Annotated in this window: 58 protein-coding genes, 1 tRNA gene and 6 pseudogenes; 25 read left to right on the top strand and 40 right to left on the bottom strand. The window is 70.0% G+C overall.

Annotated features, from left to right (window positions below; translation table 11 throughout):
• Positions 1-296: 296 nt before the first annotated feature.
• Positions 297-440: pseudogene (locus ACFZDC_RS25230) on the top strand (IS256 family transposase); the annotation flags it as partial.
• Positions 441-574: 134 nt separating this feature from the next.
• Here the strand turns inward: ACFZDC_RS25230 and ACFZDC_RS25225 are convergent.
• From ACFZDC_RS25225 to ACFZDC_RS25205, 5 genes are all read right to left on the bottom strand, one after another.
• Positions 575-1240: a hypothetical protein gene (locus ACFZDC_RS25225; protein WP_391327299.1), complete on the bottom strand. Its 666-nt coding sequence runs from the start codon at positions 1238-1240 to the stop codon at positions 575-577.
• A gap of 163 nt (positions 1241-1403) precedes the next feature.
• Entirely contained in the window at positions 1404-2969 is a 1566-nt protein-coding gene (locus ACFZDC_RS25220; RefSeq protein WP_391327297.1) for a carboxylesterase family protein, read from the bottom strand.
• A gap of 15 nt (positions 2970-2984) precedes the next feature.
• Entirely contained in the window at positions 2985-3626 is a 642-nt protein-coding gene (locus tag ACFZDC_RS25215; RefSeq protein WP_391327295.1) for a GPP34 family phosphoprotein, read from the bottom strand.
• 114 nt (positions 3627-3740) lie between these two features.
• The gene (locus ACFZDC_RS25210) at positions 3741-4400 is read right to left on the bottom strand and encodes a response regulator (protein WP_391327293.1); all 660 of its coding nucleotides are present in this window, start codon (positions 4398-4400) and stop codon (positions 3741-3743) included.
• The gene (locus ACFZDC_RS25205) at positions 4397-5587 is read right to left on the bottom strand and encodes a histidine kinase (protein ID WP_391327291.1); all 1191 of its coding nucleotides are present in this window, start codon (positions 5585-5587) and stop codon (positions 4397-4399) included. Before ACFZDC_RS25205 ends, ACFZDC_RS25210 begins: the two co-directional genes overlap by 4 nt.
• A 563-nt stretch (positions 5588-6150) precedes the next feature.
• Here ACFZDC_RS25205 and ACFZDC_RS25200 point away from each other — a divergent pair.
• Complete coding sequence (locus ACFZDC_RS25200) at positions 6151-6720, top strand: MBL fold metallo-hydrolase (protein ID WP_391327289.1); 570 nt, start codon at positions 6151-6153, stop codon at positions 6718-6720.
• A gap of 274 nt (positions 6721-6994) precedes the next feature.
• Here the strand turns inward: ACFZDC_RS25200 and ACFZDC_RS25195 are convergent.
• Together ACFZDC_RS25195 and ACFZDC_RS25190 are read right to left on the bottom strand one after the other, a co-directional pair.
• Positions 6995-7363: pseudogene (locus tag ACFZDC_RS25195) on the bottom strand (VOC family protein); the annotation flags it as partial.
• Between the two features lie 124 nt (positions 7364-7487).
• On the bottom strand, positions 7488-8438 hold the full coding sequence (locus tag ACFZDC_RS25190) for a WYL domain-containing protein (RefSeq protein ID WP_391327287.1): 951 nt from the start codon (positions 8436-8438) through the stop codon (positions 7488-7490).
• Positions 8439-8509: 71 nt separating this feature from the next.
• Here ACFZDC_RS25190 and ACFZDC_RS25185 point away from each other — a divergent pair, with 71 nt between their 5' ends.
• Entirely contained in the window at positions 8510-8896 is a 387-nt protein-coding gene (locus ACFZDC_RS25185; RefSeq protein WP_391327285.1) for a VOC family protein, read from the top strand.
• Between the two features lie 495 nt (positions 8897-9391).
• Here the strand turns inward: ACFZDC_RS25185 and ACFZDC_RS25180 are convergent, their stop codons facing one another.
• Positions 9392-10327, bottom strand: a complete 936-nt coding sequence (locus tag ACFZDC_RS25180) for a LysR family transcriptional regulator (protein WP_391327283.1) — start codon at positions 10325-10327, stop codon at positions 9392-9394.
• Between the two features lie 134 nt (positions 10328-10461).
• Here ACFZDC_RS25180 and ACFZDC_RS25175 point away from each other — a divergent pair, with 134 nt between their 5' ends.
• Positions 10462-11730 (top strand): MFS transporter, encoded by a 1269-nt coding sequence (locus tag ACFZDC_RS25175; RefSeq protein ID WP_391327281.1) that lies wholly within the window; start codon positions 10462-10464, stop codon positions 11728-11730.
• Positions 11731-11848: 118 nt separating this feature from the next.
• Here the strand turns inward: ACFZDC_RS25175 and ACFZDC_RS25170 are convergent, their stop codons facing one another.
• Complete coding sequence (locus ACFZDC_RS25170) at positions 11849-12562, bottom strand: DUF4386 family protein (protein WP_391327279.1); 714 nt, start codon at positions 12560-12562, stop codon at positions 11849-11851.
• 73 nt (positions 12563-12635) lie between these two features.
• Here ACFZDC_RS25170 and ACFZDC_RS25165 point away from each other — a divergent pair, with 73 nt between their 5' ends.
• On the top strand, positions 12636-13436 hold the full coding sequence (locus tag ACFZDC_RS25165; RefSeq protein WP_391327278.1) for a TetR/AcrR family transcriptional regulator C-terminal domain-containing protein: 801 nt from the start codon (positions 12636-12638) through the stop codon (positions 13434-13436).
• Positions 13437-13704: 268 nt separating this feature from the next.
• Here the strand turns inward: ACFZDC_RS25165 and ACFZDC_RS25160 are convergent, their stop codons facing one another.
• On the bottom strand, positions 13705-16191 hold the full coding sequence (locus tag ACFZDC_RS25160) for a SpoIIE family protein phosphatase (RefSeq protein WP_391327276.1): 2487 nt from the start codon (positions 16189-16191) through the stop codon (positions 13705-13707).
• Between the two features lie 498 nt (positions 16192-16689).
• Between ACFZDC_RS25160 and ACFZDC_RS25155 the strand changes: the two genes are divergently transcribed.
• Positions 16690-17226 (top strand): isochorismatase family protein, encoded by a 537-nt coding sequence (locus ACFZDC_RS25155; RefSeq protein ID WP_391327274.1) that lies wholly within the window; start codon positions 16690-16692, stop codon positions 17224-17226.
• A 286-nt stretch (positions 17227-17512) separates the two neighbouring features.
• Entirely contained in the window at positions 17513-18208 is a 696-nt protein-coding gene (locus ACFZDC_RS25150; protein WP_391327272.1) for a DUF899 family protein, read from the top strand.
• Positions 18209-18317: 109 nt separating this feature from the next.
• Here the strand turns inward: ACFZDC_RS25150 and ACFZDC_RS25145 are convergent, their stop codons facing one another.
• The 3 genes from ACFZDC_RS25145 to ACFZDC_RS25135 form a co-directional block, all read right to left on the bottom strand.
• Positions 18318-18530: a hypothetical protein gene (locus ACFZDC_RS25145; protein WP_391327270.1), complete on the bottom strand. Its 213-nt coding sequence runs from the start codon at positions 18528-18530 to the stop codon at positions 18318-18320.
• Positions 18458-18979, bottom strand: coding sequence for an AMP-binding protein (locus ACFZDC_RS25140; RefSeq protein WP_391327346.1), 522 nt, complete (start codon positions 18977-18979; stop codon positions 18458-18460). Before ACFZDC_RS25140 ends, ACFZDC_RS25145 begins: the two co-directional genes overlap by 73 nt.
• A gap of 265 nt (positions 18980-19244) precedes the next feature.
• Positions 19245-19514 carry an AMP-binding protein gene (locus ACFZDC_RS25135; protein ID WP_391327344.1) on the bottom strand — a complete coding sequence of 90 codons (270 nt, stop codon included), beginning with the start codon at positions 19512-19514 and terminating at the stop codon, positions 19245-19247.
• A gap of 113 nt (positions 19515-19627) precedes the next feature.
• On the opposite strand from ACFZDC_RS25135, the gene ACFZDC_RS25130 reads away from it, so the two are divergent.
• A complete protein-coding gene (locus tag ACFZDC_RS25130; RefSeq protein ID WP_391327269.1) occupies positions 19628-20614 on the top strand; it encodes an Ig-like domain-containing protein in 987 nt (328 codons plus the stop codon).
• Positions 20615-20715: 101 nt separating this feature from the next.
• Here the strand turns inward: ACFZDC_RS25130 and ACFZDC_RS25125 are convergent, their stop codons facing one another.
• Positions 20716-21114: a hypothetical protein gene (locus ACFZDC_RS25125; protein WP_391327267.1), complete on the bottom strand. Its 399-nt coding sequence runs from the start codon at positions 21112-21114 to the stop codon at positions 20716-20718.
• A 94-nt stretch (positions 21115-21208) separates the two neighbouring features.
• On the opposite strand from ACFZDC_RS25125, the gene ACFZDC_RS25120 reads away from it, so the two are divergent.
• Positions 21209-21574, top strand: a complete 366-nt coding sequence (locus tag ACFZDC_RS25120; RefSeq protein ID WP_391327265.1) for a DUF805 domain-containing protein — start codon at positions 21209-21211, stop codon at positions 21572-21574.
• A 531-nt stretch (positions 21575-22105) separates the two neighbouring features.
• On the opposite strand, the gene ACFZDC_RS25115 is transcribed toward ACFZDC_RS25120, so the two are convergent.
• Positions 22106-22309 (bottom strand): cold shock domain-containing protein, encoded by a 204-nt coding sequence (locus tag ACFZDC_RS25115; RefSeq protein ID WP_391327264.1) that lies wholly within the window; start codon positions 22307-22309, stop codon positions 22106-22108.
• A 933-nt stretch (positions 22310-23242) separates the two neighbouring features.
• On the opposite strand from ACFZDC_RS25115, the gene ACFZDC_RS25110 reads away from it, so the two are divergent.
• A complete protein-coding gene (locus tag ACFZDC_RS25110) occupies positions 23243-23416 on the top strand; it encodes a hypothetical protein (RefSeq protein WP_391327262.1) in 174 nt (57 codons plus the stop codon).
• Between the two features lie 434 nt (positions 23417-23850).
• Here ACFZDC_RS25110 and ACFZDC_RS25105 read toward each other — a convergent pair whose 3' ends face one another.
• The gene (locus tag ACFZDC_RS25105; protein WP_391327260.1) at positions 23851-25251 is read right to left on the bottom strand and encodes a protein kinase; all 1401 of its coding nucleotides are present in this window, start codon (positions 25249-25251) and stop codon (positions 23851-23853) included.
• Positions 25252-25984: 733 nt separating this feature from the next.
• On the opposite strand from ACFZDC_RS25105, the gene ACFZDC_RS25100 reads away from it, so the two are divergent.
• The 3 genes and pseudogenes from ACFZDC_RS25100 to ACFZDC_RS25090 all read left to right on the top strand — a co-directional run.
• Positions 25985-26884, top strand: coding sequence for an NAD-dependent protein deacetylase (locus ACFZDC_RS25100; protein WP_391327258.1), 900 nt, complete (start codon positions 25985-25987; stop codon positions 26882-26884).
• 179 nt (positions 26885-27063) lie between these two features.
• A complete protein-coding gene (locus ACFZDC_RS25095) occupies positions 27064-27354 on the top strand; it encodes a hypothetical protein (protein WP_391327256.1) in 291 nt (96 codons plus the stop codon).
• A gap of 516 nt (positions 27355-27870) precedes the next feature.
• A pseudogene (locus tag ACFZDC_RS25090) lies at positions 27871-28384 on the top strand (IS5 family transposase); the annotation flags it as partial.
• 66 nt (positions 28385-28450) lie between these two features.
• Here the strand turns inward: ACFZDC_RS25090 and ACFZDC_RS25085 are convergent.
• Both ACFZDC_RS25085 and map read right to left on the bottom strand, forming a co-directional pair.
• Positions 28451-29191 carry a methyltransferase domain-containing protein gene (locus tag ACFZDC_RS25085; protein ID WP_391327254.1) on the bottom strand — a complete coding sequence of 247 codons (741 nt, stop codon included), beginning with the start codon at positions 29189-29191 and terminating at the stop codon, positions 28451-28453.
• A 313-nt stretch (positions 29192-29504) separates the two neighbouring features.
• Positions 29505-30272 (bottom strand): type I methionyl aminopeptidase, encoded by a 768-nt coding sequence (gene map, locus ACFZDC_RS25080; RefSeq protein ID WP_391327252.1) that lies wholly within the window; start codon positions 30270-30272, stop codon positions 29505-29507.
• Positions 30273-30329: 57 nt separating this feature from the next.
• On the opposite strand from map, the gene ACFZDC_RS25075 reads away from it, so the two are divergent.
• Positions 30330-30605: a helix-turn-helix domain-containing protein gene (locus tag ACFZDC_RS25075; protein WP_391327250.1), complete on the top strand. Its 276-nt coding sequence runs from the start codon at positions 30330-30332 to the stop codon at positions 30603-30605.
• Between the two features lie 3 nt (positions 30606-30608).
• Here the strand turns inward: ACFZDC_RS25075 and ACFZDC_RS25070 are convergent.
• Positions 30609-30868: pseudogene (locus ACFZDC_RS25070) on the bottom strand (hypothetical protein); the annotation flags it as partial.
• Positions 30869-30930: 62 nt separating this feature from the next.
• Here ACFZDC_RS25070 and ACFZDC_RS25065 point away from each other — a divergent pair.
• Positions 30931-31152, top strand: a complete 222-nt coding sequence (locus ACFZDC_RS25065; RefSeq protein ID WP_391327248.1) for a hypothetical protein — start codon at positions 30931-30933, stop codon at positions 31150-31152.
• Positions 31153-31349: 197 nt separating this feature from the next.
• Here ACFZDC_RS25065 and ACFZDC_RS25060 read toward each other — a convergent pair.
• Both ACFZDC_RS25060 and ACFZDC_RS25055 read right to left on the bottom strand, forming a co-directional pair.
• Positions 31350-31426, bottom strand: a tRNA-Met gene (locus ACFZDC_RS25060).
• Between the two features lie 556 nt (positions 31427-31982).
• Positions 31983-32525, bottom strand: a complete 543-nt coding sequence (locus ACFZDC_RS25055) for a TIGR00725 family protein (RefSeq protein ID WP_391327342.1) — start codon at positions 32523-32525, stop codon at positions 31983-31985.
• A gap of 535 nt (positions 32526-33060) precedes the next feature.
• Here ACFZDC_RS25055 and ACFZDC_RS25050 point away from each other — a divergent pair.
• Both ACFZDC_RS25050 and ACFZDC_RS25045 read left to right on the top strand, forming a co-directional pair.
• The gene (locus ACFZDC_RS25050) at positions 33061-33654 is read left to right on the top strand and encodes an SMI1/KNR4 family protein (RefSeq protein WP_391327246.1); all 594 of its coding nucleotides are present in this window, start codon (positions 33061-33063) and stop codon (positions 33652-33654) included.
• Positions 33655-33731: 77 nt separating this feature from the next.
• The gene (locus tag ACFZDC_RS25045; protein ID WP_391327244.1) at positions 33732-34556 is read left to right on the top strand and encodes a methyltransferase domain-containing protein; all 825 of its coding nucleotides are present in this window, start codon (positions 33732-33734) and stop codon (positions 34554-34556) included.
• A gap of 10 nt (positions 34557-34566) precedes the next feature.
• On the opposite strand, the pseudogene ACFZDC_RS25040 reads toward ACFZDC_RS25045, so the two are convergent.
• The 6 genes and pseudogenes from ACFZDC_RS25040 to ACFZDC_RS25015 all read right to left on the bottom strand — a co-directional run.
• Positions 34567-34656 (bottom strand): annotated as a pseudogene (locus ACFZDC_RS25040) (IS5/IS1182 family transposase); the annotation flags it as partial.
• 98 nt (positions 34657-34754) lie between these two features.
• A complete protein-coding gene (locus ACFZDC_RS25035; RefSeq protein ID WP_391327242.1) occupies positions 34755-34928 on the bottom strand; it encodes a DUF4235 domain-containing protein in 174 nt (57 codons plus the stop codon).
• A gap of 96 nt (positions 34929-35024) precedes the next feature.
• Positions 35025-35537 carry a DUF3618 domain-containing protein gene (locus ACFZDC_RS25030; RefSeq protein WP_391327240.1) on the bottom strand — a complete coding sequence of 171 codons (513 nt, stop codon included), beginning with the start codon at positions 35535-35537 and terminating at the stop codon, positions 35025-35027.
• A complete protein-coding gene (locus ACFZDC_RS25025) occupies positions 35534-35965 on the bottom strand; it encodes a phage holin family protein (protein ID WP_391327238.1) in 432 nt (143 codons plus the stop codon). The genes ACFZDC_RS25030 and ACFZDC_RS25025 overlap by 4 nt, the downstream gene beginning before the upstream one ends.
• Positions 35966-36163: 198 nt before the next feature.
• Positions 36164-36637, bottom strand: a complete 474-nt coding sequence (locus ACFZDC_RS25020; protein WP_391327235.1) for a phosphatase PAP2 family protein — start codon at positions 36635-36637, stop codon at positions 36164-36166.
• A 211-nt stretch (positions 36638-36848) separates the two neighbouring features.
• On the bottom strand, positions 36849-37913 hold the full coding sequence (locus ACFZDC_RS25015; protein ID WP_391327233.1) for a YhjD/YihY/BrkB family envelope integrity protein: 1065 nt from the start codon (positions 37911-37913) through the stop codon (positions 36849-36851).
• Between the two features lie 477 nt (positions 37914-38390).
• Here ACFZDC_RS25015 and ACFZDC_RS25010 point away from each other — a divergent pair, with 477 nt between their 5' ends.
• Positions 38391-38864, top strand: a complete 474-nt coding sequence (locus ACFZDC_RS25010; RefSeq protein WP_391327231.1) for an ATP-binding protein — start codon at positions 38391-38393, stop codon at positions 38862-38864.
• On the opposite strand, the gene ACFZDC_RS25005 is transcribed toward ACFZDC_RS25010, so the two are convergent.
• From ACFZDC_RS25005 to ACFZDC_RS24960, 10 genes are all read right to left on the bottom strand, one after another.
• A complete protein-coding gene (locus ACFZDC_RS25005; protein WP_391327229.1) occupies positions 38865-39110 on the bottom strand; it encodes a DUF664 domain-containing protein in 246 nt (81 codons plus the stop codon).
• Complete coding sequence (locus tag ACFZDC_RS25000; protein ID WP_391327228.1) at positions 39089-39448, bottom strand: anti-sigma factor antagonist; 360 nt, start codon at positions 39446-39448, stop codon at positions 39089-39091. Before ACFZDC_RS25000 ends, ACFZDC_RS25005 begins: the two co-directional genes overlap by 22 nt.
• Entirely contained in the window at positions 39445-40719 is a 1275-nt protein-coding gene (locus tag ACFZDC_RS24995) for a SpoIIE family protein phosphatase (RefSeq protein WP_391327340.1), read from the bottom strand. The genes ACFZDC_RS25000 and ACFZDC_RS24995 overlap by 4 nt, the downstream gene beginning before the upstream one ends.
• Positions 40719-41528, bottom strand: coding sequence for an alpha/beta fold hydrolase (locus ACFZDC_RS24990; protein WP_391327227.1), 810 nt, complete (start codon positions 41526-41528; stop codon positions 40719-40721). Before ACFZDC_RS24990 ends, ACFZDC_RS24995 begins: the two co-directional genes overlap by 1 nt.
• Positions 41529-41777: 249 nt before the next feature.
• Positions 41778-42443 (bottom strand): ANTAR domain-containing protein, encoded by a 666-nt coding sequence (locus ACFZDC_RS24985; protein WP_391327338.1) that lies wholly within the window; start codon positions 42441-42443, stop codon positions 41778-41780.
• 294 nt (positions 42444-42737) lie between these two features.
• Positions 42738-43352 carry an alkaline shock response membrane anchor protein AmaP gene (locus ACFZDC_RS24980; protein ID WP_391327225.1) on the bottom strand — a complete coding sequence of 205 codons (615 nt, stop codon included), beginning with the start codon at positions 43350-43352 and terminating at the stop codon, positions 42738-42740.
• 29 nt (positions 43353-43381) lie between these two features.
• Complete coding sequence (locus ACFZDC_RS24975; RefSeq protein WP_391327224.1) at positions 43382-44080, bottom strand: DUF6286 domain-containing protein; 699 nt, start codon at positions 44078-44080, stop codon at positions 43382-43384.
• Between the two features lie 45 nt (positions 44081-44125).
• Positions 44126-44542, bottom strand: coding sequence for an Asp23/Gls24 family envelope stress response protein (locus tag ACFZDC_RS24970; RefSeq protein WP_391327222.1), 417 nt, complete (start codon positions 44540-44542; stop codon positions 44126-44128).
• The gene (locus tag ACFZDC_RS24965) at positions 44539-44700 is read right to left on the bottom strand and encodes a hypothetical protein (protein ID WP_391327220.1); all 162 of its coding nucleotides are present in this window, start codon (positions 44698-44700) and stop codon (positions 44539-44541) included. Before ACFZDC_RS24965 ends, ACFZDC_RS24970 begins: the two co-directional genes overlap by 4 nt.
• A gap of 79 nt (positions 44701-44779) precedes the next feature.
• Entirely contained in the window at positions 44780-45262 is a 483-nt protein-coding gene (locus ACFZDC_RS24960) for an Asp23/Gls24 family envelope stress response protein (RefSeq protein WP_391327218.1), read from the bottom strand.
• Positions 45263-45463: 201 nt separating this feature from the next.
• Here ACFZDC_RS24960 and ACFZDC_RS24955 point away from each other — a divergent pair, with 201 nt between their 5' ends.
• The 4 genes from ACFZDC_RS24955 to ACFZDC_RS24940 all read left to right on the top strand — a co-directional run bounded on the left by ACFZDC_RS24955 (position 45464) and on the right by ACFZDC_RS24940 (position 47770).
• Entirely contained in the window at positions 45464-46045 is a 582-nt protein-coding gene (locus tag ACFZDC_RS24955; RefSeq protein ID WP_391327216.1) for a sigma-70 family RNA polymerase sigma factor, read from the top strand.
• Positions 46036-46653 carry a hypothetical protein gene (locus ACFZDC_RS24950; protein ID WP_391327215.1) on the top strand — a complete coding sequence of 206 codons (618 nt, stop codon included), beginning with the start codon at positions 46036-46038 and terminating at the stop codon, positions 46651-46653. Before ACFZDC_RS24955 ends, ACFZDC_RS24950 begins: the two co-directional genes overlap by 10 nt.
• Positions 46650-47039, top strand: a complete 390-nt coding sequence (locus ACFZDC_RS24945; protein WP_391327213.1) for a hypothetical protein — start codon at positions 46650-46652, stop codon at positions 47037-47039. The genes ACFZDC_RS24950 and ACFZDC_RS24945 overlap by 4 nt, the downstream gene beginning before the upstream one ends.
• A gap of 197 nt (positions 47040-47236) precedes the next feature.
• On the top strand, positions 47237-47770 hold the full coding sequence (locus ACFZDC_RS24940) for a tryptophan-rich sensory protein (protein WP_391327211.1): 534 nt from the start codon (positions 47237-47239) through the stop codon (positions 47768-47770).
• Between the two features lie 144 nt (positions 47771-47914).
• On the opposite strand, the gene ACFZDC_RS24935 is transcribed toward ACFZDC_RS24940, so the two are convergent.
• Positions 47915-49093, bottom strand: coding sequence for a SpoIIE family protein phosphatase (locus tag ACFZDC_RS24935; protein WP_391327336.1), 1179 nt, complete (start codon positions 49091-49093; stop codon positions 47915-47917).
• A gap of 1086 nt (positions 49094-50179) precedes the next feature.
• On the opposite strand from ACFZDC_RS24935, the gene ACFZDC_RS24930 reads away from it, so the two are divergent.
• Positions 50180-50524 carry a MerR family transcriptional regulator gene (locus ACFZDC_RS24930; RefSeq protein ID WP_391327209.1) on the top strand — a complete coding sequence of 115 codons (345 nt, stop codon included), beginning with the start codon at positions 50180-50182 and terminating at the stop codon, positions 50522-50524.
• A 252-nt stretch (positions 50525-50776) separates the two neighbouring features.
• Here the strand turns inward: ACFZDC_RS24930 and denD are convergent, their stop codons facing one another.
• A complete protein-coding gene (denD, locus tag ACFZDC_RS24925; RefSeq protein ID WP_391327207.1) occupies positions 50777-51787 on the bottom strand; it encodes a D-erythronate dehydrogenase in 1011 nt (336 codons plus the stop codon).
• Positions 51788-52015: 228 nt separating this feature from the next.
• Here denD and ACFZDC_RS24920 point away from each other — a divergent pair.
• Positions 52016-52112 (top strand): annotated as a pseudogene (locus ACFZDC_RS24920).
• A 36-nt stretch (positions 52113-52148) separates the two neighbouring features.
• Here the strand turns inward: ACFZDC_RS24920 and ACFZDC_RS24915 are convergent.
• Positions 52149-52541 (bottom strand): VOC family protein, encoded by a 393-nt coding sequence (locus tag ACFZDC_RS24915; RefSeq protein ID WP_391327205.1) that lies wholly within the window; start codon positions 52539-52541, stop codon positions 52149-52151.
• 164 nt (positions 52542-52705) lie between these two features.
• On the opposite strand from ACFZDC_RS24915, the gene ACFZDC_RS24910 reads away from it, so the two are divergent.
• On the top strand, positions 52706-53824 hold the full coding sequence (locus ACFZDC_RS24910) for an aminotransferase class V-fold PLP-dependent enzyme (RefSeq protein WP_391327203.1): 1119 nt from the start codon (positions 52706-52708) through the stop codon (positions 53822-53824).
• The last annotated feature ends 121 nt before the right edge of the window (positions 53825-53945 follow it).

Below are 53945 nucleotides of genomic sequence, written 5' to 3'. Positions count from 1 at the left end.
TCGGCCCGAACCCTTCGGAGCGCACCTTTTGGGCCACGTCACCCAGCTTGACGTTGTGGAACATCGGCTGGTGCCCCTGCCGGCCCGGTCAATTACTCCGGGCGAATCCAGGTCCGGGCGAGTTCCGCCGGCCCAGGTGGCCGCCGCGTGGGGTGCGGCCGGGCGTGCGCCGACGACGAGTTCGGTGACGCCCGCCCCACCGAGTGCGGGGAGGTGCTCCGGGGTGCCGTCGCTCGAAGAAGCGCAACAGCAATCGAAGGCTGGCCCCGCTCCCGTCCTCCGGTTGAGCTCGAGTCACCGCGTTGAAGAGCGTCTACATGGCCATCATGTCGCTCGACCCCACCGTTAAGGGCCAGTCCCGTTGGACCATGCGCTGGAAGACGGCGCTCAACGCCTTCGACATCACCTTCGACGGCCGGCTCTCAGCGGGCCGCCAGTAACCCAACCGCCCTGGTACACCGTTCGTTTGACGGACCCGGCTCAAGCCGACGCTGTCCCGCCCGGCTTCCTCACGGGCCGCGCCTGCGAAGGTCCCCCATCCAGGGCACCGCGACCATCTCATGCGCAGGCGGCGTCAGTGCTGCGGAGCCGGTGAGCCGGCGGGCGCACGTCGTGTGGCGCTGCGGTAGGTGGAGATACCCAGGGCGAGCATCCAGTAGCTGAAGAAGGCGCCCATCAGGGCGGTAGTGCCCCAGCCGTTCGCCGCGTAGAAGTGCGTGGGGGCATTGCCGAAGAACAGGGACGGCACGAAGACCAGGTTGACCCCTGCCAGGACGAAGGCAGAGCGGCCGGCCCAGCGCGGCAGCGACTTCGTACGGGAGATTCCGTAGCCCACGGCGGTCAGGAAAAGCGCGAGCATGAGGCGGCCGATCGCCCCGTAGAGGATGTAGGTGCCGCTGACCGTGATGGTCGGGTCGATCGGGTGGTCGGCGGCGATGACCGCGCCGGCTTCCAGCCCGCTGGAGACCAGGGTGATCGTCGCGTAGACCAGTCCGGTGGCGAAGGCCATCGTGCCGACCCATTCGTAGACGGGGTCCGCCCCTTTGACCAGTTCACGGAAGACCGTCACGAACACGGTCAGGAACGCCGGCCCAAGAATTCCGATCAGTAGCCTGGCCAGGACGTTCGAGTCCGGCGGCGGGCCGGAGTAGATGAAGTACAGGGGTACTTCGACGATGAAGGCGGCCGCGGTGGCGATGCCGGTAAGGCCCGTCAGGCGCCTGGCGAGGGTTTCGTTCATGGGTGTCTCCCCGGGGTCCGTGTAGTGGGTTTCTCGTCGGTTCGTTGCCGGTGACGTGGCTCCTGCCGTTCTCGGCACTCCTCGACGCTGACGTGGTTGTGCCCCGTTGGGGCGCCATCGAGCCGGCTGCCCCCGCGGATCCTCACGGCGGTCGTTTCTGTGATCAGCCGAGGGTGTTCCAGAACGCGCAGTGGTGGCGGGTCTGCACCGTGCGCGTGGGGACGATGTCGTCCGGCGCCAGGGAGAGCACCGTCTGCCGGGACCAGTGCGGCAGCGACGGGCCGTTCGGGTCGGCGGTGCGGGCGAAGCGGGTCCAGTAGTCGATCATGGTGTCGGCCAGCCGGTGCTGTGCCGCGGTCAGGTCCCGGGGGCGGCCGCCCAGGTCGAAGAGGTAGGGCAGTTCGCTCGCGTGCGGTGCGCCGAGTGGGAACGGTGGCGTGCCCGGGGTGAGCGGCGGGGCGTGCTCGTCGGCGAACTCGTAGCGCCAGAGGGGCACGTGGGCGGCGAGCAGGCTGTCGGTGCGCGTCGTCGGGCAGGCGAAGTTGGCGTCGCCGATGACCGCGCCGAACACCGGGCCGCCGTCGGTGCGGTGCACCGGGTACTCGCGGACGATCGCCTTCGCCTGCCCCGGGGAGGGGAAGAAGGCGGCCACGACGTCGGGCCAGGTGTCGGGAGTGACGGGATGGCCGGCCTGAATGATCCCGGCGGCCCAGCCGTTGCCCTCGTCGTGGTTGTTGCCGATGAGGACGGGGACGTGGGGGAAGTGGCCGGCGGCGATCGCCGCTGCGGGGTCGCTGGGCAGCAACGGGGTGGCGTGAGCGGGCCGTTGGTCGGTGTCCTGGGCCGCGAGCAGACGGGAGACGTCCACGCGCCGCAGGCAGGCCACCACATTGCGGGTGGACCTGCAACCAACCTTTGCCGCGAGGTCCGCGCCCGCGGCGCGCGCCGTGGACAGGGGGACGGAGGACGGGGCGAACGGCCGGCCGGGGCGGCCTGTGCACGGCCCGCTCTCGATGATCGCCCGCTCGAAGAGCCCCGCGGCGGCGGGTGAGGCGAGCTGGGCGCAGACGCTGTACCCGCCCGCCGACTCGCCGGCCAGCGTCACGTTGTGCGCGTCGCCGCCGAAGGCACCGATCTCGGCACGGACCCAGCGCAGCGCCGCCTGCTGGTCGGCCAGGCCGAAGGCGCCGGAGTCGGGCAGCCCGCTGTGGGCGAGGAAACCGAGGGCCCCGAGGCGGTAGTCGACGGTGACGACCACGACGTCGCCGCGGGTGACCATGCGATGGGCGTCGTAGGAGCTGCCCGCTCCGGTGGTGAAGCCGCCGCCGTGCAGCCAGACGATCACCGGCCGGGGGCGTGCCGGTCCCGTGCCGTCGGGCGTCGTGACGTTCAGGTGGAGACAGTCCTCGTCGGTGCTGCCTCCGGGCACCTCGCCGGCCGGCTGCGGGCAGGCGCTTGCGGGCCGCGTCGCGTCCCGTACCTCGGACCAGGGGGCCGCGCGGCGGGGCGGCGCCCAGCGCAGCCTGCCGACCGGAGGCGCGGCGTAGGGGATGCCCTCGAAGGTGCGGTAGCCGTCGTGGGCGGCGCCCCGCACCGGGCCGTCGTGGGTGCGTACCGTTGTGGTGGCGGCGGGCCGGGCGGACTCCGCTGGTGGCGCTGCGGACCAGGCCGTCGCCAGCACGGTGGCCAGGGCGCAACCCAGGGTGGTCAGGACACGCTGCATGCTCATCATCTCCCCATCCGGTCAGCTGCCGCCCATGCCGCCCTGCGCGGCGATCATGGTCATCGGCAGAGCGCGTACGGCTTTCTCCAGGCCGGGCGCGAGGGTGGCGAGACGCCCCGTGCAGGCGTCGATACGGGTCCGGAACGTCTTCTGGTCCTGCCGTGACACGAGCGAGCGGACGCCCCCCGCCGCGGCCAACGCCAGCAGCGCGGCGTCGGCGGCGGGGATCTCCTGAACGGGGCCGTCTCCGTGCAGCGCCGCGGACACGCGGGCGCGCAGTGCGGCGGGCACGGCGCCGTCCGTCACGGTCAGCCGCCGTGTGCCGAAGCGGGTGCGGGGTGCCCTCACGGTGAGCACGCCCGCTGAGGCGAGCCGGTCCTCCACCTGGGTCAGGGTCCGCTTGCGGTGGCGGCGCACGAGGTGCTTCCAGCCGTGTCCGGCGGCGGCGTCGCGCAGAACGCCGTCCAGGACGGGGTCGCCTGTCGGTTGTGTGCTGGACGCGGTGACGGTGCCGCGGCCGTCCTCCCCCAGCCGGCCGCGCAACGCGAGGTCGATCAGGGCGGCGGCACGGACCAGCAGCTGGGTGCGGGAACGGTCGTAGGGGCCTTCGGCCGCGTCGTCGTGGGCGAGCAGATACATGAGGCAGGGCAGGTCGTCGATCACACTTCGACGCTATGGCCGGCCACCTCACCCACGGATCCGCCGTGGGAACGGATCGGCACTGGGAACGCGGGAGGAGTGGGGCCCGGCCTCCTCCTTGAGGAGGACGCGGCGGGGTCAGGGGCGGCGCGGCCGCACGAGGCCGTGGTCGTAGGCGGCGACGACGGCCTGGACGCGGTCGCGCAGGCCCAGTTTGCGCAGTACCGCGGTGACATGGTTCTTCACGGTGGCCTCCGACAAGCGCAGCCGCTCGGCGATCTCCGCGTTCGACAGCGCCTGCCCGATCAGGGTGAGCACCTCCCGCTCGCGGCCGGAGAGGTCCTGCAGGGAGGGCGGCGGCGCCGGGTCGGGCGTGGTGCGCAGGAACCGGTCGAGGACGCGGCCGAGCACGGTCGGCGCCAACAGCGCGTCGCCGCGCGCGGTGAGGCGGATCGCGTCGACGAGTTCAGCGGGACGCATGTCCTTCAGCAGGAAGCCGCTCGCCCCGGCCCGCAGCGCGGCGACCACGTGCGCGTCGACGTCCCAGGTGGTCAGCACGAGCACCCGGGCCCCACTGCCGCCCTCCACGATCTGGCGGGTCGCCGCGATGCCGTCCACGACGGGCATGCGTACGTCCATCAGCACCACGTCGGGCGCCAGCTCCCGTGTCAGCCGCACCGCCTCCTGGCCGTCGGACGCCTCACCGACAACCTCGAGGTCGTCCCGAGCGTCGATGATCATGCGGAATCCGGTACGCACCAGGGCCTGGTCGTCAGCCACCACCACGCGCAGCGTCATGTCGCACGCTCCACCGGCAGCCGCGCCGCCACCTCGAACCCACCTGCCGGCAGCGGACCGGCGTGCAGGCTGCCGCCCACGAGCCGTGCACGCTCCTTCATTCCCATCAGACCGCGTCCCGCTCCCGCCGCAGCCGCAGCCGAAAGGCTTTGCGCCCTACGTCCGTTGTCGACCACCGTGACCTTCACGCACTCTCCTTCGGTCGTCACGCACACGCTCACCTCGTCGGCGCCGGCCGCGTGGCGCAGCGTGTTGGTGAGAGCCTCCTGGATGATCCGGTACGCCGCCAGGTCCACCGTGGCCGGCAAACAGTCGGTGGCGCCCTCGCGGTGCACATGCACGGTCATCCCGGTGGCGCGCACGGTGTCGGCCAGCTCGTCCAGGCGCGCGAGCGTGGGCCCTGGCTCCCGCTGCTCCCCCACTCCGTCCTGCCCCGCCCCGTCCTCGCCCGCATCGGGCCGGAACGCACGCAACAGCAGGCGCAGTTCAGCCAGCGCCGAGCGGGCGCCCGTCTCAATGGCCCGCAGCGCCTGACGGGCCTGTTCGGGCCGCTGGGTGAACACATCGTCCGCGGCGCCCGCCTGAATGACCATCACGGACAAGGTGTGCGCCACGACGTCGTGCACCTCGCGCGCAATCCGCGCACGCTCATCCACCACGGCCCGGCGCAACTCCGCGCTCGTGCGCTCCTGCTGCGCCCTGCGCCACTGCCCCGCGGTCCATGCCAGGACCACCGCCAGCAGATAGACCGTCAGGCCCGCCGGGCCGGCCGCGCCGAACGCCAGCGGTGCCGGCAGGCACATCACCGCGAGCGCCCGCACCGACACCCGCCGCGGTCCGGTGGCCGACAACACGCACAACGTGACCTGCGCCGCAAGCAGCGCCCCCGTCAAGGTCACCGCGGGCAGCAACACCCACACCGCCAGCCCCGTCACCACGTCCGCGGCCAGCACGGCGACCGGCGCGCGCGCCTGCCACCTCAGGGCACAGGCCTGCGCGAGGACCAGGACCACGGCCACGGGCAGTCGGCGGCCGTGCTCCACGCCCGCGACGAGCACCGCGGTGCCCAGGACGGCGAGCACCAGACCGGCCGACCCCCACCACAGCACCCGGGCCGTCCGGGGCGACAACTCCCCCCGCACTTGCCCGGCGAACGCGTCGTCCGGCTGCGTACTGCTGCGGTCCACGCCCCGACCCTATCGGCGCGGTCGGGCCGTTCAGGAGACCACCACAGCGATCGATGCATGCGCACCCAAGCTCCTGTACTGCGCCGAACTGTTCCCCACCGAGGTCCGTAACACCGCCCTGGGCCGCACCTGTGTTCTCTCCCGACTGGTGGCAGCCGTCCTGCCGTTCTGCACCCTGTCGATCTTCCGCACCCTGGGCGCAGGCCCCCTGTTCAACTCCCTGTTCCTGCGCCACTGCATCAACCACGGCCTGGCCGCCCTCACCGTCCCCGGCGCCACCACAGCGTTTACCGACGGCGACACCGCACGCCTCGACTTCGCCGAAGGCTGGCCGAGAACACCACGACCGGAACCCTGCTCGCCGGTGGCGCGCTCCCGCCCCTGGTCCTCGACGTCCTCGCCAACTGCGGCATCCTGCCCAAACTCGCGCGCGAAGGCTATACATACCCGCCCAGCCCGCACGCGGCCACTGAGCCGCTGCCGGGTGCGGTATCGGCGCCGCCTCGGCACCGTTCTCCCGCCCTCAGGGACTGACTGCACACTTCACGATTCAAGGAACTCTCATGCACAGCCAGCTCGCCCCGGGCGTCACCCGGATCGCCACCAGCAAACGTGACAACGCCTTCCTCATCGACGGCGACGACGGCCTCACCCTCGTCGACGTCGGCTGGGCCGAGGCCCCCGAGGTGCTTCTCCACACGGTCACCGACCTGGGCCGCAAGCCCTCCGGCATCCGCCGCGTCATCCTCACCCATGCCCATCCCGACCATGTACAGGGCGCCGCCGAACTCCGCCGCCACACCGGCGCGCACATCCTCATCCACGACGCCGACCGTGCCTGGCTGGCAGCCGGACGCGTACCGGCCCGAGGACGATCCGGAGCCATCGGCCGCTTCATCGACCACCTGCCCAAACTCCACTGGACCCCCACCACCGCCGACGGCACGGTCACCGACGGAGAAGTGGTAGAAGACAGCGACGGGCTGCGCGTCATCCACACTCCCGGCCACTCACCCGGCCACATCGTGCTGCTACACGAATCGAACCGGACCATCCTCATGGGCGACGCAGCCTTCAACCGCGGCGAACTCGCCATCGGCCCCGCCGCACTCGCCGCCGATCCCGACCTGTGACCCGGCAGCCTGGCCCGCGTCCCCCAGGATCTCCAGGCAGTCGGCTTCGCCCACGGCGCCCCTCTGACCGGCAGCGAAGTGCACACCTTCCAGCAGTTCCTCCAGCAACTCCACACGCGATCCTGAGCCCGGACGCCGATGCCGGACAGGCGGCTGCTGCCGAGACGGTGGTGCAGAAGACGTGCTCGATGCTCCGTCCGTTTCGGAGGAGCGGGCCCGCGCACAGCGCCTGACCAGAGGCCGAGCCCGTGGAGCTCCGCCCGTACCTGCCTCGTCAGGACGGGGCGAGGACGCAGAACTCGTGGCCCTCCGGGTCGGCCAGGCACGTCCACGGGACGTCGCGCTGGCCGAGGTCGAGGTCGGTGGCGCCGAGGGCTCGCAGCCGGGCCACCTCCGCTGCTTTGTCGTCACCGGGGTACGGCAGCAGGTCAAGATGGATGCGGTCTGGCACGGTCTTCACGTCGGGCGTATGGAGGAACTCGAGATACGGGCCGACACCCTTGGCGTTGCGCAACACCGCGTGGTCGTCGGTCACCTCGTGCAGGGTCCAGTCCATCGCCTCGTCCCAGAACCGGGCCATGGCCCGTGGATCCACGCAGTCGACGACCACCGCGGCGATCGGCCCGGTGTCCCGGTAGATGTCATCCGCATTCCGTTTCGCACGGCAGCGCCATCGGCGAGTGGGCCGCCGGATGCCGTCGAGCTCGGTCCTGGGGGCTGTGGGCACCGGTCCTCGTGGCAGGTCTCACGGTGCGCTGTCCCCACCCTCATCCATGGGCCTCGAGAAGTTCCCGCGTGCGGCGCAGCAGTGCTTGTCGTACCGACTCCGGCGCGAGGACGCGCAGCGGGGTTCCCAGGCCGAGGAGGTAGCGGGCGAGGCCGTCCGGATCGGGGCCGCCTATGTCGACCAGGGTCGTGTCCGGGCCGTCGAAGCGATGGGTGCCGACCGTTGCGGGGACGAGCCGTAGCGCCGCGTCCATGGGGAGTGGGAGACGGATGGTCGCGGACAGGGGGTAAGGGCCGTTCGCGATGTTGCGGGAGACCAGCCGCGCCGGGTCGGGCGGGTCGGTGAGGTCCGCCGGCAGGCCGGTGGGCTGGAGGCGGTCGACCCGGTCGGCCCGGAACGTCCGCCACTCGCCTCGTGCCACGTCCCGCGCAACGAAGTACCAGCGGCGGCCGGTGTGGACGAGACGGTACGGGTCTACGTCCCGGAGCGTGGCCCGTCCCTCCGCATCGACGTACGACAACCGGGCACGCTCGCCCCGCCGGCAGGCAACTGCCAGCTCAAGCAACAGGCCCGTCGTGATCCGCGGTCCGTCGGCCGCAGGGAGGCTGACACACGCGTCGTCCAGCTCACCCAACCGTTCCGCGATCCGCCGAGGAAGCACCTGGCGCAGCTTCAGCAGGGCGGACAGTGCGGCCTGGTCCCCTCCCACGGCGTCGCTCAGTGCCGCCTCGCGCAGTCCGACCGCCACGGCCAGCGCCTCCTCGTCGTCAAGGATCAGCGGTGGCACCCGGGAGCCGGCGCGGAGGCGGTATCCGCCCCATGGGCCGGCCTCGGAGTCGACGGTGTAGCCGAGCTCCCGGAGCCGGGCGATGTCCCGCCGGACCGTTCGATCCGTGACCTGAATGCGCTCGGCCAGTTCGGCGCAGGTCCACGACGGCCGGGAGGACAGGAGGGAGAGCAGCCGTAGCAGGCGGGCGGAGGAGCTGATCACTCGAAAGAGTTTTCCACACCACGCCGCAACCAGGACCGGAACTGTCCGGGTCACGGCATAGCGTTCCCCTCATGACCACCAACGCCGCTTCCGCACCCGCGTTCCGCTATGCCGCCGTCACCTTCGACTGCGCCGACCCCGCCGAAATGGCTGGTTTCTATGGCGAGTTGCTCGGCATGTCAGTCCTCTTCTCCAGCGACGACTTCGTCCTGCTCGGTAAGGACGGAGCGACGGGTCTCGGCTTCAACCGCCTGACCGACTACCGCCCGCCCACCTGGCCGGAGCCCGCCCAGGAGAAGCAGGCACACATCGAGCTGGGCGTGGACGACCTGGACATCGCTGAGAGGCGACTTCTCGACCTGGGCGCCGCCAAGCCCGAGTTCCAGCCGCAGCCCGACCGCTGGCGGGTGCTCCTGGATCCGGCGGGCCACCCGTTCTGCATCACAACCTTGGTCTGACGCACCCTCAGCCAAAGGGATTGACATACGTGCTGGCCGCCTACAGCCCCCAGCGGCTGGTGGTCGGCGCGTCATGCATCATCGCGACCCCGCCCGGCTGCCCATCCGCGATGTCCTCCCTCGCCCCGCGCTCGAGCCCGCGCCGACTCGGACCCGCCGGGGCCGGCCGTGGTCGGGCCACGGTTGACCGTGGCAGAGCGACGGACCTTCTGCACACACAGGCGCGCCCGGTCGAGCAGGAACGCCGACCACAGCACTTCCTGCTCCACCGACAGGCGCGCTGTAAGGGCTCCGAAGTTCAGTGATCGCTGGGGCTGGGTGAGCGCTCCCTATCTGGGGTTCCTGTGCTGAGTTGGCAGTTCACAGCCTTGATCACCGTCAAGGCACATGAGGCGTACGGAGGGGCAGTCGGAGGCAACCTGTGGCCACGTCTGTCTCCCCCCGAGTCACCGTCCGTCGATCCGGCCACGATGGTCGAAGGCGCCGCGGCGGCGCTCAGCGCGGAATCACCCAGCCTGGCGCCCAGGTGCCGGCGGCGTCGGGGCCGGCCGGTGTGGCGGCGAGGTGGGCGCGGAGGGTGGCCAGCGCGGGGTGAGGGTTGTCGCGGTGCCAGAGGAGCGAGTGCGGGTAGACGGGCGTCGGGTCGGTCACCGGGATGCGGCGCAGGCCGTGGTCGGCGGGCCAGACGAGGCGGGTGTCCGCGCCCATGAAGGTGGCCAGGGCCGGGGTGTCGGCGATGGTGTCGAGGAGAGCGTCGGAGCCGAAGTTGGGGCCGGTCGCCTCGATGGTGAGGCCGAATTCGGCGACGAGGTCGTCGTAGTAGGCGGTCCATTCGGTACCGGGGACGATGCCGGGCATCCAGATCCGGTGCCCGGCGAGCTGAGCGACGGACACCGACCGGGCGCCCGCCAGTGCGTGGGCGGGGCCGGTGAGGAGCTGGAGCGGCTCGTCGAGCACCCGGACGGACTCGATGCCCTCGGGCAGGGGCCGGCCGGGCACGGCGACGGCGCGGAAGGACGCGTCGATCGCACCGGACCGGATGGCGGCGACGGCCGTCTCGATGTCGAACAGCATCACCACGTCGAGGTCGATCTCGGGGTGTGCGCGGTGGAAGCCGCGCATCAGGCCCGACGGCGCGACGCGCGAGGCGATCACGTCGACGCGCAGCGGACGGCGGCCGGTGCGCACGGACGCGGCCGCGCGCTCGGCGACGCGCAGCAGCTCGCGCGCGTGGGGCAGGAACGCCTGTCCGTCGATGGTGAGCTCGGCGCCGCGCGCGGTGCGGGTGAACAGCCGCACGCCGAGGTTGCGCTCCAGCGTGGCGATGCGCTTGGAGACGGCCTGCTGGGTGACCGCCAGCTCGGCGGCGGCCTCCTGGAACTGCCCCGCGTCGGCGGCGGTGACGAAGGTCCGGACGGTGGCGAGGTCCATGTCGATATCGTATGCGCACAACCGTTGGTTGTGGCCGGGCGGCTCTGCGGTTGTTTGATCGCCGGGCATGGTGCCCGCTTTGATGCTTCCGATCGCGGATCGGTTGTGCGGGTGAGTGGCGAGGGGCGGCGGGCATGAGGAGCGGGCACCGGCTGGGACGTCTGCTCGGACATCGGCTCGGGCGGCGCTTCGGGTGGCTCTGGGCAGCGTACGGGACCAGCGCGCTGGGCACGTGGCTCGCCTTCGGCGGGTTCCCGCTGATCGCCATCCGGATCCTGCACGCCGGACCGGCCGAGGTCGCCGCGCTCTCCTCCGTGGGGGCTGCGGTGGGCGCGGCCGTGGCGGTGCCGCTCGGCCCGTGGGCGGAGTTCCGCCGCAAGCGGCCGGTGCTGATCGCGATGGACCTGGTGCGGTTCGCGGCGCTGCTGACGATCCCCGCCGCGTTCGCACTCGGCGTGCTCACCTTCCTCCAGCTCCTGCTGGTCTCGGTCGTCGTCGCGGCGGCCGACATCACCTTCCGCGCCGCCTCCGGCGCGTACCTGAAGACGCTGCTGCCGGCCGAGGACCTGCTCGTCGCCAACGCACGGTTCGAGTCCACGGCCTGGACGACCACGATCATCGGACCGCCGCTGGGCGGCGCGGCGATCGGGCTCCTCGGTCCGGTGGCGACGGTGGTGGCCGACGCGGTCAGCTACCTGCTCTCGGCCCTGGGCATCCGCGCGACGGGCGGCCACGAGCCGCTGCCCGAGCGCCGGGAGGCCGCGCGCATGCGGGCCGGGGACCTGCTGGACGGCTGGCGGTACATCCTCGCCGACGCGACGCTGCGTCCGCTGTTCTTCAACACCGCCTTGTTCAACGGCCTGGTGATGGCCGTCCAGCCGCTGCTGGCCGTCCTGATGCTCGGCCGACTCGGGTTCGCGCCGTGGCAGTACGGCCTTGCCTTCGCCGCGCCCTCGATCGGCGGGCTGCTCGGTTCGCGGCTGGCCCGACCGCTCGTCACCCGGTTCGGACAGCACCAGGTCCTGTCCGTGGCCGGGGCCCTGCGCGCGGTCTGGCCCGTCGGCCTGGCCTTCATGGGGGCGGGCACCGGCGGGCTGCTGCTGGTGATGGGCGTCGAGCTCGGGCTCACCTTCTGCTGCGGGGTCTTCAACCCCGTCTACACCACCTACCGCCTCGAGCGCACCGCGACCGACCGGGTCGCCCGCACGCTGACTGCCTGGACGGTGACGACCAAGGCCTCGACCGCGCTCCTGACGGCCGTCTGGGGCGGGCTGGGCGGCCTGCTCGGCCCGCGCACGGCCATCGGCCTGGCCGGCGTGCTCCTGCTGGCGACCCCGCTGCTGCTCCCCCGCCGCGCGGCAGCGCATCTGCCGGAGCCGGAGCCGGCACCGAGCCGCACCTGACAGGCCGCCACGGCCGTCAACGCGACGGGGCTGCGCCACCCTCCTTCGGAACCGTCCCCCTCCGCGTACCAACTCGCGCCGTGCGGCCGCCGGGACAGGGCCGACCGCACGGGCCCGCCTACAACACCGTCGGCTCAAGGGTGCTCGCAGAGGGCACCAGGGCGGCGTGCGCCTCGGCCGGAGTCCGGAAGCCCTTGACGAGCATGAAGAGGGCGAGGCAGATCTCCCAGGCGAACACCGGGATGGCCGCGAGCGCGGCCCAGACCGAGATCTGGTCGATGAGGCCGAACATCTGGGCGGTTCCCGAGGCAAAGACCAGCGGACCACCGATGAGTCCCAGGGCGGCGATGAAACGGGGCACGAGCCGGGACCGGTGCAGCAGGTAGGCCAGGAGCACGGTGTTGGTCCCGCACACCAGGCTCGGGCCCACCAGGAACATCCAGTTGTGGAGGGCGACCATCGCCTCCCCGAGAGGAACAGTGCCGGACTGTGTGGGGACGTCGTGGCGCAGGGTTGTCACGGCGAGGAGCGGCACGACGCCGACGGCGACGACGGCGGCCTCCAGGGTGCGCAGCCCGACGTAGCCGAGTGCCACTGCTTCGTTCGTGCGCTTGATGACGGGGAACAGCGCGACCGCGGTGCCGACGATCGCCAGGGCGAGGAGCACTTCGAGAAGGGCCCCGAGGAGGACCGGCGTCTCGGGGCCCGAGCCGGTGATGAAGTGCTTGTTGCTGAGGACCGGGCCGTACAGGGCCAGCGCCGTAACCGACGTGACATGTGTGACCAGGAAGAGAACACCGGCGGCGGTGGCGGTGGTGCGGGTGGATGTCATGGCGGCCTCTCGGACGAGCATTGGTATACGGCGTACACCCTGGCGGGCTGAACGTAGGTGTACGCTGTACGCCATGTCAAGTGACCGACCTCCACGCCCCACCCAGGTGCAGTCGGACCCCGCTGCCGAGACCAGTCGTCCCACCGCCCGGACCCGCCTCAACCGGGACCGCGTCCTGCGCGCCGCAGTCGCACTCGCCGACAGCGCCGGCATCGAAGCGGTGAGCATGCGCCGTCTCGCGCAGGAGCTCGGCGTGGTGCCGATGGCGCTCTACAAGCACGTGGCGAACAAGGACGAGCTGCTCGACGGGATGGTCGACATCGTCATCGGCGAGATCGACCCGCCCGCTGAGGATCCAAGCTGGAAGCAGGCAGTCCGACGACGCATCCTCTCCGCACGACGCGCCCTGCTTCATCACCCCTGGGCACCGCAGCTGATCGAGTCCAGGGGCCAAGCCTCACCGGTGGTCCTGGAGTACATGAACTCCCTCATCGGCACCTTCCGCGGCGGCGGACTCTCGGCCGACCTCACTCACCACGTCATGCACGCGCTCGGCAGCAGGATGTGGGGCTTCACCCAGGAGGTGTTCCCCACGCCCCCGCCTCCCGCCGACCCCGAACTGCGCGAGCTCATGTTCCGCGACGTCGCCCTGCGGTATCCGCACATCATCGAGATCGCCACCGCCAGCGCCCACGACCCCGACTCCGCCATCGGCTGCGACGACCAGTTCGAGTTCGAGTTCGCCCTCGACCTCCTCCTCGACGGCTTCGAGCGACTCCACCAGCAGTCCTGGAGCTCCGCAGACACACGCGGCCGGGACCAAGGACCCCAGCCCTCTCCGCTCCCCCAGCACCAGGGTGACGCCGGGCGTTGAGCACTGAGGGACTGCCACGCCGCGGGTCTCGATCGTGTCCGACCTCGCGTCCGGGTTCCGGCCGAACCACTCTGGACCCGCACGAGTCGATCACAGTGTCCGAGGAGTCGATGAGCGCTCGAACAGCCGACCGCGCAGGTCAACGACTGGCTCGCTGTCCGTCGTCTCAGTGGACTGACCAGCCCCGCCGGCATCAGCACTACGGGGTCTCTACGGGGTTTCTACGGGGCCTCATCAGAGCGCCGATCGGAGTCGTCGTAGCGGCCCCCTACGGCCCCTTGAGATGTGTATGCGGGCCGCGGTCGACACCGTGCTCGGTGAGGAGCAGGGCGATGTCGTCGGCCCGGTAGGCAGAGCGGCGGGCATCGTGCAGGATCCGGTCGGCGAGTGCGTCCAGCGAGTCCGCACGAGCGTGGGCCAGTGATGCTCGCAGGCGGTCGATCCCCACGTCGATGTCGGTGCCGGGTTCCTCCACCAGACCGTCAGTGTAGAGGGCGAGAACGGATCCCGGCGGGAGGGCGACGCGCGTTTCGGTATAGGCGCTCGCGTGATCCACGCCCAGGAGCGGCCCGACATCCAGGTCAAGGGCCTCGGTCGTGCCGTCGGGGCGGCGGAGCAGGGGAGGAGGGTGGCCGGCGGTGACCGCGTAGGCGTGCCGGCCGTGGGCCTCGAGGTGGATGTAGCAGCAGCTCGCCAGCAGGTCGGAGTCGAGGTCGATCAGGGTTCGGTTGACGCCGGCCATCATGTCGCCGGGCGTATGGCCGGCAGCGGCGAAGGCCCTTACTGCGCTGCGCAACTGGGCCATGGTGGCTGCGGCAGCGATGCTGTGCCCCTCTACGTCGCCGATGACGAGGCGGGCCCCGCTGTCGGTGGGAATGACGTCGTACCAGTCGCCACCGATGTCCATGCCGCTGGTGGCGGGCAGATAGCGTGCGACGGTGCGGATGCCGGGAATTGTCGGCAGCCGGTGCGGCAGGAGCGCCTGCTGCAGACCGTGCGCGACGGCGAACTCCGAGTCGTAGAGCCGTGCTCGTTCCAGGGCCTGGGCAATCAGCCCGGCGAGTGCGGTCAGGACGCCGCGGTCCTTCTCGGTGAAGTGATGGATCTCGTCGAAGCCGAGGACGCAGGTGCCGACCGGGCGGCCAGAGGCGATCAGCGGCAGATATGCCCAGGAGCTCACCTGACCCATGAGGATTCCCGGGTAGCCCCGGGCGAGGTCCTGCTGTGACTCGATGAAGAGCGGAGAACCGGACGTCAGAGTCTCCGTTCCCGGGAGGCGGGCGTGCAGCGGAACACCCTCCAGCCAGTCGAGGAATTCTTCGTGCCGGCCGGTGTGATGGAGCAGGTGCATCGTTCCGTTGCGGACCACATGGATCGCCATCTGCTGGCCCCCGAAGGCCGGCAGGAGCTGGTCGGAGACGACTTCGCACACTTGGCGAGTGGTGACTGCCTCGGTGAGCGCGCTGCCCAGCTGAAGGACGTGATACATGACACCCAAACGCGCCGGTGCGGCGGCGGGTAGCGCGCCAACCGGGGAAGTGGACACTGCAGCGGCCGATGGCGCATGGGAAGCGGGCACCACCCAGCAGGTCACCCCGTCCGCCCGTGGGTGAAGGGAGAAGGCGAGCCACTGGTCGGACGGTCGGCTCGCCGAAAACGACGACGGCGTCTGCGAGATCATTGCGGACCGGTGCCGGTATTCGACGCCAGGGTCGGACAGCCACGGCAGTACGTCCCAGAGGAAGCGGCCCAGTACCTCCTCGGCGGAAACGTCCAGCAGTCGCAGGGCGCTGTGGTTGACATAGGTGACCCGCCCGTCCGGGGCGAGGGCGAACAGCCCGTCCGGTAGCCGTTCGACCGCTGCGACGGCCGCGGTGCCGGCCTGAGCATCCACGATCGCACCGACCAGTTGTGTGCCGCGGCGGGGGTCGTCGGCTGCCGGTGCGCGTCCCCACAGTTCGACGGTGCGATAGCCTCCGCCGCCGTCGCGTTCTCGCACACGCATCCGCTGCGCTGTGCTCCGGCCCTCGCTTGCGGCCTCCCGGGCGCAGGCTCGGAAAGCTGCTCTGTCACCGGGGTGCAGGCACGAAGCAAGCGTTTCGACTCGTCCGTCGAAAGCCTCGGGGTCGAGACCGAAGATCGCGCAGAGCGCGTCGTCCACGCTGAGGATGCCGGAGCCGAGGTCCCAGTCGAACAACCCCACCCGTACGGCTGCTGCCGAGGGAGCCGGCCTCTCCACGGGAGGCGCCCTCGGGTCGCTCTCCACGGGATCTCCGGTACGATCACCGAGTGCGGCCAAACGGTCACCCAGCCGACTGGCGACGCTCCGCAGGTGGCGGCGCTGGGCCTTGGACAACCCTTCGTTTCCCGGCGATGCCGGCCACACGATCGCCAGCGCTCCGAAGCGTTCCCCGTCTGCCTGTACTGGCACCGAGCAGGAGCCGAAGGCATAGGGCAGGGCCATCGCGAGCTGGGGATACATCCGCATCGTCTCATCCGCGTTCGCAAGGTGAACCGTGCGGCCGAACTTGTATGACACGGCGACCGGGATGGGACTGTTCACCGCGATGAGGTGCCAGCCACCCAGCAGGGAAGGCGGCACTCCACATGTCGCCGCGAGCACGATCGACCGACGGTCGGGGGAACGGAGGAAGACGCTCCCCGCGTACGCTCTCGTTCCCTGGACGGCTTCAACGACGGCCTCGGCCAGCACATCCTCGAGGTCCGCCGCCTGGCCGACGGTCTTCCCGCGCATACATCCCAGTGTGCGCGGGTCAGGCCACCGGCACCCATGGCGATACGTCGGTGATAGTGGTCAATATCGCGCGGCCGGCGTCCGATGACTCGACGGCGGAGGGCGTGGCGGCAAGGCAAGCCGGCTGCCGGTCTCGAAGTGCCTGCGCGTAGAAGCCCGTATTTTCGCAGGTCAGCGCACCCTTCCGCGTGGTTCAGCGGCACCTGCGGCACTTCCCCGCGCGTAGCGGGGAGGGGCGACTCGGCCATCAACGAGCGCTCTGGCGAGTACGGCGCTGCAAGGTGATCCTGCTGCCCCGGCGCGGCGAAGCCGGCCGCACTCCGCGGACCACACCTCCCGCCCTACGAGCAGGCCGGCGTTTGACACGCCAATGCCCACCACCAGGCGTCGTCGCGCGGGCGACGGCGTAGACCATCCGGTGTGCCCCGGCCGCTGTGACAGCAGCCCGCTCGGGTGACGGTGCGGACTGCACCATCGCGGAGGTGGAACGCTGGCCCTATGAGCAAGACCGCGCTGATCGTCATCGACATGATCAACACCTACGATCACCAGGACGCTGAGCTGCTGCTCCCCTCGGCGCGGCACGTCGTACCGGTACTGACCGATCTGTTGCGCCGTGCGCGGCGCCACCGAGCACCGGTCATCTATGTCAACGACAACTTCGGAGAGTGGCGCTCGCACCATGGCGAACTGCTGGAGCATGCTCTGACAAGTCCCCATGCGGATCTCGTCGAGCCGCTGCGACCCGACGCCGACTCCCTCTTCGTACTCAAAGCCCGGCACTCCATCTTCTACGAGACACCCCTGAGGTATCTGCTTGAGCAGCACGGAATCCAGACCCTGGTGCTGGGTGGCCAGGTGACGGAGCAGTGCGTGCTCTACTCCGCCCTCGACGCCCACATCCGTCACCTCGAAGTGATCATCCCTCGCGACGCCGTGGCACACATTCACCATGACCTCGCCGAGGCGGCACTGCGCATGATGGAGAGGAACATGGGTGCACGCGTGTGCATGAGTCAGGAACTGTGGACATGACTCCGGCACCTTGTGGTCGGCCGTCACCTCGGGGCAGGTGCCCGTCGGCCTCGCCCGGAGCTGCGAGACGCTCTTGGCACTCGCTGATGAGGGCGGCACTACGCGGGGCGACATCGGAACCAAGCGCGACACAGACACCACCACGTGCCGCCGAACACCAAGGGATCGCCCTCATCGTCGACGCCGAGAGGACGTTCCTTTTCGCTGTGGACCGATGAGTTCCGGGGCCTGGTGGGGTCTACCTCTGCGCAAGCGAAAAACTGCGCACGAGCTCTGTGAGGAGACCATGACCACCCACGCACTACCACCCGTCGTCGACGTCGCAACGTGGGAGCGCCGGCTTCAGGCGCTGCGGGACCGGGAGAAGGCCGCGACGCGGGAGTTGGACGCCATCGCCGCCGAGCGTCGTCGTCTTCCGATGGTCGAGATGCCCGACTACATCCTCGAGGGTGAGGACGGCCCCGTTCCGCTGGTGGACGTCTTCGAAGGAAAGAGGCAACTGATCGTCTACCACCACATGTGGTTCGCCGGCAGGGAATGGCAGTGCCCGGGCTGCACGGGGTTCACCTCGCAGTACACCCGCCTGGAGTTCCTGGACAACTACGACGCGCGATTCGTCGTCGTCACACAGGGCCCGATCAAGGAAGCCCTCGCCTACAGGCAGCGGGTCGGCAACCGGATGACGTGGTACTCGACTGCCAACAGCTCGTTCGGGGCCGACGTCGGCGCACCACCCGACGGAGGGTTCGCGGTCAACGTGTTCCTGCGCGACGGCGACTCGGTCTATCGCACGTGGCACACCAACGGCCGGGGTACCGAGCAGCTCAGTCACACCTTCGCGCTGATCGACGTCCTGCCGTACGGACGGCAGGAGGACTGGCAGGACTCACCCGAGGGCTGGCCCCAGTCGCCCACCTACAGCCGGTGGGCGACGTCGCAGGACGTCGCTGCGCTCTACGGCCCGGACCCCCACGGCGGCTGAACGACCTTCATCACGGCCGACGAGCGGCGAACGGTGCGGCTCGCGGTGTTGGGCATGTACGACCAGCAGAGGGTACTCAGTTCCCTGTCGTCCTGGAGCTGTCCAGACGTCAGCTGTCGGCACCTTCGGCGATCCGACCGCTCTTGCATCCGCTGACGTCGGCCGTGGCCAGTGCCGTGAGTGCCGTGCGGTCGGCCTTGCCGTTGGCAGTCAGGGGCAGTTCGTCGAGGAAGAGGAACCTCTTGGGGATCATGTACGCGGGCATGGACCGGCGGCACAGCTCGGCCAGCTCCGCGGCGGTCGCTGCGGTCGCGGAAGCCACGACGAAGGCGGTGAGGGCCGCTTCGCCGTCGGGACGTCGAGGGCCAGGACCAGTGCGGCGGTCACGCCCGGGTGCTCGGTCAACCGGCATTCGATCTCTCCCAGTTCGATCCGGTTGCCGCGGATCTTCACCATGGAGTCGTCGCGGCCGCAGCAGTAGAACTCGCCCGAGGGATCGCGGTACGCCAAGTCGCCTGATCGGTAGACCAGTTGTCCGGAGCGCGGTTCGAGCGGGTCGGGGACGAGGACGCGTCGGGGCGCCTGCGGGTCGTCCCAGTACCCGGAGAAGAGGGACGGACAGCGGATGTACATCTCCCCCGCGGCTCCCGGCTCGTCGACCGGTCGGCCCTCTTCGTCGAGGAGCAGGGTCTCGGCGCCCGGGTAGCCCTGCCCGATGGACAGGGCCTCGGCATTCTCGGGCGGGGGTGGGGCACCTCGGAGAAGGAGCAAGCCACGGTCTCGGTGGCGCCGAATGGTTGACGATCCGCAGGTGCGGCAACAGGGCCCGCAGATGGCGCAGTTCGGTGAGGGGGAAAGTTCTCGCCGGCGAACAGGATTCCGCGCAGGTGCTCGCCGAGGGCTGCGACGCCGTCGGGTTCGTGCCGTAGCAGGGGCCGCCACAGCGACGGGACGCCGTGCACGACGGTGGCCTCCGCCTCCCGGAGGAAGCCGAGCAGGCGGCGCGGGAAGCTGAGGAAAGCGCGGGGCACGGCGATCAGGTGGCGCCCGTGCGCAGGCCCACGCAGATGTCGAACAGCGCCACGTCGAAGGCCGGCGGGGACGTACTCGCCACCCGGTCCTCGGGCGACACCGCGCCGAAGCGCTGGGTGCCGCGGTAGAAGGCCAGCGCCGCGTGGTGGCTCATCACCACGCCCTTGGGACGGCCGGTGGTACCGGAGGTGCGTGCTGGAGCGCGGCGCGTCCGGCGCCCCGGCGGCTGAGGGATGCCTCCGCCACCGGGTCGCCCTCCGGCCGCTCGGCACACCACCGAGTTTTGGGACACGTTTTACGCTACGCATGCAACTGTGGTCCACGCCCCCGCTGTCTGACTGGAGGACGGGCCCGTCAGGGCCGAAGAGCGAGAGAGCGGGGCAGGTCGTGGGACGGCGCAAGGGCGGCATAGGGATCGCACTCGTCACGGGTGCGATGCTGGTGGGCGTGAGCGCCTGCGGCGGGGGCGGCAGTGACAAGGCGGGCGGGGACGACGCAAAGGGGCCTGGCAACTCCGGTGCGAGCGCCTCTCCGTCACCGACGAAGCCCGCGGGCCCGCCGATGCTGCTGGAGACGATCACCCCGCAGGACGGAACCACGGTCGGCGTGGCCATGCCGATCTCGGTGGTCTTCACGAACCCGGTGGCGGCAAAGGCACGGGCCACGGTGGAGAAGCACCTGAAGGTGAGCGCCTCGCAGCCGGTGGTCGGCGCCTGGCACTGGTTCGGCGACAGGCGCGCCGACTGGCGGCCGAAGACGTACTGGCCCTCCGGCACGAAGGTGAAGCTCGACGCTGACATGAAGGGCGTCAGCAATGGCAACGGACGCTACGGCGTGCACGGCTACACGCACACCTTCCAGATCGGCGACGACGTGCGCGCGGATGTCTCCGTGACCGGCCACACCTTGAAGGTGACCCGGAACGGCAAGGCGGTGCGCACCTTGTCGATCAACGCGGGCAGCCCTCAGTATCCGACGTGGAACGGCACGATGGCCGTCATCGACAAGCAGGAGAAGGTCCACATGACCTCCTGCAGCGTTGGCATCAGCTGCGACAAGGGCAGCCCCAACTACTACGACCTGACGCTGCCCTGGGACATCCACCTGACCCAGTCCGGCACGTACGTGCACTACTCGACCGGCGACCCCAACCCGGGCAGCGGCAGCGCTCGCGGCTCGCACGGCTGCGTCCACCTGTCCATGTCGGACGCCAAGTGGTTTTACGGCCAGGTCAAGCAGGGCGACCCCGTCACCATCACCGGCTCGTCCCGTGCCAAGGCCTCGCCCGACAACGGCTACGCCGACTTCAACCTGGGATGGGACCAGTGGCTCGCGGGCAGCGCGTCCGGGCAGCAGACGACCGCAACACTGTGATGCGCTGCGGTGGCGGGGCTGATGGCGACATCTGACTCTGCTCACCCAGTGCTCGGGCTGTCCCGAGAGTTGCTCGACTTGGTTCCCGCAGGGGTGGGGCGTCACGCATACGTCCGCAGTTCGGTCCAGGTCGCGCCCCAGGGGCGGCGGGGGCCGGTGCAGACGTGGACATGGCCGCCCCACTCGATGTTGTGCACGCGGTGGGGGTCGGAGAGGGTGGCGGCTACGCGGACGTGCCGGAAGTACCGGCGCGGCTGGCCGCCGTACCCGGGGGTGTAGCCGGGGCCGGGCGCCTGGCGCTTGCGGCGGGCGGCCTGCGAAAGCGCCTGCACCAAGACGGCCGCGTCGGCGTCTTCTGCGGTCCGGCCGCCGCCGAACCCCGCGGCCGCCCAGACGGTGAGACGGCCGCCCGGCGCGCGGGCTCCGGCGGTCCCTCCGGCCGCTCCGGCGGCCCCTCCGGCCGCTCCGGCCGCTCCGCAGGGCTCGCCGCGGCGTTTCACCGACCCCGTCAATGACGCGCCCCTGCCAACCCTTAACCTTTCCGTCCGGCCTGATCCGTTTGGGAGTGGCTGTCGTCGATCCCCGGGGGACACAGTGAGCTGGTTCATCGCGGCGCTCAAGAAGTACGCCGTCTTCAAAGGCCGGGCACGCCGCAAGGAATTCTGGCTGTTCATGCTGTGCGTGTACATCACCTACGGCGTGCTGGGCGGCATCGGCGTCGCGACCCACTCGTCGGCCTTCCTCGCCACCTTGGGCCTCGCCGTGATCGCGTTCCTGCTGCCGACCTGGGGCGTCACGGTCCGCCGGCTCCACGACACGGGCCGCTCCGGCTGGTGGATCCTCATCAACCTCGTCCCGACCTTCGGCGCCGTCATCCTGCTGGTCATCTGCTCTGAGGACGGCAAGACGGGCGCGAACAAGTACGGTCCGAACCCGAAGGAAGTCCCGGCGTTCGCGTAACGCCGGGTCTTCGGCAGTCGCCGTCTTGAGGCCGCCCGGCCGACGTTGTCCGGGCGCCCTCAGGCATGACACCTGAGTGACGTACGGCTGCTCCGCTTCGGCCGTCGGCCCAGCGCATTACCGGCACCGCTCGAGAAGTCATCCGCCCAGGCGGTTGGGACAGGCGGTACACGAGAGCGCCTGCACGAGGACGGCCGGGACGGCGTCCTGGGCGGTCCGGTCCCGGGCGGCGGGCGCGGCGGGCAGGGGCGAGCGGGTCGCTGGTGGGGGTACGCAGCTCTGGGTGCCCGACCGTCCCTCGTCGTGACAGAGCCTGCGGGATGGCCGCCAGTCGCTGAGACGCATTCTCGATCGAGAGGCCTGTGCCCTTCAGGCTGCCGGGAAAGCCCCGACGGTCTGGAGCCACTGAGTGGACCGTTCCCGGCCGTACACCGGCTCATGGGACGGGAGCGGGCGCCACCAGGGCGACCAGAGGTGCGGATGAGCAACAGGTCCCGGAGGTGTTCCGGGACCTGCAGCCGCACGCGTTCGTCAGGCGGGGGTGATGTTCTCCGCCTGCGGGCCCTTCTGGCCCTGGGTGACGTCGAAAGTCACCTTCTGGCCCTCCTGGAGCTCGCGGAAGCCGGAGGAGTTGATGGCGGAGTAGTGCGCGAAGACGTCCGGCCCGCCGCCGTCCTGAGAGATGAAGCCGAAACCCTTTTCGGCGTTGAACCACTTAACGGTTCCGCTGGCCATGCTGAGCCTTCCGGTCGATATCGGACCCGCACCGCGCGGGCCCGAAGATGATGTCCTGCCCGCACCGCACAGCAAAACGCCCACGCCGGAGCGCGGGCGGGCACTGCGAACCACGACATCTGACAGCGACGCTACACGGCGAAACCGGCTCCCACCAGAGAGCAACAGTCAAGATCCGTAAGACAATCTCGCGCGCCGGGCGGTCTTCTGACGCGGCGTCGTCAGCTGAACGGGTCCTGGATCGGGCCGGCAAGGGTGTCAAGGTCGCCGTTCTCGACACCGGCATCCAGCTTGCCCGCGCCCAGCAGCGGTGCCGCCTCGTCCGGGATGACGAACAGGTCGCCCTTGATCTCCTGGAGTTTGACGCCGCCGATGGCGCTGTCCGGTCGGTCGACGTCACGGCCATCTGTTTGCCGTCGGCCATCGTGGCGACCGTGACGACGTCGCCGGTGACCAAGGTGACCTTGTGGTGGCCGAGGGCTTGGGGGGAACCGCGGGCTTGCTCGGAGCGGCTTGTGCGGGCGCCTGCATCACTGCGAGCCCCGACGCCGGCAGCGGCACCGCGTTGGCGACCGAGATCGGCTGCCAACGCCTGCGCCGGAAAACGGAAGACTGGTAGGGGGAGAACACGCCCTGGGTCTATCGGCCAGTTCACGCCGACATGAAGGCCAGATCATGGCGGGCCTCACCATGGCAAGGACTTGTCAGCCCCAAATAGCTTGCACCCGGGCAGGGTTGCACTTTTCGGACCAGCGCCCGTGTGAAGTGGGTGCAGCGCACGGAACACGGCTGCAACGGCGTCGGGGCGGACCAGGTGCTGTCGCCAGGTACACCAGTTCGAGCGGGTCCTGCGGGCGGTCCCGGTACCGCACCTGCCGGGGTTTTGCCCCTGCCTCAAGGGCACTCGGCCAGAGAGTGCCCGGAGGTACTGAGATGAGTGCCAGAGAGAAAGCCAAGGCAAAAGCCGAGCAGGTGGCCGGAAAGACGGTTCGCAAGGTGGCCCACGCGGTGCACAAGAATACCCTCGCCGCAAAAGGCGCCGCCCTCGAAGTGCGGGGCAGGATGCGGGGCGCTAAAGAGAGGACCAAGGACTCCTTCAAGCGCTGACAATGCCGTGACATTGAGTCACCGTGGTGGCCCGGCGCCGGGCCCTTAACAAGGGCATGTCACTGAACGGTCCCAGGCACCCGCGAGCCGGGTTCGGCTCCCCCAGGACGCTGAACATGCCGGACAAGGACCTGCACCAGCGCCTCTGTCCGGCCGTATCTCTGGGGCTGTGGAAGGGCGCTCGATGGTGACCAACGGCTACAGCTGCCGGCACCCAGCAACAGGTCAGAGCATTGATCGATTGGACGGCCGCAGGTCACGGCCGCCGGTGGGCAGGTTGCTGTACTGAGCGGCGCACTCAAGTTCACCAAGAGCGAGACCGCGTTCGGTCACGTCGCCGAGCTCAACGTGGCCTCACGGCTGGACTGGTCCCGCTACGCGGTCGACTGGTGCCATCTCAGGGCGCTAACGGGGCTCGGCCCGGTTCTGTCCGGCTACCTCTTGGACCTCTTGTGTGCCTCCTTCCGTACTTTTTCGGATTTATGTGCTTTGCCGGGCTGTTCCTTGGGGTCCTCCGGCTTCGTCTTGGCCCGCGCTCCCCTGCTGGACGTGCCGTTGTGAGCGGTGCGGGCCAGGTGGGCTGGTTGTCGGCTCGGGCCGTCAGAAGAGGGACGGGCGCTGCGCCCAGGGGCGGCAGCACGAAGCAGCCGGGCGGATACAGCGTGGGCGGAGGACGGCGGAGTCACGGGGGTTGCGGAAGCGCCGTTCCTTCCTGCGGAGGTGCCTTCGGGGTCGGCCTTCTCGGCAGCGCGGCTGACAGCTCGAGTCGCTTTCCCGTCGCTTCCTTGGTGGCTGTCCGTGATGGCAACCGTGGTGGCCATGACGGCGGCCAGCGCGACGGTGCCGCCGGCCACCAGAACGCGGCTTCGGGCGGGCGCGGTCTTCGCAGCGGCTCGTTCCGGGGCCGGCAGCGGGTTCATGTGCGTGGGCTCGTCGTCCCGCGCCCGTTCCCTGCTTGGAACCATGCCCGTGGCGTTGGCCGCGGGCGCGGTGGGCATGGAGAGGGTCGTGCCGGCCAGGGTGGCCAGTGTCCGGGCGCAGTCGCGTGCCGACGGGCGGGTGTGCGCGTCCAGGGCGGTCATGTTCCGCAGCAGGAGGGCAAGGTCTTTCGGTAGGGAGCTGGGCAGTACGGGTTGGCGGTGGAGCCGCGCGATCGCCGCTTCGAGGGGGCCACCGTCGTATTCGAGCCTGCCGGTGAGGCATTCGAGGAGCACGAGACCGAGGGCGTAGATGTCGGCGGGCCGACCGACGGACTGGCCGAGTACCTGCTCAGGGGACAGGTACGCGGCGGTGCCGATGAGTGTGCCGGTGGCGGTGTGGGTGGTGGCGTCGACCAGCCTGGAGATTCCGAAGTCGGTCAGGTAGGGGTGACCCACCGCGTCGAGGAGGATGTTGGACGGCTTGACGTCACGGTGAACGATCCCCAACTCGTGCGCATGAGCCAGCGCCTGGGCGAGGGCGGCACCGAGTGCGACGGTGTCTTCGGGAGGCAGCGGGCCCTCGGCGATGCGGCCTCTCAGCGTGAGGCCCTCAATCAGTTGCATGACCAAATAGCCGCGACCGTTGTGCCACCCGGCGTCGTAGGCGGTGACCAGCCCGGGATGCTGCAGCCGCGCCAGGATCTCCGCCTCGCTCCTGAAGCCGTCCTCCGTTGCGACGCCGCTGCCGGGCCGGAAGACCTTCACGGCCACCGCTCGCCTCAAACGCAGGTCGAAGCCTCGGTGGACATCTGCCGCGCCGCCCGAACCGATAAGCGCGTCCAGACGGTAGCGGCCGGCCAGTATCTCGGCGGAACACCGGGAGGCCAGCGCCACTGCCGACTCGCGAAGCCTCATCCCATCTCCCCACGCTGCGAAGGACGATTCCAGCGGGCGCTCGTCGCCCGAAAGACCGTGCTGCACGCAAGTACCCAAGAGATGCCGAAGTACCCCTGCCCAGCCCCGGCAGGAGGACTTGCCCCCGGCGGAGGCCCGCCCGTAGGCCCGAGGAGCATCACGCCACCCACCCTCAGCGGATCCAGATGGTGCCTTCGAAGTGGAGCCATCGCTGCGGGGTGCGGCCCAGACAGGTGGGCTGGCGGCAACACCGCCAACGCGCCAGACGCTTCGGACTCACACCATGCGCGTTGTCCCGCTCCGGATCCGCACCAGTGGGTGCGCCGGTGGATGGACGATGGAGCGGCCGGGCCGGCCGACGGTTGCAGCCCGGCCTCACCGGACACCATTGGGGTGGTCGGAGGCGTGACATCTATTCGGGCAGGATGCCACGCCCCGCTCCCACACAGACAACTCGTGATGACGTGCGCGAAATCAGCGGCGCTCTTCGGCTCGCGCACCCAATAGCGCGACCATTGGCGCACCATGAGCCCGCAGCGGACGCAACAGAAAACCAGCGGACCTACGGAATCAGCAGCAACGGCCCGTTGTCGCCACCCAGGTTCTCCCCGCACTCCGCCTTCGCCCGCGGACGGGCACGCCGAGACCGGTCAGGTCGCTGCGCCAGCACGGTGCGCCAGCCTGTCGATCGGTGAGAACGACCTGCAGGCAGCCGGTTCCGTACCCTGGCGGCATGCGCATGCGCCCCACTCTGAGCTGGACCCCCACCGAGGACCTGCCGCCGGGCACCACGGATCTGGAGCCGGTCGCCGATGCGCTGAGCACCGGCGGTGTGCTGGTGCTCAGCGGGGCGGGGATCTCCACGGAATCGGGCATCCCCGACTACCGGGGCGAGGGCGGGAGCCTGAGCCGGCACACCCCCATGACCTACCAGGACTTCACCGCCAGTGCCCAGGCCCGGCGCCGGTACTGGGCGCGCAGCCACCTCGGCTGGCGCACCTTCGGCCGGGCCCGCCCCAACGCCGGGCACCGGGCCGTCGCCGCGTTCGGACGGCACGGCCTGCTCTCGGGTGTGATCACCCAGAACGTCGACGGTCTGCACCAGGCAGCCGGCAGCGAGGGCGTCGTAGAACTCCACGGAAGCCTGGACCGGGTCGTCTGCCTTTCCTGCGGCGCCTTCAGCCCACGCCGCGAACTGGCCCGGCGGCTGGAGGAGGCCAATGTGGGCTTCGAGCCGGTGGCCGCCGGGATCAACCCGGACGGTGACGCCGACCTCACCGACGAACAGGTCGGGGATTTCCACGTGGTCCCCTGCACGATCTGCGGCGGCATTCTCAAACCGGACGTGGTGTTCTTCGGCGAAGCCGTTCCGTCACGGCGCGTCGAGCACTGCCGCGCACTGGTCCGTGAGGCGGCCTCGCTGCTGGTCCTCGGCTCCTCACTGACGGTGATGTCCGGGCTCCGGTTCGTCCGCCAGGCGGCCCAGGCCGGGAAGCCGGTGCTGATCGTCAACCTGGACCAGACCCGCGGGGACCGGCACGCCCTCACCCGGATCGCGCTCCCCCTGGGAACAGCCCTCACCACCGTGGCCGACCGGCTGAACGTCCCCGTCGACGGCCAGGCCAGGGCCTGAAACGCCTGAAACCCCTGGAACGAGGTCGGCGGCGAGGCCCGCTGGTCCCCAGGCACCTTTGACCAGTCCCGGTGATTGGCCGGTTCGGATCGTGGCAGATGTGCTTCGGCGGGTAGCCGCTGCCCTGATCAAGGTGAGGCACTGGCGGCCTCGCCCTTACGTGAAAGGAGACACGGCGCATGGCTACGGATGCGAACCCTACGAGGATTACGGGGAAGGTCCAGGGTAGGGACATCACCCTCGCAGGGCCCCTGTCGAAGGACGAGATCCGGGACAGGGTGTGGTGGTGGCAAGTCCCCGACCCCAAGACCTCCAAGGAGCGGGAAGACCGTCTCCACGAGTACGACAACTCACAGGAGGACGTGATCGCCACCCTGGGTGGGTACTACGAGGTGTCCGGCGACTCCCGCACGCCCGAGGCTGACCAGTTGGTAGAGCTGGTGTACGCGGAGCTCAACCCGGACGAGTGATTCAGCCGGCACAGTTGGGCACGAGCTCGGTGACAGGGGCGGCCCGGCGCGGACGATGATCGGACCGGGTACCTCGGGTCCCCTACCGCCCCGACCGGCGCCGGGTCCCAGTTGCACACTCGGCGCACCGTTTTCCGGGACCGGCCGGCGCTGCAGCGTCACCGACCCGCCCGAGAAGAAGACCAGTTACATCTACGACTGGAGTAGGGCCCCGGGAGCTCACGCGCTGCCCTGGAGATGTCGCAGGCCGTCCTCGGAGGCCCGATCGTCGGGCAGGTGGGCCAAGAAGTGATGACCAGGCTCGTCGACGGCGGCCAACTTCCCGTACCGCAGGCTCAGATCGCCCGCCATGGGGTGGCGGAAACGGCGTACCGAGGGCTGGAATGCGGCCGTCTCCCGTCCCTCGTAAAGCGTGCCGCGTCCTGGTCGGCCAGCAAGGCGTCTATGAGTTCGGCAAAGCGGGGGTCGTGCGGGCGGCGGACGGCCCGAGACGCGGGTGCCGGGAAAAGAAGCACGCCCCGGCACCACCGCCCAGACGAGGGACTCGGACGCTCCCGGGGCGGCCTGACCTGCAAGATCCACCTGGTCGGTGAAAGCGGACGCCGCCCGCTGGCGCTGCTGATCACGCCGGGCCAGTGGGGCGACGCCCCGCAGCTCATCCCGGTCATGGAACGCATCCGTGTCCACCGCCCGGGTGGCGGGCATCCGCGCACCCGGCCCGACCACCTGGGCGGCGATAAGGCGTATTCCTCCCGGCGCAACCGCCGCTACCTGCGACGTCGCCAGATCAAGCACACCATTCCCGAGCCGCGAGATCAGCGGACCCACCGCAAAAGACGCGGCAGCAGAGGCGGACGGCCCGCCGGCTTCGACAAGACGATCTACAAACGCAGGAACGAAGTGGAGCGGACGATCAACGCGTTGAAGAACTTCCGGGCCGTGGGCCACACGCTTCGACAAACGCGCCTACGTCTTCCGCGGGACCGTCACCCTCGCCTCGATCCGGCTCTGGCTCTGGCTCCGCCCATGATCAGCCGGACAGAACACCCAGGCCTGCCCGGCGAGGGGATGCCTTCACGTCTCGGCGCGGCGGAATTTACGGTTTGTGGGTTACCCAGAGCAGTTCCGCCGGCCAGCGGTGTGCCCAGTCGGGTGGGTCGGTTTCGTTGTAGCCGTTGGGTGTTCCGAGTTCGGGCCGCGGCTCGATGAGGTCGTCGATGATGAGACCCGCGCCGCGCAGGACCTTGACCCAGTCGCCGTAGGTCAGCTGATAGCTGGTCGCGCCGTCACCTTCGGCGATGGTGTTCAGCCCGAAGTAGTCCTGCTGCAGCGTCGTGGTCACGCGGCCGGCGGCTTCGTCGTAGCAAGCTTCGAACCATGGGCTGGCGACGTTGAACACCAGGCGCCCGCCTCGCCCCAAGACGCGTGCGGCCTGCGGGACGGCCAGGTGCGGGGGCGCCCAGCTGAGCCCACCGAAGTCGCAGAACACCAGGTCGAAGCTGTCGGCGGCGAAGGGGAGTTGTTCGGCGGCGCCTTGCACCAGCGGGTAGCGGGCCGCTCCCATCGCGCGGGTCGCTGCGGCGAGTTGGGCTTCGGACAGGTCGAGCCCGATCACAGTGGCGCCCTCGGCGGCGAGGGCCCTGGACCACTGGCCGGCGCCGCAGCCGAGTTCGAGGACGCGCTTGCCGGTGACGTCGCCCAGGGCGTGCAGGTGCGCGTCGGGGATGGAGTACATGCCCCACAGCCGGGGTGTGGCGCCGATTCGCGGGTCGTGCTCGTGCTGGTAGGCGCTGCTGATCTGGTTCCAGAGCCGCCGGTTGGCGGGGATGCTGTCCACGTGCCGACTCCAGCACTGCCTGCCGGGGGCGGTCAACACGATTAGGACACTGGCCGGCCGTCGCCTCGGTCCGGCCCTGGCTCGGCCCGTGATCCGCCGGACGAGCCCCAGGCGTGGAAGGGCGACGGCCAATCTCCGGGCATCGTGCGAACGGTCAAGACGCCTGCGTACGCCGACACGCGATCCGCTCCGCGGCCCAAGGGCGCGTGGCTGCCCGCAAGGGAATCGGTGCCGGTGGGAGCCTGTAATCGCGGGTCCGTGCTTCCCGCGAGTGGCCGGCGTCGTCTGCTGCCGCGTGTGAGCGGGTTCGAGGTCAGGGCAGGGTGAGGATGCGGGGGCCGTCCTGCGTGATGGCGATGGTGTGTTCGATGTGGGCGGCGCGGCTGCCGTCGATCGTGCGCAGGGTCCATCCGTCGGGGTCGGTGCGGTAGTCGTTGAGTCCTCCGGCCATGAGCATGGGTTCGATGGCGAGGGCAAGGCCGTGGCGCAGGGGGAAGCCGCGGCCGGGTCGTCCGTGGTTGGGGACGTGGGGGTCTTCGTGCATCTGGCGGCCGATGCCGTGGCCGCCGAAGTCGGCCGGCATGCCGCAGTCAGCGGTGCGGGCGACGGTGTTGATGGCGTGGGAGATGTCTCCGATGCGGTGGCCGACGGTGGCGGCGGCGATGCCGGCGTCCAGGGCCTGCTGTGTGGCCTCGATGAGTTCAACGTCGGCGGGACGGGGGGTGCCGACAGTGAAGCTGATCGCCGCGTCGCCGGTCCAGCCGTCGAGTTCGGCTCCGCAGTCGATGCTGACCAGGTCTCCGTCGCGCAGGCGGTAGTCGTCGGGGATGCCGTGCGCGACGGCGTCGTTGACGGAGGCGCAGATGACACCTGGGAAGGGGATGGGGGCGAAGGAGGGCTGGTAGCCCAGGAACGGAGAGCGCGCCCCGGCCGCGGTCAGGACGGTGCGGGCGACTTCGTCGAGCTCGCGCAGGCGCACCCCCACGGCTGCCGATCGGCGGACGGCTGCGAGGGCCTGGGCCACGACGCGCCCGGCTTCACGCATCGCCTCCAGTGCGGTGTCGGTCTTGATCTCCACCATGGGTCGTGACTCCCTGCGACGCTACCCAATACTTATACCGGTATTAGTATCACGGACATGGTGAGAGTTCCTTTGAGCCCGCAAGAGCGGCGACGCGGAGAGCGGTTTGGGGCGCTGCTCCGGGAGGCCCGCGGTGACCGCAGCATGGTGGACGTGGCAGCGGTGGCCGGGGTGTCCGCGGAGACTCTGCGCAAAATCGAGACCGGCCGGGCCCCGACCCCGGCCTTCTTCACCGTGGCGGCCCTGGCTCACGCGCTGGACCTGTCGCTGGACGACCTGGCCGCGGCCTGCGCAAAGGATGCCGACGGCGGCGGCCAGGCCATGTCGGCGTGAACGTCAGGATTGCTTCAGAACCCTGCTGGCCTGCTTGTTCGGCCGTCCAGGGAAGTCTCGGAGGGCCATCCGGATAGTGAGGTCGCGGGCGATCTGGCGGATGTCGGTTTCGGTGGTGACGTCGTGCTCGCGGCGGGGATATCGCGGCGGACGATTTCGTAGCCGCCTTCGTCCTGGACAGCGACGGAGGTGAACCAGGCTGGACCATCCTCGTCGGGCTGGATGACGACGAAGGTGTGGTCCGTGTCGTTGAGGGCGTCGATCGTCGTGCACATGAGGGGCCGACACCGCCGGCCGGTCACAGCCATTCGTCGATCGCTGCGATGTGGACAGCGGCCTGGAAACGGCCGGCGAGCTTGTCGAACCGGGCAGCCACCGCCCGATGGCGTTTGAGACGGTCGACGCCGCACTCAACAGCATGCCGGGCCTTGTAGTCGTCGCGCTGAAGGCCGCAGGACGTGCGCAGCCGCTGCCGCGGCGTTTGCGGTCGCCGGCCCGGTCAGCCGTTACCGGGATGGTGCTGCGGATTCCGCGCTTGCGTAAGTAGGCGCGGCAGGGCGAGGTCGACGGCCGCGGGCACCGGGTCCCCGGACGCGGCGGCCGGCTGGGCCCGCGGTCGGCGCGGGTCTGCACCCGCAGTTCCTTGTGGAGCTTCGGTGCCTTGGGGCGCGTCGGCGCCGCCCCGTAGCGCAGCGCAGGACATGCGCCCGGCCCCCTCAACGGCATGTCGAGGGGGCCGGGCGTTGGTAGCGGGGACAGGATTTGAACCTGCGACCTCTGGGTTATGAGCCCAGCGAGCTACCGAGCTGCTCCACCCCGCGTCGGTCCGGCCACCCTACATGTGAACGCGGGCGCAAAGCGAACGCGGTGCTCCCGCAGGGGATCTCCGTAGGGCGTGGGTGGCCGAGCCGCACATGGGAAGACGCGATTTCACCCGGACGCGGTCGCTCCTCACCCGGCCAGCACGCTGCGCGGTTCGCGTCCGGTGGCCCGGCGTCTTCTTCGCACTCGCCTTCTTCGCCGACTGCTTCTTCGTAGCCACCCTCTTCTTCGGCTTGGGCAAACTCTCTGGCCGGGCAAGATCGAGCACATGTCCAGCCAACGTGCGATGGTTCTGCCGCCCCCCTTTCGCTGCGAGCTCGACGCGCGCGACGTCGAGCTCGCTTACGGCGTCGGCAGGCAACATCGGCGACAGGGCCTGGCCTCACGAGCTGTCACGATGATGGCGGACTACGCCTGTCGCCGGCTGGGCGCAAGACGAGTGCTGCTGCGCATGTTGCATCCCCCCTTCTGCCTCACATTGAGCACGGCGACGTACTCGGCGCCGGACGGAACAGTCTTGCCCATCCGACGATTCTTGTGCAGGTCGCGACCGTTCTATATGGCGTCATCCGCTACGGCCTCGTGAGCAACCATCCAGAGCAGCGCGTCTATCGCGTCCTCCACCGAGGTGGCCATCCTAAGCTGTGGATTTCTAGGTTGATCAGGCACTCCGATGTCCCATCCGTTGATCACAATGGTGGGCTTGTTCGTCCTTACGGCTAGCGCCATTTCGCTCAATGTTCCCCAGCTTCCGCCTACGACGATTACGGCATCGGCACTTCGTACGACCAAGCCATTGCGCAGTTCGCCGAGGCCGGTCGGCAGAGCTACTGAAAGAAAGGCGTTCCCCTGTGCCCGCGAACTTCCTGGGAGAAGCCCCACTGTGGTGCCCCCCTGGCTCTTTGCCCCACGGCACACCGCCTCCATGACGCCCCCCAGCCCGCCGCAGATCACGGTGCAGTGCTGCTGCGCCAGCAGCCTTCCCAGCCGCTGAGCCGTCTCAACTTCCGATGACGTCGCCGCCTCAGGTCCGACTACTGCCACATACGGCGCTCTTTGTCGTTCGTGGGAGCCACGTGAGGATGCGCCATGGGACATTGCGGGTCTCCCGGATCCTGTTTTCTCTATGGGCTTGATCACCAGAGTCTGACGCGAGATCTCGTTCGGAGGTCCATCGACATGCGGCGACAGGCACACTTCGTACTCAGGCCCCAGCACGCCGCTGCCAGACGGGGAGCGACCTGATCAGCAGTCGGCCAGTCTCCTGCGCAGGCCCCCAAGCCCAAATCTCGATCGCCGTCGTCGAGGCCGTGTCTTACGACCCGGCGCTGGAGGAGCGCCACCGAGGGAGGCCCCAAACATGACCAGCCCGCTGCGCATCCTGGTCGTCGTACACGTGGAGCGTTTCGCGGGGCCACCGTTGTCGAGAGGGTGCGCCGATGGGGATTCGCCGGTGCCCTCCCCCAGGTCTCCGTGCCGAGGAGGAGGTGGGCGCCGTCGCCGGCGTCAGCCACCGCCGAAGCATCCTTCAGCGCGGTGACACCATCGCCCCCTTTCGACCCCGCTTTTGCCGATCCGCGTAGCGCGAGGGTGCGGCGGACCGGACGCCGGCGTCATTGGTTACGGTCGCTGGATGGAGAGCTGGGACGAGGGCGGCGTACGCGCTCGGATACGGGAGATGGCGGCACGCGATCCGGAGCGGGCGCGCTTTGGGGCGGACACGCACCGGTACGAGCTGGCGCCTGCACTGCCTGAGGCGGAGATCAGGGCGTTCGAGGAAGTCCACGGCATCGGTCTGCCGACGGAGTACCGGTCCTTCGTCGCGGAGGTGGGCGACGGCCCCGCCGGTCCCGGTCACGGGTTGATGCCGCTGACCGTCCCCCGCCCGGAGGCCGGCGGGGAGTGGGCCGTGGACGACGAGTGGGAAGAAGACCGGCTACCGGGCCGATTCGCCATGCCGTTCCCCCTCACCGAACCCCTGCCCGGCCGCATCGGCGCGTCGACCGATCAGCTGACCCGAGGCACGCTCATGCTGGCCGACGAGGGCTGCGGCATGTACATCCGACTGATCCTGAACGGCCCACGAGCGGGCGAGGCCTGGCGGATTGACCCCGACTGGGGTGGCTTCGTCCCGGTGAGCCCCGGTTTTCACAGCTGGTACACCGGGTGGCTGCAGCACCCTGACCACGTCTCATGCCGTCCGGACCAACCCGCCGACCTTCGCTGAAGCCACATCACGAGCAATTGACCCAGGCCGCTCGCACCGGCCTGTCCGGCGGATCATGTGACTACTAGGCTGCGACGATGGAACGCCTGACCGACGTGCCCGAAAGCCTCGCCCAGTCTGCAGATCCGGCCCGGGCCAATCACTACGACAGCTTCGCCGAGGCGTACTCGGCGGAAACCGAGAACAACCTCGTGAACGCGTACTACGCGCGGCCCGCGATGCTAGCCCTCGCCGGAGACGTGGCCGGCCGCCGGATCCTGGACGCCGGCTGTGGCTCGGGACCTCTGTCCCGTGCACTGTACGACCGCGGTGCCGTCGTCACCGGCATCGACGCCAGCGCCGGGATGCTGGCGCAGGCCAGGCGGCGGCTCGGCGACGACGTAGCCCTGCACCTGGCCGACCTGAGCGAGCGCCTGCCGTTCGCCGACGGTGCGTTCGACGACGTGGTCGCGTCTCTGGTGCTGCACTACCTGGAGGACTGGGGGCCGACGCTGGCCGAGATACGGCGCGTGCTCAGGCCAGGCGGCCGACTGATCGCGTCGGTGGACCACCCTTTCGTGGCCTACACGCTCGAGGATCCTCGGCCCGACTACTTTGCGACCACCAGCTATACCTTCGACTGGACGTTCAACGGGCAGTCCGTCCCGATGAGGTTCTGGCGCAGGCCGTTGCACGCGATGATCAATGCCTTCAGCACCGCCGGCTTCCGTCTTTCCGTCATCAGCGAGCCGCAGCCCGACCCCGCTGCCCGCGAGCTGTTCCCCGACGGCTTCCATGACCTTTCGACCAAACCCAACTTCCTGTTCTTCGTCGTCGAGGTACCGCCGTCGGCTGCCGGCTCGGACGACCAGTCGGTCGCGCAGCACGAGCGGAGCGTGAGCCGGATCGAGGCGGGACGATGACGATGCCGTGGAAGATGGAGGCGCGTTTGTCGAACCTCGTGGCCACTGCCCGGAAGTTCTTCAGGGCGTCGATTGTCCGCTCGACTTCGTTTCGTTCCCGCGCTTGTAGATCGTCTCGTCGAAGCCGACGGCTTTCGAGGGATACGAAGCGGACGGGGGCCGGTATCCGGTCGTACCGGCCCCCTTTCTGACCGCTGGTCAGCCTGGCAAGGTACCGGTCAGGTGGCGGATGGCGGCCGCGCCTGCACGGTCGACGGCCGCCTTCACCCCGGCGAAGATCGCGCCCTGCGGCGTAGCGGCGAGCGCCACCTCGCCCCAGCCGCGGTTCCCGTCAGTGGCGTCGGCGGCGTCCGCGTCGTGCCCGAGCATCATCCCAGGCCGGCTTGAACAGTCCTCCGGGCGGCATCCGTTGATGGCGCCCTGAGTAGGGCCTACCACCTTGTAGGCGATCTTCGATGCCTTACCGCATCATCCCTTGCGGCGGCACATCAGCCAGACGACGACGGCTGCTCCGGTGGCCGCCAGCAGCAGGCTGCGGTTCTCCCCCGCGAGCTTCAGGCCCTGGGCCGTCTTGACTCGCACCGGCTCGGGCGCCTTCTCCTCCCACACCTGGCTCGCTTGTACCGCCTTCGCCCGGGCCTGCCCGGCGGCCTGGGCGGCCTTGTCCTTGACCGGCTCGGGCAGCTTGTCCTGCACACGGGACGCCGCCTCAGCAGCCTTGGCCTTGACCTCCCCGGCCTTCAGGGCGGCCTGCTCCTTGAGCTCACCGGCCTTCAGGGCGGCCTGCTCCTTGAGCTCACCGGCCTTGGCGGCTGCCTGGCCCTTGACCTCGGCGGCCTTCTCCTGAGCGCGAGCCTTGACGTCGGTCTTGGCCGCAAGCGCCTGCACCGTGTCCCCGAGCTCTTGGCGGGTGTGTTCGACCTGTTCGCGCAGTTCCTCCGGGGTCTCGGCGGTGGGCTCGTCGTGAGGCGGCTGGGTCATCGGTGCGCACTCTCCTTGATCTCGGCCACATCGGCCTTCACGTTCTCTATCGTCTGCTGCGGCGTGGGCGGGGCGGCCTCGGCGACCTCCTTCTTCCCCCGGAGCGCCATCACGGCGGCGATCACCCCGAGGACCGCGGTCACGATGAGGGCCGCGGCCCACACCGGCAGCGCCACCGCCAGTGCGGCGATCATGGTGGCCACCAGGGCCTGAAGCATCAGGAACCCGACGACGCCGGCGCCGCCGAACAGTCCGCCGCCCTTGCCGTAGCGCTTGCCCTTTTCCTTCATCTCCGCCTGCGCCAGCCGGAGCTCGCCTCGTACCAGCTCGGTCAGCTGCTGCGAGGCGCGCTGCACCAGCTCGCCCACTGGCTCCGACCCCGGCGTCTGCTGACCCGGGCCGTGGTGCGGCTGCGTACTGAACGACATGGCGATCACCTCCCATCACTCGTTTGTTCCGGCAGGAAGGCGCCGCAGCGCCATCCAGTGAGCGCGCGAGTACCCCGATCAGACCAATTCAGGGCACCAAGTTCAGCGAGCTTCCTCCCGGAAAGGGTGCACTGCCTGCGCGGCGCGGCTGAGCGGCGTCGGCGCGTGCGCTGTGCTCCGCGTGGCTTTCGGGCGCGGCTACGGCAGCCGCCGCAGCGCCAAGCGGGGGGCGTACCGGACGAGCCAGGCGCTGAGCAGGCCGATCACGGCGCCTGCGGCGACGTCGCTGGGGTAGTGGGCACCGCTTTGCACGCGCTCGATCGCCACCATGGCGGCCGGGACCGCACACAGGAGGCCCGCCAGAGGCCGGGTGGGCAGGACGGCGGCGGTGAACGCCGCGGCGGCCGCGGTGTGCCCGGAGGGAAACGACGACGACTCGGGGCGGTCGTCGACCTCGTCGTGCGGGATCCACTCCTTGGGCGGCCGGGGCCGGTCGACCAGATGCTTGACCAGCCCGTTGGACACCAACTGTGCCAGCATCAACGCCGCCAGGCCCGCCCCGGCGGCACGTCGCCCGCGCCGGCCCGCGGCCGAGGCCATCAGCACGGACGCGCCGCACCACAGCTTGGCGCTCTCCGCACACTCCTCCACCGCCGAAAGCACCCGGTGCACGCCCGGTACGGTGCAGGCCGCCATCCGTTGGGTCAGCCGCCGATCAGTCTCACGAAACACCGTCAGCAATCTCATGATGTGCAGGTATCCCCGCGATCACCAGACCATGCCCCGCAACGAGCACGCCAGGCATGCGGCATGGGCGGCCATCGAGGCCGTACGTGCCCGGCCGGCTCAGCAGTGCGGGCGCCGCCCGGGCCCGTACGGCCCGTCAGACGTCGTCCAGGCGGCGTACATCCTCCTCGTCCCACGTCCGGGTGTCGCGGGGCTGGGTGTAGGGCTCGGCCTCAGGCGGATGCCCGCCGGCGATGGCGCGCTGCCGCACGCTCTCCGCGTCGAACTCAAGGCCGAGCAGGATCGCCAGGTTGCTGATCCACAGCCAGACGAGGAAGACGATGACCCCGGCCATCGTGCCGTAGGTCTTGTTGTAGGAGGCGAAGTTGGCGACGTAGAACGCGAACCCGGCGGAGGCGGCCAACCAGATCACCAGTGCCAGGAAGCTGCCCGGGGTGACCCACCTGAAGCCCTTGACCTTGGCGTTCGGGGTCGCCCAGTACAGGATCGCGATCATGACCGTGACCAGCAGGACCAGAACCGGCCACTTCGCGATCGACCACACCGTCAGCGCGGCGTCCCCGATGCCGAGCGCCTGTCCGGCCTGACGGGCCAGGCCGCCGGTGAAGACGACGATCAGCGCGCTGGCCACCGCCAGCACCATCAGCACCACCGTCACTCCGAGGCGCACCGGGAGGATTTTCCACACCGGCCGGCCCTCCGGCATGTCGTAGACGGCGTTCGCGGCACGGATGAAAGCCGCTACGTACCCGGACGCCGACCACACCGCGAGCCCGATGCCGACCACGGCCATCACGGAGCCCGTCCCGGCGTTGTGCTGCAACTGTTCCACGGCCCGGGTGATGATGTCCCGCGCGGAGCCGGGGGCCAGTTGCTTGAGATTGGCCAGCATCTTGTCGGTCGCTGACTTACCGGTGATGCCCAGCAGCGACACCAGCACCAGCAGGGCGGGGAACAGGGACAGTACCCCGTAGTAAGTCAGCGCTGCGGCCCGGTCGGTCAGCTCATCGTCCTTGAACTCCTTCAGGCTCCCCCTGAGCACCGCGCCCCAGGCCTGCTTCGGCAGCTTCGTCGGTGCGTGGGGCGCCGCCTGCTCGACCTGCTGGTCCGGCCCGGCCTCCTGTGGTGTCGGCACGCGGGACGCCGGGTCCTGATCACTGCCGTGATGATCCTTGTATCCTGGAAGATGCAGCTTCGCCATACCGTGGCGGGTATCCGCGCAGCGCCCGCTCAAAAGCCGGGCGGGCCGCCAGTGTTCCTCGCGGCGACTTTCATCGCGCCCTGACGGGCACCGTTGGCCTTCCCGCAGAAGACGGCCACGGACGCGGCGCAGTGTCGAGGAAGGGACGCTCCGTCGTGATCGCTCCTGGCGGTCTTGCCGCTGCCCGGGCTCGGGGCGCTGTTGCTGGTGACGGCCCGCGCCGAGGACTGGCTGACCGCAGCGAGCCCCCTCCCGCGGCGCGGGCGTGAGCGCCGCCCTCTGGAGCTGATCCCCGACAAAGCACTCAAAGCGCCCTTCCGGTCGGCCACCGAGCCGCCCGCGCGAAGCAAGGAAGCGTCCCGGTCACAGGCACCTCGTCCTGCGGCCGACGGCCTGCTGTCTGAGCGCGTGCGGTGGTTTTTAGGGGGTAAACGGATGCGCGTGAGGCATGGCTGCTTGGGAAACAAGGCGGACCGTATGGACCAGACGGCGGACGATGATGACCGGACGTCGCTGGTCGGCGAGTTGATAACGGTTTCCGAGGCATTCGAGGGCAGCGAAGAGATCGCTACCGCTCGTGATCTGGCCCGGTCCTTCCTGACGGACGTACAGGCCGTTCACGGGCTTCCCGTGTCCAGCCGTGCGATGGGCATGGTGCAGCTCGTGGTGAGCGAACTGGTGACCAACGCCCGCAAATACGCGCCCGGGCCGTGTCTGCTGACGCTGGAGGTCCAGGGCGGTGCCGTCGAGGTGACCGTGTGGGACAGCAGCACGGCCCTGCCCGCGATCCTGGCGCCCGATCCAGGTCGGGTCGGCCAGCACGGGTTGGAGATCGTGATGGCCGTGTGCCAGAGCTTTCAGGTGAACCGGGAACCGGTGGGCAAGCGGATCACCGCTGCCGTCGTGCTGGCCGACGATCCGGGCGGGGACGTGGCCGGCCGCCAGTTGTGATCACCCGTGGCGCTGCGTCATGAGGGAGAACCCGGCGAACCCCATCCGGTCACGGATCCAGCCGGTGTGGGGGTTGGCGTCGAGCCAGGTGGTGCCGTCGATCAGTTCGCGCGCCGCGTCCAGGTGGCCGCTGTGGCAGGCGACTTCGATGAGCACGTGGATCAGGATGTGCCGCACGTCAGGCAATCGCCGGGTGGGCCGGATCTCCATGGGCCAGGAGCGGGTCAGCCGGTGGTGGGGTGCCAAGCGGTTTCGGCGTCCTGGACGGTCAGGTAGCTGGGGAAGACCTGCTCCAGCCCGACGAGGCGGAAGATCCGGCTGACCCGGTGGGGCACCGCGGCCAGGGCGATACTCGCGTCGGCTGCCAGGGCGTGGTTGCGAGCGGCGATCAGCACGGTGATGCCGCTGGAGTCGCAGAAGGTGAGGCCGCCGAGGTCGAGGACGAGCTGCTGACCCGCACGCAGGCCGAGCCCGGGCAGCGCTTCGCGGACTTCGTTGGCGGTGTGGTGGTCCAGTTCCCCCGCGAGTTCGATGACTGCTCCGGCGGGGATGGTGCGGGCGTGGAGGGTCAGGTGCTGGGTCACTTCTGCTCTTCACTGGGGAGTCGGGGCACGTGGATGGCCAGGATGGCGGTGTCGTCGTCCACGCCGGTGCCGAAGCCGTCCAGCAGGTCGCGGATCGCGCGGATGGTGGCCGATGCCGTGGTGGGTGCGAGGGCGCGGCAGAAGTCGAGGAGGGCGTCGTCGCCGTAGCGTTCCAGGCCGCCGACGGCCGCGTTGATGTGGGCTTCGGTGAGGCCGTCGGTGTGCAGGAGCAAGGTGTCGCCGGGGACCAGGTGGAGGGTGGTGGTGGCGATGTCGGGGTCGGGCAGGACGCCGATGAGCTGTCCGCCGGGGGTGGGCAGGTAGTCGGCGGTGCCATCGGCGCGCATCAGCAGGGCGGGCGGGTGGCCGCCGCTGGCCAGGGTGATGTGGAAGCCGCCCCGGGCAAGGTCGGGGGTGAGCAGGCCGAAGATGACGGTGCAGAAACGGGGGTCGGTACCGTTGTACTCGTGGTTGAGGACTGTGTTGAGGTTGCCGAGGACGGCGGCCGGGTCGGGGTCGTAGACGGCGGCGGCGCGCAGGGTGTAGCGGGTCAAGGAGGTGACGGCCGCGGCGGCGGCGCCCTTGCCGCACACGTCGCCCAGGAACAGGCCCCAGGTGCCGGCTGCCAGAGGGAAGAGGTCGTAGAAGTCGCCGCCGACCTCGTCGATGGAGGCGATGTGGTAGTACGCCGAGACATCCAGGCCGGGCACGTTCACCAGCGCCGGCGGCAGCAGAGTCCGCTGCAGGGTGGTGGCCAGTTGCTCGAGGCGCTCGCGCTCGTGGTCGGCTTCCTGGCGGGCGCGCAGCAGTTCCGTTTCGTAGGCGCGGCGGTCGCGGGCGTCGAAGACGGTGGTGCGGATCAGCAGCGGCTGCCCGTCACTGCCCGTCTTCACCGTCGAGGTGACCAGCACCGGCAAGCGCGAGCCGTCGGCGGCCTTCAGCTCCAGGGCGATACCGCTGACCTCGCCCTGCATCCGCAGCAGCGGGGCGAAGTGAGTCTCGTGGTAGAGCCGGCCGCCCACCGTGAGCAGCTCGGAAAAGTGCTTGCGGCCCACCAGGTCGTCCCGCTGGTAGCCGAGCCAGTCCAGCAATGTGGCGTTGGCCTTGACGATCTGTCCGTCCAGCAGCGTGGACAGATAGCCGCAAGGCGCGTGCTCGTACAGGTCTTCGGCGCTGTCCTCCAGCAGCGCGGTGAACTGCGCCCGCTCATCGGGCGTTTCTTCGCCTCGTTCCGGGTCCGCGCCGTCCTCCTCGTCGCTGGTTCCGCACATCATCGGGCGGCTCCCGCGAATGCGGCGATGACCGCGGTGGTCTCCTCGGGGGCGGCGAGCTGGGGGCAGTGCCCGGTGGCGTTCAGCGTGACCAGTCGACTGTCCGGGATCTGCGCGTGGACGAACGCGCCCACCTCGGCCGGGGCGATCGCATCGGTGGAGCACTGGGCGACCAGTGTGGGCACACCCACCTTGGCGAGGTCGGTACGGTTGTCGGACAGGAACGTCACCCGGGCGAAGACGCGGGCGATGTCGGGGTCGGTACGGCAGAAGCTGTTGGTCAGCTCCTCGCCCAGCTCCGGCCGGTCCGGGTTGCCCATGATGACCGGTGCCATCGCGCCGGACCAGCCCAGGTAGTTCGCCTCCAGCGACTCCAGTAGCTCTTGGATGTCGTCGGCGCTGAACCCGCCCCGATAGCCAGCCGCCGGATCGTCGATGAAACAGGGCGAAGGAGCGAGCAGCACCAGCCCGGCGAACACCTCGGGCTCCCGCGCGGCGGCCAGCACGCCCATCATGGCGCTCACCGAATGCCCCACGAACGTCACCGGTCCGAGCGCCAGCTCGCGGCACAGCTCCAGCACGTCCTCGACGTACCCGTCCATGGACGAGTACCGCTGCGGGCTCCACGCCGACAGATCCGACTTCCCGGCACCTACGTGATCGAAAAGGACGACGGTGAAGTCCTGCTCCAGGGCCGGCACCACGAGACGCCACAAATTCTGGTCACACCCGAACCCGTGCGCCAGCATCACCACCGGCGCACCGGGCCGCCCGGTCACTCGCACATGGTTCCTGCTGCGCGCATCCATACGGCCCATCCTCCCAGACAGGACGGCGAAACCCCGGCCCGTCCGGCCGAAGGGACAAACCGGCGAAAGCGTTGATCACTTCCGCGAGCCCGGCGCACTGCCCAAACCGTCGTCTTCGGGAGGCCCGCCCACGACCCCTTCACTCCGGCCAAGGGACATGGGCGAAACCGGCCGCCGGGGCTCGGCAGCCCGGCCACACCGAAATGACGGGGTGACCCGCACGGACACGGCGAGCGGGAGAACCCACGATCAGGTCGGGCCGGCACCTTCGGCCCGTACCTTATGGGCCACGTCGCGCAGCTTGACGTTGTGGTGCTGGGAGATGCGGCGCAGCACGTTGAAAGCGTCGTCCTCGCTCAGCCGGTGGCGCTCTCTCAGGATGCCGATGGCCTCACCGATGGCGTGCCGCGTCTCCATGGCGTGCTCGAGCTGATCGATGGTGCGGGCGCTGGCCAGAGCGACCGCGGCGTGCGAGGCCAGCAGCCAGCCCGCGGTCTCGATGTCCTTGCCGAAGGCTCCCGGGCGGCGGGCGTACAGATTCAATGCGCCGAAGTCCTCATCGTCGGTGTAGAGCAGCACGCCGGTCATGCTGCCGATGCCCAGCTTTCTGGCCTCGGCGGCGTAACGCTCCCAGTCCGGCTGAGGCTGGGTCATGTCCGCGATCCGGAACACCCGCTCGCCGTCGGGGCGGCGGGCAATGTCGAAGCAGGGCCCCTCACACAGCTCACCCTGCAGGCGGTCGGACTCCTGGACCATGTCCCCGCAGGCGGCCAGCGTCACCGCCCGGCCCTTACGCACCGCGAGGATCCCGGCCGCGTCACACCCCTCCACCAGCTGCACCGCCGACTCCACGATCTTGTCCAGCGTCCCCTGGACCGAGTCCTGGGCCAGCAGCTCCCGCGCGAGCAGAGCCATCCGCTCGGCGTACTCACGCCACTCCACCGCCACCACCCGTCTCCAGCCAATTCAGGACAGTACCGCCGGCCTGCCCCCACACACGTCTGCCGCCGCGACCAGGACATGCCGAAGGGTTCTGGCCGGGACGGCCCTCGCCTTTCGGCCCGGGGTGGTCGGCGTGTTTGGTCCGGCCGCGTGCCCGCAGTGTTGCACGTTCGAGCAGGGCGGGTTCGCTGAAGCGGCTGGACATCTCGTTCCGGGTGCCGGCGGTGGTGGGGCCCGTGGGGGAGCTTCGGGGAGGCATAGCGGGATCTACTCGGCTCGTTGCGGCTTGTGACGGGCGACGCGCAGGCGCACCTCGGTCGGGATCCGGCCCGCGCCGGTGGAGCTGAGCGCGTTGCGCAGCGGGCCGTCGCACACCTGCTGGAGTGCGTGACCGGGCGCACCGTGCGGGGTGAGGGTGAGGTCGACGCGGTTGTGGGGGTGCTGTGGCCTTCCGATCATGCGGGCTTGTGCCTTCTGGACGTCGGGCAGGTTGCGGATCTCGGCCGTGATCGCGTCGCTGAGGGCACGGTCGCGCAGGTCCACTCCCTCTGTCGGGGGTGTGCCGCCGACGGGCATGGCGCCGGGGTGTGGACGGCGCAGCTGGGCGACAAGCCACCACAGGGCGAGTGCGGTGATGATCGTCAAAGCGGCGATGACCGCGGGCCACCACCAGCCCTGGCTGCTCCAGCGGGCCCGGTCGGCGGCGCTGAGCAGGACCTGGTGGGGTGACGTCAGGGGCCAGCCGGCGGGTGGTGTCAGGCGCCACCGCCGGTAGAGGTCGAGGCCGGCGAAGAGAATCACGAGGCCTCCGCCCAGGAGTACCAGGCCGATCACGGCCAGCAGGGTTCTGTTGATTCCAGTGAGCGCGGATTGCGACTTCATCGCTTGGCTCCGGTGCGCCGGGACGTCGGTCAGGTGGTGCGCTGCCGCACACGTACGGCAAGTCGCGGGGAGGGGGCCAGGGCGAGCCGGTCGCGTTCCTCTCGCAGAACGGTGACGAGGTCGTCGTGGACCTGGTGCGGATCGCGGAAGCGGACGTCAGCCCGGGCCTTGATGCGCCGGCGGCGCACCCGGATCCGCGCCCCACCGACACCGGGCACCCGCATCGCGGCGTCGCGCAGCAAGACGGCGGCGCCGCTGCGGTCCAGGGTGGCCCGCAGTTGCCGAGGGGGGCAGTTGCCGGGCGGTCGTAGGGCCAGCGCGCGGCGCAGACCGGGAGTGAGTGCCAGGACGACCAACCCCAGCCCGAGTGCGGCGGCGACGGCGGCCCCCGTGAGTATCCACACGTCGCCGACCGGGCGGGAGGCGAGCTCGTCTGCCAGGGTGCTGCGCCATAGTGCCGCGTGGTGTCCCACACGTACCGCGACGGCGTCCCACAGCGCGGCGCCCGCGGCGGCCGTCAGCACCAGGGCGGCCAGCGCCGCCGAGGTGCGCCGCACCGACCACGGGCGGTGTGTCGTACGGCGGCCGCGGACGCCCGTCGCGGGATCCGCCATGTCCGGGCCGCGTGGGGGCGGGCCGACCCCATGCTTCTTGGTCAGGGCCACCGCGTCGTGCTGCGAGTGCGCCGCCGCGTCGGGGCCGGCGGCGGGTCCCGGGTCAGAGGTCATTCCGGTCTCCCTTCCGGTACGAGCCCGGGCCGGGTCACTGCCGGGTCACTGGACCCTGCCTCGTGCGGAGCCGGCTTTGGGTACCAGACGCCGGATGGTCACGGTGACCTCGGTGACGGGCAGACCGGTCAGTTCGGTCACCCGCTCGGCCACGTCACGCTGGAGACCCAGCGTCACGTCCGGGATGTCGGTGGGATAGGGCAGATCCAGGGCCAGGTGCAGACGCGTGCTTCCGCCGCGCGTGGCCGCTGAGGCGTCGGGCGGAGCGACGGCCCCCGGGTGTCCTCGTCGTGGCACGGCGACCCGTTGTGCCAGGGCCGTGCGGGCCACCCGGGCGGTGATGCGGGCAACGACCCGGTCGGGGATGACGGTCGCGCCGCGTTCCGCCGGCGGCGGAAGGTGCTCCACTCCGCCCGCATGGCCCGGAACCTCCGCGGGGGCACCGGCGGGATGTGCGTTCACCGCTGCCGTCGCAGGTCGATGTCGCCCCGCAGGACGAGACCGACCACCAGCCCGATGCCTCCCAGGACGGCTACCAGGAGAAATGCCCAGAAGCCGCCGAAGTAGGCGGCGAAACCAAGCGCTATCCCGGCTGCCAGTCCCGCAATCGCTGTGTCCATCGCTCATTCACCCGTCTCGCGCCTGATCTGCTCGGCCTTCCGTGCCGCCGCACTGGGTGTGCGGCGGCGACCCGGGAGCTCAGCTGACGCGGCCCTCTTCGGCTTCGGACTCTTCCTCGGGCAGGTACACGTCATCGATCGTCAGATTCACCTCGACGACCTCGAGGCCTGTCATCCGCTCGACGGCGGCGATGACGTTACTGCGTACATCACCGGCGACGTCGACGATGGATACGCCGTAGTCGACGACGACGACCAGGTCCGCGGCGGCCTGGCGTTCCCCGACCTCGACCTTGACCCCGCGGGTGACTCCGGTCCCGCCGCCGGGGACGCGTCCCCGTACGGCTCCCAGGGCCCGCGCAACGCCTGCGCCAAGGTTGTGGACGCCAGGTACCTCCCGGGCAGCCATGCCCACGATCTTCGCCACCACGGTGCCCGCGATAGTGGTCTTCCCCCGGCTCTCAGCGGGGGCATCGACGCCGCTGCGGCCCGGCAACGTCGTGCCGGCCCCGGCGGACGTCACGTCGTGGCCGACACCGCTTCGGTTGGTGGTCTCCGTCATGACAGTCGCCTCGATCATCCTCGGGACATCGGAGTGATGCCCGTCGCACGTTGGACACCTTTCCCGGCACAGCCTCACGCCCTTTTCGTGTGATTTGAGTCACATACACCTGGTATGGGTAAGAGGGTGACGAGACCAGATATGGCGTCCCCGCATGCCAGGGAATCGCCCGAAACCGGCACCCCAAGCCGGGAGCCGACGATGACGCTGACGCAGCAGGCCGGACCCGCCACACGGGAGCCCGCCCTCCCTGATGCCCTCCTGGCGGTGCGAGCCGGCGAAGGCGATGAGGATGCCTTCGCCGATTTGGTGCGCCGCCACAGCCGCAGTCTCCTTCTCCTCGCCACCCACATGCTCGGCGACACCCGGGACGCCGAAGAAGCCGTCCAGGACGCCTTCGTCAGTGCATGGCGACGACTCCCGGAATTCCGCCACAGCGCGGCATTCACCACCTGGATGTACCGGATCACCGTCAACCGCTGCCTCAACGCCCGCCGCCACCGGCTGCCGCCCCTTCCGCTGGACGCGGTGCCCGACCCCGCCGCGGACGAACCGCGCAGCTCACCCAGCAGGACCGCCGAACAGAACGCTGCCACGGCTGCCCTCGCCACTGCACTCGGCGATCTCGACGCCGATCAGCGGGTCTGCTGGCTCCTCCGGGAGGTGCAGGGACTCCCCTACGCAGAGATCGCCCACGTGACAGGTACCAGTGAGGAGACCGTGCGCGGCAGACTGTTCCGAGCACGCCGGTCCCTGAAAGAGGCGATGGCCCCATGGCGCTAGAGGATCAGCACCCGCAAGGCCGACACAGCCGCCCGCCCGACTTGGCCCCCCTGGCCGGGGACGAGCTGCTGCCCTGCGGCCGCCCACTCAGCCACGCCTGGGAACAGGCGCGGGACACCGCGCCCGGGCCCGATCCGCACACCGCCGCCTGCCCTCACTGCCGCGAGGCCGCCGAGGGACTGACCGCGCTGGACGAAGCCACGCTGGCACTACGCGCTCAGGAACCCGCTGGAGTCGGCGCGCTCGCGAACCGCGTCATGGACATCGTCCGGTCCGAGGTCCGGCTCGGCCACACGCTTCCGCTGGACGACCCCGCGCTGGATCTGCGGATCTCCGAGCACGCCGCGGCCAAAGTGCTGCGGCAGGCCGCCGACACAGTGCCCGGGACGAAGGCCGCAAGCTGCCGTCTGGCTCCCGCGCAGGACGGCACCAGCGTCCACGTGGCCATGACCGTCGCCGTGGCCCTCGACCAACCACTGCCCATCAGGGCCCAGGAAGTACGCCGATCGGTCATCGACGTGGCCGACCGGGGCCTGGGACTGGCCCTGACAGAGGTCGACCTCACGGTGGTCGACCTCCTGCCCCCCGAGCGCGGCGGTGCGCGATGACCTCCCCCGCCTCCCTGATCCTCCGCAGTGCCGCGGCTCAAGCCGCTCTCACCGTCCCCGGCGTGGCCGGCCTGCAGCCCGGACTGGCCCACCGGCTCGCACGAGCCGCCGCCCATACCTGGTCACAGACAGCAGCCAGGCCCACCCCGCCCGAGGCCGACGTCCGAGCGGACCGGTCACCCGACGGCAGCGGCTGGCACGTAGACATACGCTGCATCCTCTACGAAGGCCACCGAGCACTGGACGTGGCCCGGGAAGTCCGCTCCCGAGTCCACAGCGCCGCCCAGGCCCACCTCAGCGAAGAGCGCCTGACGGGCCCCATCACCGTGACCGTGACCGTCACCGGGGTCATCGCCGAAGCTCCGGGCCCCGTGGGTGCACTTTGAAAATCCACTGCCTGCCGAGTGCCGGAAACACGCGGGCCGACACAGGGCCACTTCCGGGTGAGCTTCCGGATATGCATCCGTGCCGCGAAGCCTGCGACAGAGCAGGCAAGGGGGCCTGAGTGCGTTCGTGGCCGAGACCGGGACCATCTGTCGCAGCGTCCGGCACCTGGTACGGACTGCGCCACCGTGGAAGTCCTATGAGCATGAGGCTGATCAGCGAGCGCCAAGACAGAAAGCGGGAGCTGGGACCGTGGCTGCGCTACGGCGCCAGCAGCGCGGCGGTGACCGCCGCTGCCCTGGCGGGTGCGAGCGCCGTCGACGCCGACAGTGCTTGGTACAGGTCCCTGCGCAAACCACTCTGGCAGCCGCCGTCCCGGGTGTTCGGCGCCGTATGGACGCCGCTGTACGCGACCATCGCCTACGCCGCCGGCCACGCACTGGGCACGGCCCAAGAGCGGCGCCAGCGCACACGCCTCGCCACCAGCCTGGCCGTCAACCTCACCCTCAACGCAGGATGCAACTGGCTCTTCTTCGGCCTGCGCAGCCCGAAAGCCGGCCTCGCCGGCACTGTGCTCCTCAACCTCAGCAACGCGGAACTCATCCACCGCACCGACCAAACCGACCCGGCGGCAGCGCGCACCCTCCTGCCCTACGCAGCATGGTGCGCCTTCGCCACCGCCCTCAGCCGCGCCATTGCCCGGCAAAACAGCGGGCCCGGCCAGCCGGCATGACCTACCGGGCCTCGTGATGCCCTTCGCAGAGGTTCCTGAACCGCCCGTAGCGGCTGGGGACGTGTACGAACTCGGCCTACAGGAAAAGGCGAGGCTCGGAAGCTACTCGCCGGGAGTCTGGTTTTGTTCAGGAGGACGCCGTGGTCACGGCCACCGCTTCGTGCGGCCGGCTGAGGCCTGCTGAGTGTCCGCGCCGGAGCTGACGTGCCGCTGGGTCTCCTGAGGGCCGTGCCAGTCCAGACACATCACGGTGGCATCGTCCTTGAGCTGGCCGTCGGCGGCGTCCAGGACCGCGGACGTCAGCGTCAGCACGGTCTCCCGCGGATGCAGGTCCCGGGTGCGCTCCAGCAAGGCAGGCAGATCGACCATCTCCCCGTGATGCTCGAGCATGCCGTCGGTCACCATGAGCAGACGGTCACCAGGGCGCAGATCGACGTCCTGAACGCGGTAGGGGTGGGGCACCCGCACGGACAGCCCGAAGGGATGGTCCACCTGGCAAGGGATCACCTCCACCACCCCCTCGCGCATGCGCAGGGGCCAGGGATGACCGGCGTTGACGAGCTGGGCCTGCCCCGTGTGGAGGCTGATGCGCAGCAGCTGCCCGGTGGCGTGGCCGCGGCCGTGGGCGACCAGGGCCTGGTCGGCCAGATGGGCCTGCTCGGCCAGATCCGCTCCGGCTCGGCGGGCGCCGCGCAGGGCGCCCACGAGGACCGTGGCGGCCAAGGCGGCGGCGATGTCATGACCCATGGGATCGGTCACCGACAGGTGCAGCGTGTCGCGGTCCAGGATGTAGTCGAAGGTGTCGCCGCTGAGGTCTTCGCAGGGCTCCATGTGCCCGCACAGTGTGAACTGTGCGGCCTCGCACGACAGTGACGGGGGCAGCAACCGGTACTGGATCTCTGCCGCCAAAGTGGGCGGCCTGGAGCGTTTGCCCCAGGTGTAGAGGTCCGTGAAGCGCCCGTTGGCAATCACAATGTAGGCCAAGGCGTGGGCCGCTTCCCCGACCGCATTGAGTACGTCCTCATCGGGGTCAGCCGGCAGGAGCAGCTCCAGCAGCCCGATGGCGTCCCCCCGATTGGTGACCGGCACGATCACCCGCTGTCCCTGACCGGTCGCCTCCTGATACAGCCGCTGGGTACGGATCACCTGCTCGTAGACGCTACCGAACATAGGGATCCGTTCCGCCTCCCGCCCACCCTCCACCGCCCCGGCGGTGGACAGCCGTGCCACCGCCCTTCCCGTCAGATCCACGATGAGGAAAGAGACCTTCGCAGCCTCGAAGCGCCGCCGCAGGTCCTCCGCGACCACGTCGACAGCGTCCACCGGCGCCGCCCTCTCGACAGCCGTCAGCAGCTGGGAGAGCTCATACTGTTCAGCGCTCACGGCCGCAGCCCCTTCCACACGCCCCTCACCCCAGCTTGAGAACCACCACCGCGAGCGTCAAGGAGAGCCGGAGCGATGCATTGCGGGCGCATGTGCGGCCGCATGTGGACCGCGTGCTCTGTGAGATCGGCCGGTTGCGCGCCCGGACCCCGTCGTGACATGAGGGGCGCTGCCTGAGGTGCCTGGCGATCACACCTGAGGGTTGTCCCCTGTCTCCGGCCGCTCCGACCAGCACGGGCAGCCCTGGGCGGGATGTCGCCGTCGACGTCGTCCGCGATGCCTCTGGCCGCTGGTGCCGTCTCGCGCGCCCGCGCCCGCCCGGGCCTCTCCCCCGCCGACGTCCCCGCTGGCCGCCGCCGCGCCGCAGAGCGTCGGTGGCTAGTACGGAGACCTCAAGAGCCAGGGTCTTCGCCGCCCCGGGTGCCGGAGCCGTTCAGACCATCGACGAAGGCGGGCGACGTCACGCGCGTGAGTGATTCCGGGGCCCTGGACGGTTACGCCGCCCGGCTCAGCGTGGCCCCGGCGGAACGGGGGCTTCAACCTGCGGCGGAACTCTTCCGAGGGTATGTGCGGCAGAACTCAGCGAGTCGGACCTGGAGAAAACCTGTCACGGTCACAGTAGACATTGACTCGTCGCAGGGTTACTGTTTCCCTCGTACCGAGGAAGTCGAAGAAGGTGCGGCAGGTACGAACTGCCGTGCATGCACGTCAAGCAGGACGCAGCCCCACGCGGGCCGCGAGCAGTACCCGCGTTATCCAGCAGTACAACCGAGTAATCGAAGGTAAGGAGCAGAACGCCATCAGGATCGCCCGGGCGAGGAAGAAGTCCGCCCGGGTACCGCAGGCCCCGGATTGGAAGGTGGTCCCCGGTCACGCATCCGCGATCCCCGCAGCCCCGCCCTCCCAGGCGGAACCTGCGGAAACAGAAGGCCGGCGCAGTCAGCCGGTAGATGGTGTTGAAAGCTCGGGGCCCGGGTGCCGCACGGCACCCGGGCCCCCCGACGCGTCCCGTGAAAGAAGAGGTATATGCCCCCTCGCAGTGCCCGCCCCATCACCCCCCTCGATGACGACGACTACCCCGCCTACACCATGGGCCGGGCCGCCGAGATGCTCGGCACCACACCCGCCTTCCTCCGCGCCCTGGGTGAACACCGCCTGATCACTCCCCTGCGCTCCGAAGGCGGCCACCGCCGCTACTCCCGCTACCAGCTGCGCATCGCCGCCCGCGCCCGCGAACTCGTCGACCAGGGCACCCCCATAGAGGCCGCATGCCGCATCGTCATCCTCGAAGACCAACTCGAAGAAGCCCAGCGCATCAACGAGCAACTGCGCGCCCAAAGCCTCGAGTCGCAACCGAAGACCTCAGCCTGATCAGGACGCCGGGCGCCCAGCCGACCGACGACCACCCGCGAACGAGGCCGCAGTCCTGGACTGGGCCCGCGGCTACGCACAGCACGGCATCAACGACCCGCACGCAGCGCCTTCCAGACCTGCCGGCCACTCACCGCCCTCGCCTCCTGACCCAGCACGACACCGAGGATCCCGGGACGCCCGCCGGGCTCCTCCACCAGTCAAGATCAAGTGCTCCCCGCCTGGTCCCCGGGTCCCGAGCCCTGGGTCCGCTCAACGGCTGACACCTCCGGTTCGGCGATCGGTGAGGTAGTCGCGCACGACCGACATGAAGTCCGGGTCGGGCTCCAGACCCAGTGCGGCGGCGCGCCTGTTGTCGAACACGGAGGGCCACGAGCCCACGATGGCCTCGACAGCCGGGTCGGGCCCGATGGTCACCAGGTCGGCGACGGCGTCACCGGCCACTTGCCGCAGTGTGGCGAGCATCTGGGCGACCGACACCGTGAGCGCAGGAAGGTTGACCGGCATCGGGCCGTGAAGCTGCCCGGGCCCGGCACCGCGCTCGACCTCCGCGATGCGGATGAGCCCCTTGACCGTGCGGCGTGGCGAGGCCAGGGCCACCTGCAGGTCGGGGCGCACCGGGCAGGTGACCGGACGTTGCGCGAGGGGTTCGCGGATGATGCCGGACAAGAAGCCGGAGGCGGCCGCGTTCGGTTGGCCCGGCCTGACTGCGACGGTCATCAGGCGGGCGACGCGTCCGTCGAGGAAGCCGTGGCGGGTGTAGTCCGCGATCAGGTGCTCGCAGATGAGCTTCTGTGTTCCGTAACTCGACTGCGGCATGGGCAGGGTCGACTCGCTGACCAGTGGTGGCAGGGGCAGTGCCGGATGGGAGCCGTAGACGGCGAGGCTGCTGGAGAACACCACCCGCGCTCTTGGCCCGCCGGTGGCTGACTGCGCCCGGGCGGCGTCGAGCAGGGCGCGGGTGGTGTCCACGTTGGCGCGCATGCCGAGGTCGACGTCGGCCTCGCACTGGGCCGACACCGCGGCGGCGAGATGGAACAGCACATCGACCGGCTCGGCGAACACCTCGCCGAGCCGGTCGATCACATCGCCGTGCACGACGTCCACGAGCGGGTCGGCCGCCGCTGGGGAATCGGGCTGCACGATGCGATCGGCGAGCACCAGCCGTCTGATCGGTGTGCCACCGAAGGTCCGTGTGCGAAGCAGTGCGTCGGCGAGCCGGCGTCCCACGAAGCCGAACGCGCCCGTGACAACGACCCTCACGTGATCTCTCCTCGGTAGTGGGCCCGGCCAGCCGAGACCCTTCACGATGACCTGCCCGGCCAAACCTCACAGCAGGAACGGTGCGGTGACGGGCTGCGGATGGCGTGAATGCCGTCCGGCACGGCGTGCCTCAGGCAGACCGCGTCAAGAGCGCATCAGTCGCCCGTCAGGGGGCGCTGCCAATCTGGTTCACGTGAACGGGCCGGGACCGCACCGGGCCGGGAACGAGGAGAGGTGCCCGGAGCGGTTGATCGGGGACCAGCGAGCACGCCTCACGGTCGGGCCCCCTTGGGGGCCCACGCAGGTTCGAATCCTGCCCTCTCCGCTCAGCTACCGCCGGCTCTCCATCTGACCCACCCTGTCAGGCGCTCGCGCCCCTGGGCAGGAAGAGGCAGAAGGGGTGGCCCGCCGGGTCGTACAGGACGCGTACATCGTCCTGAGCTTGGAGGTCCGCCACGGTCGCTCCCAGGGCGAGGGCATGTGCGACGGCTGATGACAGATCGTTCACCTCGATGTCCAGATGCATCATCATCTGCTGCTCGGACTGGGTGGAAGGCCACTGCGGTCGTGTGAAGTGCGGCTCTGTCTGGAACGACAGCCCCGCAGCGCCGTCGGGAGATGCGATCTCAACCCAGCCCGGTTCCTCCTTCCGCACCCGCCAGCCGAGCAGGTCCTGGTAGAACTGCGCGAGCTCATGGGCGTTCGGTGCATCAAGAGTGGTCGCGGCCAGCGTGAAACGCGGTTGGGTCGTCATGCAATGCTGCTGCCCGGATTCACTGGCGCGAGGCGCGTAGCGTGCGGGCGGTGGGGACGCGCACGTGGGCGGCGGGGCGCCGGTCCGTCCGACGCGCGGTACTCCGCACGGGCGCACCTGCCACCACACCGCGCGGCCTGCACCGTCTCGAAAGGACGAGCCCCGTGCTCACGTCGTACGCAGCCCACTTCGACACCCCAGCCGGGTACCTCGACTTCGCACGGTTCGGACCGCCGTCGCGGGACGCCGTAGCCGCCACCACACAAGCCATGGCGGACTCCGCCCGCGCCGACCACACCACCGTGGACGAGCTGATGCGCGCCGAAGCGGCCGCACGCGACTCCGCCGCCCGCCTGGCGGGCAGCGACGGCCAGCACACCGTTCTCCTGCCGAACGCATCCACCGGCCTGTTCCATGCCGCCCTCGGCATCCGCGAGGGTGTGGTCCTCGCTCCGCGCACCGACTTCCCCGCCAACCACTATCCGTGGCGCCGCACCGCGGACCTGGGCCGGGCAGTGCCTCGCTGGCTCGACCCGGCGCCCGGCGGCGGCGTCACCGCCGACCTGGTCCGCGCCGCGCTGACCGACGACGTCGTCGCCGTGTCCGTCAGCGCCGTGGACTTCCGCACCGGCTTCCGTGCCGACCTGGCGGCGCTGCGCGAGGCGATCGGGCCGCACCGGCTGCTGATCGTGGACGCCATCCAGGCATTCGGCGTGGCCGAGATGGCGTGGGAGGCGGCCGACGTGCTTGTCGCGGGTGGTCAGAAATGGCTGCGCGCGGGATGGACGGGCTTTGCGACACTGTCCGATCGTGCACTGGAAGCTCTGGAACCCGTCCTCACCGGCTGGACGGGCGTGGAGGACGTCGGCCTCTTCGACGGAACGGAGCACCCGCCCGCCCCGGACGCGCGACGATGGTCGATCACCCATCTCAGCCCGGTGACGGCCGCCGCGTTCGCCGCCGCCCTCGACCTCGTCGAGCGGCACACCGTGGCAGCGATCGAGGCAGCGATCGCCACGCGGATCGCCGAACTCACCGAAGTGGTCCACAGGCTCGGCGGACGCGTCCTGTCCCCCACCGACCCGGCTCAGCGCGCGGGAATCCTCTCCTTCACCATGCCGGGCCACGACCCATCCCTCGTCGCGAAGGCGTTGCACGCCGAGGGGGTCACATTGACCGTGCGCAACGACTCCCTCAGGCTCTCCCCGCACGCCTCCACCCCGCCGGAAGCGTCCGAACAGGTCGCCGCCGCACTGTCATCGCTACAGAGCCGAAGGACGTGAAGCCGGTCAGCAGGTCTGGCTCGCCCGCACCTACGAGGAGCTCGTCTACGGAATGACTCCGTCCGACCGATGGGCAGGTGGCGGGGTTGCGGAGAGCCGACCAGCTTGGTCTGCGGCTCTC

This window comes from Streptomyces sp. NPDC007905 (assembly GCF_042959345.1).
Lineage (GTDB): Bacteria > Actinomycetota > Actinomycetes > Streptomycetales > Streptomycetaceae > Streptomyces.
This window is presented reverse-complemented; position numbering and strand designations above follow the sequence as displayed.

Bases quoted from the DNA above. Each gene is read 5' to 3' on its own strand.
- map (WP_391327252.1), bottom strand. From the start codon at position 30,272: ATGGTGGAGATCAAGACCGACACCGCACTGGAGGCGATGCGTGAAGCC.
- ACFZDC_RS24960 (WP_391327218.1), bottom strand. From the start codon at position 45,262: ATGACGGAGACCACCAACCGAAGCGGTGTCGGCCACGACGTGACGTCC.
- ACFZDC_RS25050 (WP_391327246.1), top strand. From the start codon at position 33,061: ATGGAGAGCTGGGACGAGGGCGGCGTACGCGCTCGGATACGGGAGATG.
- ACFZDC_RS24945 (WP_391327213.1), top strand. From the start codon at position 46,650: ATGACCTCCCCCGCCTCCCTGATCCTCCGCAGTGCCGCGGCTCAAGCC.
- ACFZDC_RS24990 (WP_391327227.1), bottom strand. From the start codon at position 41,528: ATGGATGCGCGCAGCAGGAACCATGTGCGAGTGACCGGGCGGCCCGGT.
- ACFZDC_RS25165 (WP_391327278.1), top strand. From the start codon at position 12,636: ATGTCAAGTGACCGACCTCCACGCCCCACCCAGGTGCAGTCGGACCCC.
- ACFZDC_RS25015 (WP_391327233.1), bottom strand. From the start codon at position 37,913: ATGGCGAAGCTGCATCTTCCAGGATACAAGGATCATCACGGCAGTGAT.
- ACFZDC_RS25075 (WP_391327250.1), top strand. From the start codon at position 30,330: ATGGTGAGAGTTCCTTTGAGCCCGCAAGAGCGGCGACGCGGAGAGCGG.
- ACFZDC_RS24915 (WP_391327205.1), bottom strand. From the start codon at position 52,541: ATGACGACCCAACCGCGTTTCACGCTGGCCGCGACCACTCTTGATGCA.
- ACFZDC_RS24980 (WP_391327225.1), bottom strand. From the start codon at position 43,352: ATGAAGTCGCAATCCGCGCTCACTGGAATCAACAGAACCCTGCTGGCC.
- ACFZDC_RS25185 (WP_391327285.1), top strand. From the start codon at position 8,510: ATGACCACCAACGCCGCTTCCGCACCCGCGTTCCGCTATGCCGCCGTC.
- ACFZDC_RS25030 (WP_391327240.1), bottom strand. From the start codon at position 35,537: ATGACCCAGCCGCCTCACGACGAGCCCACCGCCGAGACCCCGGAGGAA.
- ACFZDC_RS25170 (WP_391327279.1), bottom strand. From the start codon at position 12,562: ATGACATCCACCCGCACCACCGCCACCGCCGCCGGTGTTCTCTTCCTG.
- ACFZDC_RS25155 (WP_391327274.1), top strand. From the start codon at position 16,690: ATGAGCAAGACCGCGCTGATCGTCATCGACATGATCAACACCTACGAT.
- ACFZDC_RS25025 (WP_391327238.1), bottom strand. From the start codon at position 35,965: ATGTCGTTCAGTACGCAGCCGCACCACGGCCCGGGTCAGCAGACGCCG.
- ACFZDC_RS24965 (WP_391327220.1), bottom strand. From the start codon at position 44,700: ATGGACACAGCGATTGCGGGACTGGCAGCCGGGATAGCGCTTGGTTTC.
- ACFZDC_RS25220 (WP_391327297.1), bottom strand. From the start codon at position 2,969: ATGAGCATGCAGCGTGTCCTGACCACCCTGGGTTGCGCCCTGGCCACC.
- ACFZDC_RS25115 (WP_391327264.1), bottom strand. From the start codon at position 22,309: ATGGCCAGCGGAACCGTTAAGTGGTTCAACGCCGAAAAGGGTTTCGGC.
- ACFZDC_RS25055 (WP_391327342.1), bottom strand. From the start codon at position 32,525: ATGTCCCATGGCGCATCCTCACGTGGCTCCCACGAACGACAAAGAGCG.
- ACFZDC_RS25160 (WP_391327276.1), bottom strand. From the start codon at position 16,191: ATGCGCGGGAAGACCGTCGGCCAGGCGGCGGACCTCGAGGATGTGCTG.
- ACFZDC_RS25200 (WP_391327289.1), top strand. From the start codon at position 6,151: ATGCACAGCCAGCTCGCCCCGGGCGTCACCCGGATCGCCACCAGCAAA.
- ACFZDC_RS25010 (WP_391327231.1), top strand. From the start codon at position 38,391: ATGGACCAGACGGCGGACGATGATGACCGGACGTCGCTGGTCGGCGAG.
- ACFZDC_RS25035 (WP_391327242.1), bottom strand. From the start codon at position 34,928: ATGATGCTCGGGCACGACGCGGACGCCGCCGACGCCACTGACGGGAAC.
- ACFZDC_RS25100 (WP_391327258.1), top strand. From the start codon at position 25,985: ATGCGCATGCGCCCCACTCTGAGCTGGACCCCCACCGAGGACCTGCCG.
- ACFZDC_RS24950 (WP_391327215.1), top strand. From the start codon at position 46,036: ATGGCGCTAGAGGATCAGCACCCGCAAGGCCGACACAGCCGCCCGCCC.
- ACFZDC_RS24995 (WP_391327340.1), bottom strand. From the start codon at position 40,719: ATGTGCGGAACCAGCGACGAGGAGGACGGCGCGGACCCGGAACGAGGC.
- ACFZDC_RS25180 (WP_391327283.1), bottom strand. From the start codon at position 10,327: ATGGACCTCGCCACCGTCCGGACCTTCGTCACCGCCGCCGACGCGGGG.
- ACFZDC_RS24955 (WP_391327216.1), top strand. From the start codon at position 45,464: ATGACGCTGACGCAGCAGGCCGGACCCGCCACACGGGAGCCCGCCCTC.
- ACFZDC_RS25110 (WP_391327262.1), top strand. From the start codon at position 23,243: ATGAGTGCCAGAGAGAAAGCCAAGGCAAAAGCCGAGCAGGTGGCCGGA.
- ACFZDC_RS25105 (WP_391327260.1), bottom strand. From the start codon at position 25,251: ATGAGGCTTCGCGAGTCGGCAGTGGCGCTGGCCTCCCGGTGTTCCGCC.
- ACFZDC_RS24940 (WP_391327211.1), top strand. From the start codon at position 47,237: ATGAGCATGAGGCTGATCAGCGAGCGCCAAGACAGAAAGCGGGAGCTG.
- ACFZDC_RS25210 (WP_391327293.1), bottom strand. From the start codon at position 4,400: ATGACGCTGCGCGTGGTGGTGGCTGACGACCAGGCCCTGGTGCGTACC.
- ACFZDC_RS25095 (WP_391327256.1), top strand. From the start codon at position 27,064: ATGGCTACGGATGCGAACCCTACGAGGATTACGGGGAAGGTCCAGGGT.
- ACFZDC_RS24975 (WP_391327224.1), bottom strand. From the start codon at position 44,080: ATGACCTCTGACCCGGGACCCGCCGCCGGCCCCGACGCGGCGGCGCAC.
- ACFZDC_RS25175 (WP_391327281.1), top strand. From the start codon at position 10,462: ATGAGGAGCGGGCACCGGCTGGGACGTCTGCTCGGACATCGGCTCGGG.
- ACFZDC_RS25045 (WP_391327244.1), top strand. From the start codon at position 33,732: ATGGAACGCCTGACCGACGTGCCCGAAAGCCTCGCCCAGTCTGCAGAT.
- ACFZDC_RS24985 (WP_391327338.1), bottom strand. From the start codon at position 42,443: ATGGCTCTGCTCGCGCGGGAGCTGCTGGCCCAGGACTCGGTCCAGGGG.
- ACFZDC_RS25225 (WP_391327299.1), bottom strand. From the start codon at position 1,240: ATGAACGAAACCCTCGCCAGGCGCCTGACGGGCCTTACCGGCATCGCC.
- ACFZDC_RS24930 (WP_391327209.1), top strand. From the start codon at position 50,180: ATGCCCCCTCGCAGTGCCCGCCCCATCACCCCCCTCGATGACGACGAC.
- ACFZDC_RS25150 (WP_391327272.1), top strand. From the start codon at position 17,513: ATGACCACCCACGCACTACCACCCGTCGTCGACGTCGCAACGTGGGAG.